The organism is Amycolatopsis eburnea, from assembly GCF_003937945.1.
Classification (GTDB): domain Bacteria; phylum Actinomycetota; class Actinomycetes; order Mycobacteriales; family Pseudonocardiaceae; genus Amycolatopsis; species Amycolatopsis eburnea.
The window spans coordinates 172,480-229,679 of sequence record NZ_RSEC01000060.1; the positions used below are offsets into that span (position 1 = coordinate 172,480).

Genomic DNA, 57,200 nt, shown 5'->3' on the forward strand with positions numbered 1-57,200 from the left:
GCTCGGGGAGCGGGCGGCGGCCGTGCGGAGCGATTCCGCGTCGATGGCCGACGTCGAAGAGCTGCCGCGGCTGGTGCGGGCGGAGTTCGACGCGGTGGACGCGCTGTTCGTCAACGCGGGCGTGACCGCCTTCGCGCCGTTCGAGTCGATGTCCGAAGCGCAGTACGACGAGCTGTTCGCCGTGAACGCCAAGGGACCGTACTTCACCGTGCAGAAGCTGGCGCCGCTGCTGCGCGCGGGCGCGGGCGTCGTGCTGACGACGTCGGTGGCCAACGTCAAGGGTCTCGACATGATCAGCGCCTACGCCGCGACCAAGGCCGCGCTGCGGTCGATGACCCGGTCACTGGCGCGGGAACTGCTGCCCCGCCAGGTCCGCGTCAACGCCGTCAGCCCGGGCCCGATCGCGACGGGCATCCTCGACGCGACCCTGCCACCGCCCGTCGCCGAGCAGACCAAGGCCGAGATGATCGCGGGCAACCCGATGCGGCGGTTCGGCGAGCCGGCCGAGGTCGCGGCGACGGTGGCCTACCTCGCGTTCGACGCGACGTTCACCACCGGCGCCGAGATCCCCGTGGACGGCGGCGGCGCCCAGCTGTAGGCCAGGCCGCCGGGACGGCTTTCCACCGGCGGAGGCTCCGCAACCCGGTGCGGATTTCGCTGATCAGGATCTCGGGCTGTTCGAGGGCTGCGAAGTGTCCGCCCCTGTCGGCCTCGCCGTAGTGGATCAAGGTGCGGTAGGTGTCTTCGATCCAGCTGCGCGGCAGGCGTGGAACGTCGCGGGGGAACACGGTCACCGCGACCGGAAGGGTCAGCTCCGGGCCGGCCATGGTGGCCGAGCGGTTCTCCCAGTAGATGCGGGCGGACGACGCGGCACTGTTGGTGAACCAGTAGAGCGATATCACGTCCAGCATGTCGTCGGTGCTCAGCGCGTCCTCGGCGAGCCCGCGGTTGTCCGTCTTGGACTGGAACTTCTCGTAGATCCAGGCCGCCTGCCCCGCCGGGGAGTCCGCCAGCGCGAATCCGACGGTCTCCGGCTTCGTGCCCTGGAGGTGGTTCGATCCGCCGAGCTCGCCGGCGTAGCGGGCGAGGCCGTCCACGGCGTACTGCTCGTCAGCGGACAACGTGTCGGGTATTCGAGCGGGGAACGCGTACGGCGTGTTCAAGTGCACCCCGAGCAGTCCCTCGGGTCGCTGGGCCGCGAGGGCGGTGGTCACCACCGAACCCCAGTCACCGCCCTGAGCCACCCACTCGCGGTAGCCGAGACGCCTCATCAGCTCCACCCACGCGGTGGCGATGCGCGACACCGTCCAGCCCGTTTCGGCCGGCTTTCCGGAGAACCCGAAGCCGGGCAGGGACGGGATGACGACGTCGAAGGAATCCCGGACGTCGCCGCCGAACGCGACCGGGTCCGTGAGCGGGCCGATCAGTTTCAGGAATTCGGCGATCGAGCCCGGCCACCCGTGGGTCAGGAGCAGGGGCAGCGCGCCCGGGTTCCCGGACCGGACGTGGACGAAGTGGATGTCCAGGCCGTCGATCGTGGTCAGGAACTGGGGGAAGCGGTTGAGTTCCGCCTCGAACCGGCGCCAGTCGTAGTCCCGCTCCCAGTACGCGACGAGCGACTGGGCGTTCTCCAGGCGGACACCCTGCGACCAGTCGGGGACGGTCTCCGGATCCGGCCAGCGCGTCCTGGCCAGCCGTTGCTTGAGATCCGCGATCTCGGCTTCCGGGAGCGCGACGCGGAACGGGCGGACGAGGTCCGAAGGTGCGGTGGTCGATGCGGTCATCGTCCGGGTCTCCTGAACTCTCGGGTCACAGTGCATTGCACACCGGTGTGCAGATTACGCGATTTGCACACCGGTGTGCAATCATGGCGTGGTGCGGATCGAGACCTGGGGGTGTGCCGGATGAGGGACACGCGGGAGCGGATCCTCGACGTCGCGCTCGAGGTCCTGGGGAAGAACCCGGAGGCAGGCATGGGTGCCATCGCCTCCGCGGCCGGCGTGGTCCGGCGTACCGTCTACGGCCACTTCCCCTCGCGAACCGACCTCGTGCTGGCGCTCACGCGACGGGCCGTGAGCGAGATCGCGGCCGTGCTGGCCGAAACCACCGCCGCCCGTGAAGCGCCCGACGAGGCGTGGGCCGAGTTCATCGCCCGCCTCTGGCCGTTGGCGCACCGTTACCGCGTGCTGGTGGTGCTCCGCCGCGGCGAGTACGGGGAGGAGATCCACTCCCTCCTCGGACCGGTCGAGAAGACGCTCGCCGATCTCGTCGAACGAGGCCAGGACGGCGAGCTGTTCGGCAGGCACCTGCCCGCGGACGTGCTGAGCGAAGTGGCCTTCGCGGCCGTGTTCGCCATCGCGGACAAAGACCTGTCGCGGGGGACCCTCGACGTCCGGGCAGCGTCGATGACGAGCCTGCTCACGCTGGGAGTTCCCGAGGGGCGCGCGAAGGCCCTTCTGGAAGGGGGCACGACATGGAATCGCTGACGCACTGGGACAGCGCGAAGATCGGGTTGGACCAGGAGGAGATGCGGCGGCACAATCGCGGTGCCTTTCTTCGCCTCGTGCACCTGAGCGGCGGCGTCTCGCGGGCCGAACTCGCGAGACGGATGAACCTCAACCGCAGCACGATCAAGACGTTGACGGCGGAACTGAGCGCGGCCGGCCTGGTCCGGGAAGTGGCGCAGACGGACAACCGCCACCAAGGCCGCCCCTCGTTCGTCGTGTGGCCGGAGACCGAGCGGTTCCACGTACTGGCGTTCGACGTCGCGGTGGACCGGTTGGTCGCCGCCCGGATCGGTCTCGGCGGTGTCGTCCTGGACCGCGAGGTCGCCGCCCGGCGCCGGTCCGGAGTCGATCTCGACTACGTGGTCACGACGCTCGCGGAACTCGGCCGCCGGCTGGCCGAGGCGGCGCCGTCGACGTCGACCTGCGTGGGCGTCGGGGCCTCGTACTGCGGAATGATCCGGCCCGCCGACGGAACCGTCCGGTTCGGCCCCGACCTCGGCTGGGTCGACCAGGCGTTCGGCGCCGAACTCGCCCGGCGGCTCGGACTGGGCCTGCGGGTGCGGGTGGGGAACGAGGCGCACCTCGGCGCGCTCGCGGAGCACCTTCGCGGCGCCGGGATGGGCGCGCAGAACCTCGTCTACCTGCACGGCGATGTCGGCGTCGGCGGCGGGATCATCGTCGGCGGCACGGTGCTGGACGGCGACGCGGGGTACGGCTGCGAACTGGGCCACATGGTCGTCAACCCGCACGACGGGCGGCCGTGTGGCTGCGGCTCGAGCGGGTGCCTGGAGGCGGAAGCCGGTGAACGGGCCTTGCTGGACGCCGCACGCCGGCCACCGGAGGTCTTCGGCCGCGACGCCGTGCGGGAGGTGGCCGACGCCGCGGCCGCGGGCGACGCGGACGCGCGAGCCGCGCTCGACTACGTCGGGGATTGGCTGGGCATCGGCGTGGCGAACCTCATCAACCTCTTCAATCCGGCCGTGGTCGTCTTCGGTGGGATGTTGCGGGACGTGTACGCCGGGGTCCTGCCGCGAGTACGCAGCCGCGTCGCACGCAATGTGCTGCCGGTGGCGAAGGAAAAAGTGCGCTTGAGCGTGTCGGCTCTCGGGGACGACACCACCCTGATCGGCGCCGGCGAGCTCGGTTTCTCAAGGCTGCTGCGCGATCCGTTGGGGGACGTCGCCCCCGGCCCTCAGCGTCAGTTCTCCTCGGGACCGTGACCACCACGGCGGTCGGCGAGCCACTGCTTGAACAGAGCTGCCATCGCCACCGCCGTCATGGCCACGGAGCCGATCATTTCCGGCGTGGACGGCAGCTGCGAATCGGCCGGCTCGAAGCGTGGCTGTTCCTGGCTGGTCTTCGACTCCTCGTGCGGGTGCGCCTGTTCGTGCTTCTGCTCGGCTATGGCTTCCGCCGCGTCGACGTGCTTCAGGCCTTGTTCGACGAGGTCCTGCCCGTCCTTGGCGAGCGTCTCCCCGACGGTTTCCTCGCCCTTGAACTTCTCGGCCATTTCTTCGTTGCGCTTCTCGCGCTCCAAGTCGGTTTCCGGCCGGGCGGGTTCCCAGTCACCGTCTTCGTTCTTGGCGTACTCCTGGTACTGGTCCAGATCGGTGTTCCACGGGCCGTTGGCCACGTCCCGGTCGTCGTGCTCGCGCTGGGGTTCCCGGGGTTCGTTCCGGGCGTCCCGGTCGAGGTTGAGTTCGCCGGTCTTGGTGGTGAAGTCGCCGGTGTACGGGTTGGGGGCTTCGGGGTTGCGCTGTTCGGTTCCTTCGTCGCGCCCGTTGTCGGTGGTTGCTTCGGGCGTGCGCTGTTCGGCCGGGTCCGTTCGCTCGGTCCCGGTGCGGTGCTGATCCGGTGACTCGGCACGTTGCTGCTCGGCCGGTTGCTGCTCGGCCGACTCGGTCCGCTGCTGCTCGGCGGGCTCGGTCCGCTGCTGCTCGGCCCGTTCGGCGCCGGCGCGCTGCTGCTCGGCCGGCTGCGTCCCTTCCTCACCCGACTCGGCGACCACCACGGTCTCCTGCGTCACGGCGGGTTGCTCGCTGCGGGGCTGGGACTCCGTCGTGGAGTTCCAGGAGCCCTCCCACATCCGGCCCCGGGGCCTCAGCTCCCGTTCGAGCCCCTCGTCATCGGGCGGATTCCCGGGATCCTCCGCATCGTCCGGGGGCGGCGGGTTGTCGTCCTCGGCCGCGTCTTGGCCGGCCCGGTCGTCGGCGTCGTCCTGGTCGGCCTGGCGGTCTGCGTCGGCTTCCTGCCGCGCAGTGTCATCCTCGTCGGCACGCTGATCGGCATCGTCCTGCGCATCGTCAGCCTCGGCTTCCTCCCGAGCAGAGTCATCCTCCTCGGCACGCCGATCCGCATCGTCCTGCGCATCGTCAGCCTCGGCTTCCTCCCGAGCAGAGTCATCCTCCTCGGCACGATCCGCATCGTCCTGCGCATCGCCGTCCTCGGCTTCCTCCCGAGCAGAGTCATCCTCCTCGGCACGATCCGCATCATCCTGCGCATCGCCGTCCTCGGCCTCCTCCCGAGCAGAGTCATCCTCCTCGGCACGCCGATCCGCATCATCCTGCGCATCGTCAGCCTCGGCCTCCTCCCGAGCAGAGTCATCCTCCTCGGCACGATCCGCATCGTCCTGCGCATCGCCGTCCTCGGCTTCCTCCCGAGCAGAGTCATCCTCCTCGGCACGATCCGCATCATCCTGCGCATCGCCGTCCTCGGCCTCCTCCCGAGCAGAGTCATCCTCCTCGGCACGCCGATCCGCATCATCCTGCGCATCGTCAGCCTCGGCCTCCTCCCGAGCAGAGTCATCCTCCTCGGCACGATCCTCAGCGTCATCGGCGTCGGTATCCGCGCGATCGTCCTCCTCAGCGCGATCCTCAGCGTCATCGGCGTCGGTGTCCGCGCGATCGTCCTCCTCGGCACGATCCTCAGCGTCATCGGCATCGGTATCCGCGCGATCGTCCTCCTCAGCGCGATCCTCAACGTCATCGGCATCGGTATCCGCCGAATCGTCCTCCTCAGCACGATCCTCATCGGCATCGGTATCCGCGCGATCGTCCTCCCCCGCGCGATCAGCCTCGGAATCGTCCTCCCCCGCACGATCACCGTCATCCGCCTCAGCGCCCGACCGATCGTCATCCTCAACCGCCTGATCGGCGTCATCCCCCTCGCCGTCCGCGCGATCGGCCGGAACCTCCTCCCCGGAGTCGTCCAGCTCGTCGTCGGCCTCCTGCGGACCGTCGTCCGACGACGCCTCGTCCGGGCGCTGCGCAGCCTCCGAGCCCCCCTCGTCCTCGTCGGCCGCCTCCTGGGGACCGTCGCCAGGCTCCGACGGCTCCGTCGGCTCCGACGATGCGTCGCTCTCCTCCGGCGAGTCGCCCTCGTCGTCAGCCTCCTGCGGACCGTCGCCGCCCGAAGGTTCCTCGGGTGGGGTTTCCGGCTCGTCGGACTCGGTGGGTGCGTCGCTCGTTTCGCTCATCGCTCACTCCAAGCCGGCGAGTACGTCGGCCAGCGACTCCACGCTTCGGTTGACCGGGCGGACCCCCGCCGGGCTCACGATGTACACCGCGCTGGTCCGGCCGCGCGGGGCCAGGACCCACGAAGTGCCGTGGGCGGCGGCCGTCCAGGTCTCGGGGACGATCGATTCGGCGTTCATGCCTTGGGTTCGGGCCCACTGCCGCAGGGTGTCGAATGCCTCGGGCTCGGTCATCGTGTTCTCCAGTCAGTCTCGTCGGGCCTGCGGTAGACGGACTCGATCGCCGTCACCCGGTCCGGGTAACCCGGTGGCCAATCCCGGTGCGTCCCGTTCTGCGCGTCGACCCACTTGAGACCGTCGTCGGTGACGTGCGCGTTGAACCAGTGCCCACCGCCGAACACCTGGTCGCCCACCTTGACTTCCTCCCAGTCGACGCCGACGATCGCCACCGTGCCGACCGGTTGGCCGTCGAGCTGGTCGGCCACCCGGTCCCACGCCTTCGCCTGGAACTCGTCGAGCTTGGCGGGGTCGGTCTCCCGCAGCGCGTTCGTGGGCTCGACGCCGGTCCACTCCCACATTTCCCGCAGCTCACCGAGTTGCGGGTCGCCCGCCGCCGCGGTCGGGGTGTCCGTCTGCGCCGTTGTCGCGTACGCGCGGCTGCATTCCGCGCAGTTGTTGCGGAACGGCTCGCCGCCCGACTCGAACCGGGGGTTCACGTCGTCGACCCACTCGTCCGCGTTCTCCCGGCCGACTTCCTCGACGCGCTCGGTGAGCGCTTCGGTGTCCTCCGGGTGGACGAGGTACCGCCCGGGCTCGACCTCCGGCCGCGGCCGGCCGGTCAAGGCCTCGTCGTCGGCCTCCTGCGGGCCGTCCGTGCCCGAAACTTCGTCGGCCGAATCCCGCGGACCGGACTCGGCGGGCGCGTCCATGCTCACGTGCCGCCGCCCAGCCGCAGGACCGCCGCCGCCCAGCTGTTGGGCAGATTGAGGAACTTCGCGGCGCTCAGCAGCCGGTTCTTCGGATCCTTTTCCCTGCTGAGCTTTCCGGCGGCGACCTCGATCAGCGTCGGCTTGACCGTGCCGATCACCGTCGCGTTGTCGTTGCGCCAGCTGTCCGGCCGGTCGGCGAGCCGGGCCAGCTGCTCGGCCCGCGTCCGCCCGTCCAGGACCAGGCCGCGGGCGGCCCACGAAGCCGTGTCGGGATGCGGTCCGTCGCCCGGGGTCTTCAACGCGCGCCGGACGTCGAACCAGCGGTAGGTGCCCGCCTGCCAGCGGACCTCCGGGACGTCGCACCCGTGCGGCTCGCCCCGCAGCGTCCGCCACGCGCTTTCGGCCAGGTGCGCGATGAAGTCGCCGGGCGAGTTGTACTCCGCGATGCCCGCGTACCGCGCGTCGACGGCCGCCTGGATCCGGTGCGCCACCGCGCATTCCAGCGTCTGGTCGGCGAACGAGCGGCGCAGCTCGGCGATCCAGTCCCGGTCCGGATCGGGCGCCCGGCGGCCGGTGATGTGGGCGACCGTCAGCAGTTCCAGCCACAGCACCAGCCGCGGGTCGTCGTCGGCGCGGTGGACGGCTTCGCTCAGGCGCCCCAACGTGCACGGCGACGCCTCGCACAACCGTCCACAAGCGACACTTCGCCGCGCCACCACGGCCGGGGCCCTGGAAACCGCGGAAGCGTCCTCGGCACCCTCGTTCAGCGGCATCAGCAGCCGCAGCGGCCGGTCCATGCCGTCGGTGAACACCGCGGCCCGGCCCGGCGGCAGCGTCACGACGTGCCGCGACTGCGCCTCGCTCAGGTTCATCGTGGCGCCGACGGCGAGCCGGTCGTCCTCGGCGGGCAGCCGGTGCAGGATCTTGCACGCGGTGTTCTTGATGACGTCCGGGACGATCTTGCCCGGAATCTGCTCGGCGACGATGATCCCTTCGCCGTACGCGCGGATCTCCGCCAGCATCGACGTGAACAGCTCCACCGCGTGCTCGGCCGGGCTCCCCGGCTCGGCGCGCTTCAGGAGCCGGTGCGCCTCCTCCAGCACCAGCACGTGCTTCAGCCCGCGCGTGCCCGGCTGGTGGTGGACGCGCAGGTGCTCGAACAGCCGGATCAGCACCGCCCCGATGAAGAACGCCTTGTCGGCGTCGGACCCGAGGTCCTCGATCTCCAGCACGACGTTGCCGCGCAGCAGCGCCGCGACGTCCAGCGGGTGGCCGCCCTCGAAGAAGCGGCCGGGCGTGCCGAGCCGCAGGGAGCCGATCCGGACGTCGACGAAGCCGCGGACGTTGTCGGCGACCTCCTTGCCGTACCCGATGCCGTCGACCACCTCCATCGCGGTCGCCTGCAGGTCACCGAGGCCGGGGTACTTCACCGGCTCGACCCGCCCGCGCACCCGCCCGGTCACCGTGTCCCAGCCCTGCCGGGCGTAGCAGCGGGTCAGCGCCTGGGACAGCACCTGGGGGAACGGCTCGTCGGCGTCGAACGCGGCCAGGAACAGCGCGCGGACGAGGTCCAGGTGCGTCTGCAACGGAAAGCCCTCGGCGGGCTCCAAAGGGTTCAACCCGGCGGGATAGGCGGTGGGATCCCCCGGCCGGATCACGGTGACCGGGCCGTCCGGGCCGAGCCGTCCGGCCATCGCCGCGTACTCGGCCTTCGCCGGCTCGATCACCAGCCACGGCACCCCGGCGCGGTGCAGCCCCTCCAGCAGGTGCCGCACCGTCTGGGACTTGCCCGAACCGGTCGCCCCGGCGACGAACGTGTGCCGGTTGAGGGTGTCCAGCGCGACGCCGAACTCGCCGACGGGCTGGTCGGCGTCGTCGAGCACCGTGCCCAGCGGGACGTCGCCGTCGAATTCGGGCGTGACGTCGAACAGCGGCGGCTCGGTCAGCCGGATGCCGGGCAGCTCCCGGCGGGGCGGCCGGGCGAGCGCCGCGACGAGCTCGCCGGTCGCCCGGAACGGGGAGCTCACCGCGCCGTTTTCGACGGGCTTGCCCCAGATCTGCTCGAGCCCGGCGCACTCGGTGCCCGGCGTCAGCACGTACGGCAGCGCGTCGAGATCGCTCGCGCTGCACAGCAACGCCGCCGCCGCGCGCGTCGCCGCCTCGTCCGGGCCGCCGACGAGGACGTGCACCGCCCACAGGCCGGCCGGTTGCGCGCGCGACAGCTCCCGGTACCGGCCTTCCGCGCGCTGCAGGGCGATCCGGTCCGGCTCCGAGTTCTCCCGCTGGCGCAGCCGGGGCATCGTGGTCTCCAGCCCCAGCAGCTCGCGCTCGATCGCGTCGCCGTCAACGGGTTCGGCCACGACCAGCCAGGCGAACGCGCCGGGCATGTGGGCGACGTAGTCGTCGAACCCGCCGCGTCCCGGGGCTTCCGCGCCGGACTGCGGTGTCCACAGTGGATCGGAGCCGCCCGTGCAGCGCGTCCAGGACGGCAGCGCCGCCCAGCGGGCCGCGATCTCCGCGGTGTCCGCGGCGCGGCCGAGCCCGCCCGGCGGGTACAGCACCGGGACCACCTCGGCGTCCCCCGGCCGCGCGACCGGGGAGTGCGGGCGGCCGCCGACCAGCACCCGCAGCGCGCGGCTGCCCACCGGGCGCTCCCAGGCCACGGCGAAGGCCGCGTCCGGGCCGCGGAACCGCAGGTCGGCGTGCGCGGCGGTGAGCGCGGCGAACAACTGCGCCGGCGAGCGCCCGCCGGTTTCGTCGGGCCGGTCCACCCCGGTCGCGAGGTCGTCGCCGCGCGGGACGGCGAGCAGGTCGTGGAACGCGAACCCCTCCAGCACGGCGGTGCTCAGCCGATGCGGGGCCGGTCGGCGACCCGGTCGAGCAGCACGGTTCCCGGGTTGCAGTCGCCGATCAGCACCCGGCGGCCCGAGACGCCGTTCTCGACCATCACGAACGCCGTCGGCGCGAGCCCCTGCAGGGCGGTCGGCTCGACCTCGAACTCGTACACCCGGGACGCGGTCACCCCGCGGTTCTGGGAGTCGGCCTCGGACTGGGACACCGTCGACGACCAGTTCTGCTCGCGGCTGTGGGTCGTGGTGTTGGTGGTGCTCCACGAGCTGCCCGAGCTGGAACTCCCGCCGTTCGGGCCCGTCGAGCTGCTCGACGACCCGCCGTAGGTGTAGCCGCGGGACCGCTGCACGCTCGAGGAGCCGCCCTCGGTCGACGCCGTGCCGTGGGTCAGCGTCCGCCCCACCTGGAGCGTGAGCTGCGACAGCTCGAACTTGTACCCGCGGCCGATGAACTCCGCCGCGTTCGCCGCCTCGTCGCCGTTGCCGAGCTGCATCAGCAGCGTGACGGTGCCCGCGGCGCCGAGCAGCTTCTGCATGTCGTCGCGCAGGTGCTGGACCAGGAAGACCAGCCGGACGCCGGCCCGGCGCGCCTGCCGCGCCATGGCCTCGAGCGACTCCAGCCCGATCTGGTCGGCCCCCGCGACGATCAGCGTCTCGCGGCCGGTCGCCTCGCGGGTGTGCAGCTCCTGCAGCGTGCGGTGGAAGACCATGTGCTCGACGAACCGGCGGTGCCTGCCGGTCTTCGCCCTCGTCGCGACGACGGAGTACCCGCGGACGGGCCACGCCGCGCGGAACCCGGCCGTCGTCTGCTTTTCCGCCGCGCGTTCCGCCCTGGCCAGCCCGCGCAGCTCGCCTTCGAGCGCCTGGAGCTCGTTCTGCGTCTGGTCGGTGCTGCCGACGGTGTCCACGTAGGAGTTGAGCTTGCGCACCTCGTCCGGGGAGAGGGTGTCGTCCGAGCCCGCGTCGTAGACCCGGCGGAACACCTGCAGCCCGGCGACGACCTTGGCGAAGGTGAGCGGGCCGCTGAGCCGCTCGGCGACGGCGGTGAGCAGGTCGGTGTGCAGGCCGCGCAGGTCGGCGCCGAACTGCGTGCGGTTCATCGTGTGCATGGTCTCGGCGACCATCTCGCCCAGCTCCGTCGCGTCGAGGTCGGCGATGATGCCGAGCTCGGCGAGGTCGCGGGGCAGCTCGTGGACGGCGACGGCATGGCCCTTGGCCCTGGCCGCGACACCGAGGTTGTCGCCCACCGCGAGGTCGGTGAAGTCGAGCAGGAAGACCGACGAGCCGGCGGCGAGCAGCGGCGACCCCATGGTCACGAGCAAGCTCGCCCAGCCGTCCTCGGTGCCGCCGAAGACGTCGACGCGGGCCGGGCGCGTGGTCAGCTGCACCGGGTACCAGCGCATCGCCGCGGCCACCCGCTGCGCCTCCCGCTGGTCGTGCTCGGCGACGCGCTGCTGCCACGACGCGTAGGCCGAGTTGTAGCGCTCGAGGGCGGCGTTGTACCGGGCGGTGTAGTCGCGCTTCATCACGGTGAACCGGCGCAGCGTGCGGACGAGGTTCCAGATCGCCAGCAGGACGCCGAGGCCCAGCACGATGTCGCCGGTCAGTTCCACGGCCATCGGGACTTCCTTGACGGCCGCCTGCACCATCCCGGCGATCATCACCGCGATCACGAAGGCCAGCACGAGGTAGCCGATCAGCCCGATCCACGCCCGTTTGGCGCGCTTCTCGCGCAGCTGGTAGTCGTGCGGCGCGTACACCTGCTCCGCCATCGGCGGGTTGGCCGCCTCCGGGCTGACCGTCGCGGGCACGGGCTTGACGAACTCCCAGCCCCACCGCTCGACCGGCTGGAACAGCCGCTCCCACATGTCCGTCGTCCGCCCGGCTACGACCACGTTCTGCCCCGTCACGGCCCCTCCGGTCCTCGCCCTGCCGCAATGGTGGCCCAGTATGCCGTATGGCCTAGCCCGATGTGACACGTTCCCCGGACGTGTCCATAATGACCACCGCTCGAAGCAGCTAAGCAGGGGGATCCATGTCCAACCAGTACCCGCCGAACCCGCCGCAGTGGATGGCCGTCGCGCAGGGCCCGCCGCGGCCGACGGGCCGGAACGGGCTGGCGATCGCCTCGCTGATCCTCGGCATCCTCGGCATCTGCGGCCTCTCCCTGGTCCTCGGCCTGATCCTGGGGATCGCCGCGCTGGTCCAGATCAACCGGACCGGCCAGCCGGGCCGCGGCATGGCCATCGCCGGCATCGTGCTCAGCCTGCTGTGGGCGGGCGGGCTGGCCGTCGGCGTCATCTACGTCGCCGGCAAGGCCAAGACACTGGGCACGACTCCCACGATCGTGGGACTCCAGGTCGGCGAGTGCTACGACACGCCACCGGGCTTCGGCGCGGACGCGACGAAGGTCCCGTGCACGGGCCCGCACGACGGCGAGGTCTTCGACACGGTGGCGCTGAAGGGCTACGTCGAAGGCGAATACCCGGGCGAGGAATACCTCGAATCGCAGGCGAAGCCCGCGTGCGAGGCCAAGCGCGCGGCGAAGTTCGGCGCCGGTCACGCCCCGCCGGTCGAGGCGGAGCTCGGGGTGTTCTACCCGGACTCCGCGGCGTGGAAGGCGCGGAAGTTCACCGCCGTGTGCACGTTGCAGGTCACGTCGGACACGCAGTTCACGGCTCCGCTGGCCCGCTAGCACCGCTCCACAGTGGACAGTCCCGGTCCCCCGGTACCGTGGCCGCATGGGTGACGACGCCTGGGCCGCGCTGGCCGGACACTTCGCCGACGACGCCTACGAGTCGGTGAAGGGCCGCGTGCGCACCCACGTGCTGCACCGGCAGCTGCTGGAGCACCTCCCGGCGGCCCCGGCCACCGTGCTCGACGTCGGGGGCGGGGCGGGGCACCAGTCGTTCCCGCTGGCCAGGGCCGGGTACGACGTCACGGTGCTGGACTCGTCGCCGGCGATGCTCGGCAAGGCGCGAGCGCGGCTCTCGCCCGAGATCCGGGACCGCGTCGCGTTCGTGGAAGCCGATGGTGAGCACGCCGAGGAGGCGGTCGGCGGGCGGCGGTTCGACGCCGTCCTCTGCCACGGTGTCCTCGGGTACCTCGACCGGCCGGGGCCGGTCGTCGAGCAGCTGTGCCGGTGCGCCGCCGGCGGGGGCGTCGTCTCGATCATGACCGGCAACGCCCGCGCGATGGCGGTGCGCCCGGCGCTGGAGCAGCGGTGGGAGGACGCGCTGGCGGCGTTCGACGCGGACACCGAGGTCGGCGTCCTCGGCGTGCCGACCCGCGCCGACACCGTCGAGGAGCTGAGCGGGCTCCTGCGCCGCCACGGCGTGGAACCCGTGCGGTGGTACGGGGTCTGGCTGTTCGCCGACTGGCTCGGGTTCGGCGGCACCGAGGTGGACCCGGCCGACGCGGAGCGCGTGGCGGCCGTCGAGTTCGAGGCCGGCCGGCGCGATCCCTACCGCGGGCTCAGCCGCGTCTTTCACCTCGTGGGGCGCAAAGCCTGAGCGGCTTCGCCGGCCAGCGCCAGCAACTCGTCCAGCACTTCGGCCGCAAGGTCGGCCAGCGACCGTTCCTCGTTCAGCCACCGGGTGAACGCGACCCCGAACACCGTGGCCCCCGATTCCGCGGCGAGGGTGGCCGCGGTCTCGCCCACGCCGCGGGCGCGCAGGCCGTCGGCGACCGTCGTGGCCAGGGTCGTCAGCTTGTGGCGCTCCCGTTCCTGCAGTGCGGGGTTGCGGTCGATCACCGACTGCCGCGTGCGGGCGTGCGGGCGGCGCTCGTCCGGGAAGAACGACGACGCCGAGCGCAGCGCCGAGGCGACGACCTCGAGCGGTGACGCCGCCGGCGGGGCGGCGGCGATGCCGTCGAGGAACGCCTGGACCAGCAGTTCCTGTCCCCGGAAGAGCACTTCGCGCTTGTCGCTGAAGTGCCGGAAGAAGGTGCGCTCGGTCAGGCCGACGGCCTGCGCGATCTCCGCGGCGGTCGTCTGCTCGTACCCGCGGGTGGCGAACAGCTCCAGCGCGGCCTGCTGCAGCCGCTCCGCGGTCCCGGGTTCCCAGCGCACCATGCCCCCGAGTGTAGTGATGACAGCGGCTGACATGAAGGCGTACAGTGACGATGTCAGCGACTGACGTCGGTCACTGACATCACCTCTGCGAAGGAGTTCACGTCATGCGCGTTTTCGTCACCGGCGCCTCCGGCTGGATCGGCACCGCCGTCGTCGGCGAACTGCTCGCCGCCGGCCACGACGTCACCGGGCTGGCCCGCTCGGCCGCGTCCGCCGCGAAGCTCGAGGCGAAAGGCGTCCAGGTCCGGCGCGGCGACCTCGACGACCTGGCCGGCATCCGCGCCGGCGCCGAAGCGGCCGACGCCGTCATCCACCTGGCCAACAAGCACGACTTCGCCGACCAGGCCGCGTCGAACGCGGCCGAGCGGGCCGCCGTCGAGACGATCGGCGACGCGCTCGAGGGCACCGGCCGGCCGTTCCTCCTGGCGTCCGGGGTCGCCGGCCTGGTGCAGGGCCGGCCGGCCACCGAGGCCGACGCGTCGCCGTTCCACGGCCCGGACTCCCCGCGCGGCGGCACCGAGAACCTCGCGCTCGGGTTCACCGACCGCGGCGTGCACCCGGTCAGCCTGCGGTTCTCCCCCACCGTGCACGGGACCGGCGACCACGGGTTCATCGCGCACCTGGCGGCGATCGCGCGCGAGAAGGGCGTGGCGGGCTACCCCGGCGACGGCACCAACCGCTGGGCCGCGGTGCACGTCGCCGACGCCGCGCGCATGGTCGTCCTCGGCCTGGAGAAGGCGCCGGCGGGCAGCCGGCTGCACGCGGTCGCCGAGGAGGGCGTGCCGACGAAGGAGATCGCCGAGGCGATCGGGCGCGCGTTCGACCTGCCGGTGGCCTCGATCGACGCGGCCGACGTCCCGGGTCACTTCGGCTGGATCGGCGGGTTCTTCGCGATGGACCTGGCGGCGACGAGCACGGCCACGCAGGAGCTGCTGGGGTGGACGCCGACCGGGCGCACGCTGATCGAGGACCTCGACGGCGGCGCGTACTCGGGCTAGTGTCGCGCGTCGCAAGTTGCCTTCCACGTTCGGGACGAGCGCCCCAATGTGGCGTTCGGTGCGTCCAACGCAACCAACGCCACATTGGGGCGCATCGGTGGGCCGCTGTCAACGAACCTCGGACGCACGACACTAGCCGCCGTGGCCGTGGTCGAGCGCGCCCAGGTCGTGGCCGTCGAACCCCTCCGCGCCAAACCCGTGCAGGGCAGCGGCGACGAACGCCACGGTGGTCAGGAGTCCGATGAGGACGGTGAGGGCGATCAGCAGCCGGCGGCGGCCGCGCAGGGCCGCGATTTCGGCGGCCGGCGCGGCCCCCGCGGCGGCCGCGAGCTGCCGCCAGCCCTCGGGCGTGCTCGGCTCGGGCGCGGGCAGATCAGCGGTCAGCGAAGCCAGCTCGTGCCGGTAGCGGTGCTGCTCGAGGCGGGCGAGGCGGTCTTCGACCTCGTCCATCGTCAGGCGGCCTTCGCCGGCGGCCGCGTAGAGGGCGGACCGGACCTGCTCACGTTCCGCGTCCGAGCAGCGGATCCCTTCCGGCACGGTGGTACCCGGCGCGGCCTGGAACGTTAATCTTCGATGAGAGTCCGGCACCCGGGCGAGCACCTCGTCTACGGTTACCGGGTGCACTTGGTGATCGTCGACGACGAGACGGCCGTGCAGGATTCGCTGTCGCGCACGCTGCGGTTCGAGGGCTACACCGTCGCATGCGCGGGCGACGGCGCCGCCGGGCTCGCGCTGATCCGCGACGAGAGCCCCGACGGCGTGCTGCTCGACGTCACCATGCCGGTGCTCGGCGGCCTCGAGGTGTGCCGGGTGCTGCGCGCGGAGGGCAACACCGTGCCGGTCCTCATGCTGACCGCGCGCACGGCCGTGACCGACCGGGTCGCCGGGCTCGACGCGGGTGCCGACGACTACCTGGTGAAACCCTTCGCCCTGCAGGAGCTGCTGGCGCGGGTCCGGGCGCTGCTGCGCCGCACCGAGTACCACGCCCCGCCCGCGCCACCCGCGCCCGCGCCGCTGCGGTTCGCCGGCGTCACCCTCGACCCGGCGACGCGGGAGGTGTTCCGCGGCGGCCGCGCCCTGCACCTGACCCGCACCGAGTTCGCGATGCTCGAGACGTTCCTGCGCCACCCGCGGATCGTGCTGACCCGCTCCGCGATGTTCGAGCAGGTGTGGGGGTACGACTTCGGGGCCGCGTCCAACGGCCTCGACGTCTACGTCAGCTACCTGCGCCGCAAGCTGGAAGCCGACGGCGAGCCGCGGCTGCTGCACACCGTGCGCGGTGTCGGGTACGTGCTGCGCGAGGAACCGCTGTGAGCCGGCCCCGCTGGCGGAAGCTGTCCCTGCGCGCGCGGCTCGGCGTCCTCGTCGCCACGGCGGTCGCGCTCGCGGTGGTGACGGTGTCGGCGATCTCGTGGGGCATCACCCGGGCCGACCTCTACGACCAGTTCGACGCCCGGCTGCAGTCCTACGCCCAGCTCGCCGCGAAAGCCGGTTCGCCGGAGGAAGCGCTCTCGACCCTGCGCTCCACCACGGGCAAACCCGGCTCCGACCCGAACAACGGCCTCACCGTCCAGTTCCGCTCGGCGGCCGGCACCGTCACCGGGACCGCGGGCGCGCTCCCGGAACTCCCGCCCCCGCCACCGCAGGCGCCGTTCTCGGCCGGCCGGGCAGCCAACGTCCACCGCGGCGAGGACGACCAGTTCCGCATGTGGACGGCTTCGCGGTCCGACGGGGGCGCGGTCCAGGTCGCCCAGGACTCCGAAGACGTCGAGGACAGCTTGGGGCGGCTGGGTTTCTGGCTGCTCGTGGTGTCGGCCGCCGGGGTGCTCGGCGCCACGGTGGTCGGCCGGGCGATCGCCCGCTCGGCGCTCCAGCCGGTCGACGACCTCACCTCGGCCGCCGAGAACGTCGCCCGCACCCAGGAGCTGTCGGCGGCGATCGACGTCACCGCGTCCGGGGAGATCGGGCGGCTGGCCACGTCGTTCAACGCGATGCTCTCCGCGCTGAGCCGGTCCCGCGACGAGCAGCGGCGGCTGGTCGAGGACGCCGGCCACGAGCTGCGGACGCCGTTGACCAGCCTGCGCAACAACATCGAGCTGCTGATCCACGCAGACGCCAACCCCGACCGGCAGCTCCCGGCCGAAGACCGGGCCCGGCTGCTCGCCGACCTCGACGCCCAGGCCGTCGAGCTGACGGCGTTGATCGGCGAGCTGGTCGACCTGTCGACCGGCGAACGGCCGAGCGAAGCCGAGGAGCACCTCGCGCTGGCCGACGTCGTCACCTCGGCCGTGGAACGCACCCGGTCGCGGTGGCCGAACGTCACGTTCGACGCCGAGCTGGCCGAGGCCGACGTGCTCGCCCGGCCCGCGGCGGTCGAGCGGGCGGTGCTCAACGTGCTCGACAACGCGGCCAAGTGGTCGCCACCGGGCGGCCGGGTGCGGGTCGGCATGGCGGCCGGCGCCGACACGGTGCGCGTGCGCGTCGACGACGAAGGCCCGGGCATCCCCGAGGCCGATCTGCCGCACGTGTTCGAGCGGTTCTACCGGGCCGACGCCGCGCGGGCGCTGCCCGGATCCGGGCTCGGGCTGGCGATCGTCGAGCAGGTGCTCACCCAGCACGGCGGACACGCGACGGCCGCGCGCGCCGGCACCGGGGGCGCCCGGTTCGACCTCGTCTTCCCGCTGGCCGCTTCTTAAGGAAACCCAGCGCGATCTTCATCGAACTCTCATGGACGGCCAGCACCGTCTGAAGGGTGACTCCACGGACCGCGCTTTCGCCGGCGACGCTGACCCTGGTCATGGCCGCCGTCGCCCAGGCGATCATCGCCGGGCTCACGCTGGGACTCGCCGGCCACGTCAGCCCGTGGCGCGACCCGGTCAGCGACTACGCGTGGCACCGCGGCGGCCGGTTGCTGTTCACCGTCGCCATCCTGCTGCTGCTCGCGGCCGCGGCGGCGCTGGCGGTCGCCGCCCGGCTGGCCGCCCTGCCCCGTGACCCGCTGGTGAGCACGCTCTTCCTGCTCTGGACGGCCGGGCTCGTGGTGGTACTGGTCTTCCGGAGCAACGCCGCCGCGGCGGCCCCGACCGTGTCCGGCGCGATCCACCGCGCGGGCGGGGCGGTGCTGTTCGCGAGCCTGCCGCTCGCGGCCTGGACGCTGAGCGCCCGGTTGCGAACCGAGCCCCGCTGGCGCGCCGCGGCCCCGGCGTTGAGGCGGGGCGCGGTCGCCGGTGTCGTGACCGCGGCCGCGTTCGGTGCGGCCCAGGTGATCGCCTGGCTCCCGGCCGGCTTGCTGGAACGCGCGGCACTGCTGGCCGAGTTCCTGATCGTCGTGACACTGGCGGTCACGTTGCGGCGTGCGGCCACCACCCAGCTTCCGCCAACCGCCCTCGCCCCGGCCGCCACCACGCCCAACGCGACGCAGAAAACCAGCTCACCCCAACACCTTCCAGCCGCGTCCCCACCGACCACCCGCACCCCGGCCGCCACCACGCCCAACGCCACCCAAGAAGCCAGCTCACCCCAACACCTTCCAGCCGAGTCCCCGCGGGCCGTCCGATGACCGCCCTCGCGATCGCCTGCGCCCTGGTCGCCGCCGCGTTGTTCGCCGTGGCCGCGACGCGTCAGCACGCCGAGGTCGCCGGGCTGGGCGTGGCAGGCCCACCCGGGTGGCGTGCTCTCGCGCGGCTGCTGCGTTCCCCCGGTTGGTGGGCGGGCACCGGACTGGCGCTCGGCGGCAGCCTGCTGCACCTCGTCGCACTCGCGCTGGCGCCGCTCCCGGTGGTCCAGCCGCTCGGGGTCTTCAGCCTGGTGCTGACCGTCCTCTTCGGACGGCGCGCCCGCGATCGCCGGGTCGTGACCGCGGTCGTGCTCGTCGTCGGCGGGGTCGCCGGGTTCGTGGCGCTCGCGGCCTCGGCCGCGCCGGGCGCGGGGATCAGCGCGGGCGCGGCCGAGGGGGTGGCCGTCGCCGGCTTCGCGATCGCGGCGGCCTGCTGGTTCGCCCGCGCCGGTTGTGCCGCGCTGGCCGCCGCGTCCGCTGTCCTTTTCGGACTCGGGTCGTCGGTCGTGCACGCGGCCGCGTCCCAGCCGCCGGGCACGGCGGTGCTCCTCGGTGGCCAGGCCCTGCTGCTGCTCGGCGCCGGCGGCGTGCTCCTGCACCGCGCGTACGCCGCCGGGCCCACCGCGGTCGTCGTCGGCACCACGACCGTGCTCGACCCCTTGACCGCCGTCGCCGTGGCCGCCGTGGCCTACGGCGAGGTTCCCCGGCCCGCGGCCGCGCTCGCCGCGGTCGTCGCTCTCGCCGGTGTGCGCGTGCTCGCCGGTGCCGTTCCGCAAGCCCCTTCGAAACCCGAGGAGAACCCCGTGCCCCCGACCGGCCTTCGCGTCCTGATCGGCGCCGACACGTTCCCGCCCGACATCAACGGCGCGGCGTTCTTCGCCGAGCGCCTCGCCCGCGGGCTCGCCGGCCGCGGCCACGACGTCCACGTCGCCTGCCCGTCCGGCACCGGCCCGGCCCGCACCGAAGAGCGCGACGGCTACACGATCCACCGGCTCCGCTCGCGCGCCATCCCGTTACACCGCGGCTACCGGTTCTGCACCCCCGGCGCCGCCCGGACGGCCGCCGGCGCGCTCCTGGACCGGATCCGCCCGGACGTCGTCCACGTCCAAGCCCATTTCGGCGTCGGCCGCGCCCTGCTCGCCACCGCCGCCGGGCGCGACATCCCCGGCATGGCCACCAACCACTTCATGCCGGACAACCTCCTCGGCTACACCCCGTTCCCGCGGCGGGTGAAGGACGCGCTCGCCCGCTGGGCGTGGCGGGACCTCGTGCGCGTCTACCGCGACGCCCGCGTCGTCACCACGCCGACCCCGCGCGCGGCCGAGGTCCTCGCGGGGATCGGCCTGGGCCGGCCGGCGCAGGTCATCTCCTGCGGTATCGACCTCGCCCACTACGCCACTCCCGGCCGGCCCGCCGACCGGCCGATGTCGGTCCTGTTCGTGGGACGGCTCGACGAGGAGAAGAACGTCGACCAGCTGCTGCGCGCCCTCGTCCCGCTGCCGCACGTGCGCGCGGACCTCGTCGGCGACGGCACCCGCCGCCGGGAGCTCGAAGCCCTCGCCGCCGAGCTGGGCATCGCCGGCCGCGTCACATTCCACGGGTTCGTCCCCGACGCCGAACTCGTGCACCGCTACGCCGACGCCGGCGTGTTCTGCATGCCCGGCACCGCCGAGCTGCAGAGCCTCGCCACCATGGAGGCGATGGCCGCCGGCCTCCCGGTCGTCGCGGCCGACGCCCTCGCCCTCCCCCACCTCGTCCGCCACGGCGAAAACGGGTACCTGTTCGAGCCGGGCGCGATCACCACGATCTCGCGCCGGATCGCCGAGCTGGCCGCCGACCCGGACGCCCGGGCCCGCATGGGCGAGGCGTCCCGGGCCATCGTCGCGCGGCACGACATCGACGACGCGCTGACGGCGTTCGAGACGCAGTACCGGACCCTGCTGGGTGAACCCGGCTGCCTCCCGCGCGTCCCGGCCCTGACCGCCGGCACGCACCAGCAGGCCTGACCCCCGCCGGTTTTGTCAACCCTCAAAACTGGGGGTTCCCGGACTCCCCCGCGCCGAAGGATCCTCATCGAGTCGAGTTCGTGGACCAGGAGGGGGAAACACCATGTGGGGAAAGAAGATCGCCGCGACGCTGGGGGTGACGGCGGCCGCGCTCGCGTTGGCCGTCACGCCCGCCGGGGCCGTGGCCGGGAACGCGGACCTGCTGTGGCACAACCCGAGGACCGGTGAGCTGGGTGCCTGGCTCACCGACGGGCACGGCACGGTGCTCAAGGACAACCGGCTGTCCTGGAAGTGCGGTCCCGACTGCGCGAACCAGTGGCGCGTGGTCGGGGGAGGCGACTTCAACCACGACTACACCTCAGACGTGCTCTGGCACAACGCCACCACGGGCGAGCTGTCGGCGTGGATCCTGGACGGCACCGGGAACGTCACCAAGGCGCTGTCCCTCGACTGGCGGTGCGGCCCGGAGTGCGCGAACCAGTGGAAGGCCGTCGCCATCGGGGACTTCAACGCCGACAACAAGTCCGACGTCGTCTGGCACAACGCGACCACCGGCCAGGTGAGCGTGTGGCTGCTCGACGGGAACGGGCACGTGCTCGGCAACCCGGACCTGTCGTGGAAGTGCGGGCCCACCTGCGCGAACCAGTGGAAGGTGGTCGGGGCCGGCGACTTCAACAAGGACGGCTTCGACGACCTGTTGTGGCACAACGCCACCACCGGTGAGGTGTCCGCGTGGCTGGCCAACGGCAAGCAGACGGTGACCGGCGAGCTGAAGCTGTCGTGGAAGTGCGGGCCCGACTGCGCGAACCAGTGGAAGATCGTCGGGGTGAACGACTTCAACACCGACTTCAACACGGACGTCGTGTGGCACAACGCCACCACCGGTGAAGTTTCGGTCTGGACGCTGGACGGCCACGGCGGGGTGACCGGCGAACCGCGCCTGTCCTGGAAGTGCGGCCCCGGCTGCGCGAACGACTGGAAGGCCGTCTCCACCGGCAACTTCGGCTGATCCCGGCGGGCCCGGCGCTTCCCCGGCAGGGGGTGGGAAGCGCCGGGCCCGTTCCACTGTCGACAAGGAGGTCACCCGTGTTCCGCAGTCTGCTCATCGCCTTGCTGTGCCTCGGTTCGGTCCTCATCGGACCGGCTGCCGCCTCCTCCGCGGAGGGATGCGGGTCGGCACCCACTCCGGGGACGGTCGCCCGGGAGGCGGCAGGCCGGCCCTACCACGTGAACGTGCCGCCCGGCTTGCCCGGGACCCCGGTACCGCTGCTGCTCAGCCTGCACGGCGCGCTTCAGCCGTACGCCTTGCACGAACGGGAGACGGGGTGGTCGTCGGTCGCGGCCGCCCGGCACTTCATCGTCGCCTACCCGTCGGCCGCGGCCGGGCTGGTGTGGGACGCCGGCCGGCGCTCCGGTGACGTCGACTACCTGCGCGCGGTCGTCGAGGACGTTTCCCGGACCTGGTGCGTCGATCCGCACCGGGTCCACGTCGAAGGTTTTTCCAGCGGTGCCAACATGTCCGCACGGCTGGCGTGCGACGCCTCGGCGGTGTTCGCCTCGGTGACCGCCTACGCGGGCGTGTCGCCTTCGTTCACCGGCAGCCCGTGCGAGCCGGCGCGGCCGATCTCGGTGGGCTTGTTCCACAGCGACGCCGACGTGATCAGCCTGCCCCCGCTCGCCGTGGCGCACCGCGACGAATGGCTGCGGCGCGACGGCTGCCCGGCCGCGCCCGTGACCGAGCCGGGCGTCCCGGTCGAAGCGTCCGTCTACGGGCCGTGCCGCGCGGGCGTCCAGGTGGCCTGGCGGGTCTACCACGGCAGCCACTTCTGGCCGGCCGGCGGCGACCGGACCGACATCGCCGACCGGATGTGGGCCTTCTTCCAGCGCAACCCGCTGCCGTGAACCCGGCTCACCGCGAGAGCACCGCGGCGATCTCGTCCCGGCCCGCCCCGCCCGTCTTGCGGTAGACGGCCTTGAGGTGCTCGTTGACCGTGTGCACCGAGACCTCCAGCAGCCGCGCGATCTGCTTCGCCGGGATGCCTTCGCGGAGGTGGGCCAGGACGGCGCGTTCGCGCCCGGTGACGCCGTACCACGAGGCCAGGGCCGGCAGCAGCTCACGACCCGCTTGCTGGACGAGCACGGCCACGTCGCCCCGGCCGTCGGCGTCGAGGGCCTGCCCGTGGACGCTGACCCAGCGCCCGGCGTAGGCCGAGGGGAGGCAGGCCACCGGGCGCGGGCTCGCCGGGTCGCGCACGAACCGCCGGGCGGCCATCGCCACCTCGCAGGAAAGGGCCGTGGCCGCCCACTCCGGCCGGGCCAGCGAGCCCGGCAGGCGGATTTCCCGCAGCCACGCGTGCGCGTCGGGGCTGATCGCGCGCACCGCGTGATCGGCGCCCACCACGATGACGCCCGGGGCCAGGTCCGGCCCGGACGGCCGCAGGGACGGGGCCGTGACGTACCTGCGCGACGCCGAGACGAGCGGTCCGGCGAGCCGCGCGACGCGCTCGACGTCGTCCTGCTCGAAGGGCCGGCCGCCCTGCTCGCGGAACAACGCGAGCGTCCCCCACACCCCGTGCGCGCCCCGCAGCAGCAGGCGCAGTTCGCCGCTGAACCCGTTGTCCAGCAGGATGCGGTGCCCGCGCCGGTCGCGCGCATCGACGACGTGCCCCAGCACGCCCCGCCGGACCAGCTCCGCTGGGTGGGCCGGCTCCCGGCCGGCGTAGCACGCGCCCAGCTGCGCCCGTTCGACGTCCGGCGCGAGCCGGTGCCAGAACCCGAACGACGGCATGCCGGTCCCCGGCGTCCGCCAGCACACGTGGAGCGCGTCGTGCCCGACCAGCCGGGTGACCGCACGCGAGACGGCTTCCCCCATTTCGTCCGCGGTCACCCCTTCCCCGGCGATTGAACAGAGTTCACGTTCTCTTCGGTCCGCGTCCGTTCCCACGGTTCCGAGTGTCCGGATCTTGCCGTTTCGCGGAAAACGGATTTCCGCGTCTTCCGCGGTCGCCGCACGAAGATCCACCCTTTCGTGCACTTCGGCCTATCGCGGGTGTATCGAAAAACGCATACGGGACGGCAACCGCGCCCCGTCTTGACTGGCACCCATGACCGACAGCCAGCAAGCACCGGCCCGCACCCGCGCGCCGGTGACGATCGGGGTCACCGTCTACGGGTGCGCGCCCGACGAGGCCGCGCTCTTCCGGGAGCTGGCGGTCCACTGCGGGGTCACGCCCACCATCACCGAAGCCGCCCTCTCCGAGCACAACGCGGGCCTGGCCGCCGGGAACCGGTGCGTCAGCATCGGGCACAAGACCCGGGTCGACGGTGCGGCCCTGCGGGCGCTCAGCCGGGCCGGCGTCGAGTACGTCTCCACCCGGAGCGTCGGCTACAACCACATCGACGTCGAATACGCGAAGTCCGTCGGCATCACCGTGGAGAACGTCGCCTATTCACCCGACAGCGTGGCCGATTACACCCTGATGCTCATGCTGATGGTGATCCGCGACGCGAAGTCCGTCCTCCGCAAGGCGGACGTCCACGACTACCGGCTGAACGACGTCCGCGGGAAGGAGCTGCGCGACCTGACCGTCGGGGTCGTCGGCACCGGACGCATCGGGGTCGCCGTCATGGACCGGCTGCGGGGGTTCGGGTGCCGGATCGTGGCGCACGACAGCGTGCCGCGGAACTCCGCCGACTACGTCCCGCTGGACGAACTCCTGCAGGTCAGCGACATCATCACGCTCCACACGCCGTTGACCGCGGACACGCACCACCTCCTCGACCGGCAGCGGATCGCGCGGCTGAAGCGGGGCGCGTTCGTCGTCAACACCGGGCGCGGCCCGCTGCTCGACACCGAGGCGCTCGTCCGCGGGCTGGAAAGCGGCCGGCTGGGCGGCGCCGCGCTCGACGTCCTCGAAGGCGAGGAAGGCGTCTTCTACTCCGACCACCGGGACGCGCCGCTGCGCTCGGAGGTGCTGTCCCGGCTGCAGGAACTGCCGAACGTCGTGATCAGCCCGCACACCGCCTACTACACCGACCACGCGCTGAGCGACACCGTCGAAAACAGTCTCGTCAACTGCCTGAGCTTCGAAAGCGGGAACCACCATGGCTGAACTGAAAGTCGGGATCCTCTTCGGGGGGCCTTCCGAGGAACACCCCGTCTCCGTCAAGTCCGCGCACGAGGTCGCCAAGCACCTCGACCCCGGAAAGTACGAGCCCGTCTGGATCCGCATCACCAAGGACGGTGCCTGGGAACTCTGCGACGGTCCCGGCGCCGAGCACGGCCGCCCGGTCGTGCTGTCGCCGGACGGGCTGCTCGTCCTCTCCGACGGGAAGTACGAGGTGATCCGGCTCGACGTCGTCCTGCCCGTGCTGCACGGCCGGTACGGGGAGGACGGCGCGGTGCAGGGTTTACTCGAACTGGCCGGCGTCCCCTACGCCGGCTGTGACGTCACCGGATCGGCGCTGTGCATGGACAAAGCGCTGACCTACCTCGTCACCGCGAGCGCGGGCATCGCCACGCCGAAGCACTGGGACGCGGACGAAGACCCGGGCGCCTTCAGCTATCCCGTCTTCGTCAAGCCCGCGCGCTCGGGATCCTCCTTCGGGGTCAGCAAAGTACTGCGCGAGGAAGACCTGGCGGACGCGATCGAAGCCGCGCGGGAGTACGACGAGCGGGTGCTGATCGAAGAAGCGGTCGTCGGCAGCGAGATCGGGTGTTCCTTGCTGGGCACCGGTTCCGACTTGATCACCGGCGAGCTGGACCGGGTCGCGCTCACCCACGGGTTCTTCAAGATCCACCAGGAGGAGAACCCGGAAAGCGGGTCGGAGAACTCGGCGTTCATCGTGCCCGCGGACATCCCGGACGAGGCGCGCTCGCGCGTCCTCGAAACGGCGAAGGCCGTCTACCGCGCCTTGGGGTGCCGCGGACTGGCCCGCGTCGACATGTTCCTGAAGGACGACGGGACCGTCGTGCTCAACGAGGTCAACACCCTGCCCGGCCTGACCTCCTACAGCCGCTACCCGCGGATGATGGCCGCCGCCGGGCTGCCGCTCGGCGAAGTGCTCGACCGGCTGCTTTCGCTTGCCCTGCAGGGGAATCCGCGGTGATGGACGACTTCGTCTTCGTGGACGAGTGCGCGCCCGGGATCCGCTGGGACGCCAAGTACGCCACCTGGGACAACTTCACCGGCAAGCCCGTGGACGGCTACCTCGCCAACCGGGTCGCCGGCACCAGGGCGCTGGGCGCGGCCTTGGCACGGGCCCAGGAGAAGGCCGAAACCCTCGGGTTCGGGCTGCTCCTGTGGGACGGCTACCGGCCGCAGCGGGCCGTCGACCGCTTCCTCCGGTGGTCGCGCGAACCCGAGGACGGCCGGACGAAACAGCGGCACTACCCGAACATCGCGCGCACGGAGATGTTCGAAAAGGGTTATGTGGCCGCGAAATCGGGGCACAGCCGGGGCAGCACCGTCGACCTGACGCTGTACCACCTGGCCACCGGCGAGCTGGCCGCGATGGGCGGCGGGCACGACCTGATGGACGCCGTCTCGCACCACGGCGCGGCCGGGATCACGGCCGCCGAGGCGGAGAACCGGCAGCACCTCTGCACCATCATGGAGTCCTGCGGGTTCCGCCGGTACGACCGGGAATGGTGGCACTACACGCTGAACGACGAGCCTTACCCGGACACGTACTTCGACTTCCCCGTCCCCTGGCGCTCGTGACCCGGCACCCGCACGGTGACGCGCAACCCGCCGTCCAGGCGCGGCGTCAGCGTGAGGGTGCCGTCGTGGGCGCGGGCGATGCTGGCCACGATCGCCAGCCCGAGGCCGACCCCCGCGTCGTCGCTCTTCACGCGTTCGGTCCCCCGCTGGAACGGCTCGGCCAGCGTCGCCACCAGCTCCGGCGCGAGCGGCTCGCCGGTGTTCTCGACGGTCAGCTCGACGCTCCCGCCGTGCACGCTGGTCTCGACCCACACGGTGCCCGCCTCGGGGCGGTTGTGGACGATCGCGTTGTGCACCAGGTTCGTCGTGAGCTGCAGCAGCAGCGCGGCCGAGCCGGTGGCGGCGGCCGGCACGCCGGACACCGAGAGGGTGACGCCGCGTTCCTCCGCGAAGGCGAGGAGCGTTTCGGCGGCCTCCTCCGCGATCAGGGACAGGTCGACCGGTTCCGGGGTGAACGACCGCTGGTCGGCGCGGCTGAGCAGCAGGAGCGCCTCGGCGAGGTCGATCGCCCGGGTGGTGACGGTGTCGAGGCGGTCGACCAGCTCGTCGACGTCGCGGTCACCGTCGTGGCGGGCGACGTCGAGGAGCGTCCGCGTGATCGCCAGCGGAGTACGCAGCTCGTGCGACGCGTTGGCGGCGAACCGCCGCTGCTCGGCGACGTGCGCTTCGAGCCGGGCGAGCATGGTGTCGAAGGCGTCGGCCAGCTCGCGGAACTCGTCGCGGCGGCCCGGCAGCCGGATCCGGTGCGAGAGGGAGCCGTCCGCAGCCGTGCGGGTGGCCTCGGTGATGCGGTTCAGCGGGGCGAGCACCCGGCCGGCGAGCACCCAGCCGCCCACGAGCCCGAACACCAGCAGGAAGAGCAGGCAGGCCCCCGCGGACGGCGCGAAGGCGCGGATGAGGACCCGGCCGGGCGGCGACATCACCACCGGCATCAGCTCCAGGCTCAGCTGCTGGTAGTTCAGCAGGAACAGGCCCACCGCGGCGAGCAGCAGGGTGCCGGTGACCATGACGACGGCGGCGTAGCTGAGGGTCAGCTGGAGGCGGACGCTCAGCCCGGGCGCCCTATCCACGGCCGGTCTCGATGCGGTAGCCGACGCCGGGCACGGTCGCGATGATCCCGGGTTCGCCCAGGCGCTTGCGCAGCGACGACACCGTGATGCGCACGGCGTTGGTGAACGGGTCGGCGTTCTCGTCCCAGGCCCGCGCCAAGAGGTCCTCGGCGCTCACGACTCCCCCTTCGGCGGCGACGAGGACCTCCAGCACCGCGAACTGCTTCCGGGTCAGCGCGACGTACCGGCCGTCGCGGAAGACCTCGCGGCGGAACGGGTCCAGCCGCAGCCCGGCGATCTCCCGCACCGGCGGCCGGTTGTGCGCGCGCCGCCGGTCGAGCGCCCGCAGCCGCAGCACGAGCTCCCGCAGCGCGAACGGCTTGGTGAGGTAGTCGTCGGCGCCGAGTTCGAACCCGGTGGCCTTGTCGTCGATGCGGTCGGCGGCGGTGAGCATGAGGATCGGCGTCCCGCTGCCGGAGGCGACGATGCGCCGCGCGATCTCGTCGCCGGACGGGCCGGGGATGTCGCGGTCGAGCACGGCGATGTCGTAGGTGTTGACGCTCAGCAGTTCCAGGGCCGTGTCCCCGTCGCCGGCGATGTCGGCCGCGATCGCCGCCAGGCGCAGCCCGTCCCGGATACCTTCGGCCAGATAGGGTTCGTCCTCGACGACCAGCACACGCACGCCCCCGATCGTACGAGCCGGGTCCTATCGGCGGCGTATCGAAAACCGGATACGGGCCCGCATCGCGGCCTTCCCTTGACTGTGCGCATGACTCCACGCGAACTCCTCGTCCGCGGCGCCGTCCCCCAGCCGGTGAGCGTCTTCGACGACGAAACGCCGGCGGTCGCCAACCTCGCCCCGGACCTGCTCGCGGCCCTGCGCCGGGCCGCGACCGCCGCCGGCATCCCCATCCTGGTCAACGGCGGCTGGCGGTCGCCCGAGTACCAGGACGAGCTCTTCCGCCGGGCCGTCGCCGAGCACGGCTCGGAACGGGAAGCCCGCAGGTGGGTGGCCACCCCTGACACCTCGGCGCACGTGTCGGGCAACGCGGTCGACATCGGCCCCGCGTCGGCCCGGCAGTGGCTGGCCGAGCACGGGGCGGGGTACGGGCTGTGCCAGATCTACCGCAACGAGCCGTGGCACTATGAACTGCGTCCGGAGGCCGTCGAACACGGCTGCCCGCCGATGTACCCCGACCCCAGCCACGACCCGCGGACCAGCCCGGGCTGAGCGCGCGGTCCGCCGACGTCTTGAATGACTCATTCAGGACCTCCGAGGACCTGAATGAGTCATTCAAGACCTTTGACCTGGCGAACGCGGCGGCAGCGCGGCGGGTCGTCGGCTCAGGACGTGATGGTCGGCAGCTCCGGCGCCGCGACGTCGTAGACCTTGCCCTCCTGCGTCAGCAGCGCCGCCAGGACCTTGGCCTTCCGGTCCGTCTGCTCCGCGGTCCCCCACCGGACGATCTTGCCGCTCGACAACGTGAACTCGACGCTCGCCGGTGTCTTCGCCGTCGCCGTCGTGACCTGCTTGAGGAGCTGCTCCGGGATCACGCCGAGGACCGCCGTCACCGCACGGGTCACCGGGTCGTCCGCGGACACCTTCGGCAGCTTCAGCTCCGGCAGGCCCGCCGGGCGGGCCGGGACCGTCTTGAACACCACGCCGCCGCCGTCGACCAGGTGGACGCCGTCGCCGCCGGGGCCGCTGTCGAAGAACGCGATGGCCGTTCGCTCGGTCACCGTGATCTCGACCGTGTTGGGCCAGGAGCGGGACACCTCGACCGTCGCGATGCCCGGCATGCCCGCCACCCGGTCGCGGATCTCGTCGGCGTCCAGGCGCAGCAGCGGCTGGTCGGCCGGGACCGCCGCCACCGCGCGGATCTGGTCGGCCGGCACCGTGCGCGCGCCCGACACCGCGACGTCCTTGACGCCCAGCATCGAGCTGAAGAACAGCAGGTACACGCCCGCGACGATGGTCAGCACGGTGAGCAGCGCGACCCACCGGCGGCGGATCTCCGCCTGCCGGTTGGGCCGGGCGCGCGGGCCGGTCTTCGCGCGCGCGGCGCGGGTGCGGCGGCGTTCCTCTTCGGAGCGCCGCCCGCGCCGTTCCCGCGCCAGGGCGGCGCGATCCCGTTCGTCCTCTTCGGACGGACGGCGGCGTTCCCTGGTCGGACTCATGGTGTCAGCGCTTGTCCAGCTCGGCGAGGATCTCCGGGCCCAGCTGCGTCACGTCCCCGGCGCCCATGGTGACGACGAGGTCGCCGCCGCGCACGAGGCCGGCCACCAGGCCGGCCGCGACGTCGAACGCGGGCTCGTAGTGCACCGGCACGGTCACGCCGTCGGCGATCAGCGCGCCGGTGACGCCCGGCTCGGGCTCTTCGCGCGCGCCGTAGACGTCCAGCACCACGACCTCGTCGGCCAGCGACAGCGCCGCGGCGAACTCCTTCGCGAACAGCTTGGTCCGCGAGTACAGGTGCGGCTGGAACACGACGACGACCCGGCCCGACCCGGCCGCGGTCCGGACCGCACGCAGCTGCGCGTCGACCTCGGTCGGGTGGTGGGCGTAGTCGTCGTAGACGCGGACGTCGCCGGCGCGGCCCTTGAACTCGAAGCGGCGCCGGACACCACCGAACGCCGCCAGCCCCTCGGCCAGCTCGGCGGCCGGCGCGCCCAGCTCGAGGCCGGCCAGCAGCGCGGCGACCGCGTTGAGCGCCATGTGCTCACCCGGCACGGCGACCCGGACCGCAAGCTCCGAGCCGTCCAGTGCCAGCCGGACGACGCCGCCGTCGGGCGCCGGGGTGTACTCCAGCACGCGGGCGTCGTCCGGACCGGTGACCGTGCGGCCGTAGCGGCGCACGCGCACGCCCAGCTTCTCGGCCTGCGCGCCCAGCTCGTCGGCCGCGGCGTCGTCACCGCAGACGATCAGCAGGCCGCCCGGCACGATCCGGCCCACGAAGTCCGTGAACACCTTCGTGTACGCCTCGGCCGTGCCGTGGTGGTCCAGGTGGTCGGGCTCGACGTTCGTGACGACCGCGACCGACGGCGAGTAGGTCAGGAACGAGCCGTCGCTCTCGTCGGCCTCCGCGACGAAGACGCCGCCCTCGCCGTGGTGGGCGTTGGCGCCGGACTCGTTGAGGTCGCCGCCGATGGCGAACGACGGGTCGAGCCGGCAGTGCTGCAGCGCCACGGTGAGCATCGACGTCGTCGACGTCTTGCCGTGCGTGCCCGCGATGCAGGCGACGCGGTGGCCTTCCATCAGCCCGGCCAGCGCCTGCGCCCGGTGCAGCACCGGGATCCCGGCCGCGCGCGCGGCGGCCAGCTCGGGGTTGGTCTCCTTGATGGCCGTCGAGACGACCACCGCGGACGGCGGCTCGGGCAGCGCGTCGAGGTTCGCCGCGGCCTGGCCGACGAACAGCTCGGCACCCTGGGCCCGCAGCGACAGCAGCGCGCGCGACTCCTTGGCGTCCGAGCCCGAGACGAACGCGCCCCGGGCCAGCAGGATCCGGGCGATACCGGACATCCCGGCGCCGCCGATCCCGATCAGGTGCGCCCGGCGCAGCTCTTCAGGCAACTCAGGCACGGGCGGCCTCCAGGACGATGCGGGCGAGGGTCTCGTCGGCTTCGCGGTGGCCCATGCCGGCCGCCGCCGCGCTCATCTTCGCGACGCGGTCGGCGTCGGTGACCAGCGGGACGACCAGCTCGGCGACCTTGGCCGGGGACAGGTCGCCGTCGGAAACCATCAGCGCGGCCCCGGCGTCGACCGCGGGACGGGCGTTGGAGGCCTGCTCGCCGTTGCCGATCGGCAGCGGGACGAACACCGCGGGCAGCCCGACCGAGGTCACCTCGGCGACGGTCATCGCGCCCGAGCGGCAGATCGCGACGTCGGCGGCCGCGTAGGCCAGGTCCATCCGCTCCAGGTACGGCACCGGCACGTACGCCGGCTTCCCCGGGAACTCCTGCACGACCAGCGTGTTCTTCGGGCCGTGCGCGTGCAGCACGCCGACCCCGGCGTCGGCGAGGTCCTTCGCCGCGCCGGACACCGCGGCGTTGATCGACTGCGCGCCCTGAGAACCGCCGAACACCAGCAGCGTCGGGGCGTCCGGGTCCAGGCCGAAGTGCGCGCGGGCCTCGGCGCGCAGCGCGGCGCGGTCCAGCGACGTGATCGACCGCCGCAGCGGGATCCCGACGACCTCGGCGTTCGGCAGCGGCGTGCCCGGCACGGCGACGGCGACGCGCTCGGCGAACCGCGCGCCGACCTTGTTGGCCAGTCCGGCCGACTTGTTGGCCTCGTGCACGACGATCGGGACGCGCCCCCGCGCGGCCAGGTAAGCCGGCAGGGCGACGTAACCGCCGAAGCCCACGACGACGTCCGCGCCGACGCGCTCCAGCACCTCACGGGTCTTGCGGACCGAGTCGCGGACCTTCAGCGGCAGCCGCAGCAGCTCCGGCGTCGGCTTGCGCGGCAGCGGCACCGGCGGGATCAGCTCGAGGTCGTAACCGCGGGCCGGGACGAGCTTGTTCTCCAGGCCGCGCTCGGTCCCCAGCGCCACGACGGTCGCGTCCGGGCGCAGCCGCTTCACGGCGTCGGCCAGGGCGAGGGCCGGCTCGATGTGTCCTGCGGTGCCACCTCCGGCGACCACCACCACGGGCGCTCTGCCCGCGGCGGATCGCTCGGTTCCCTTGACGGGCTTACTCACCAATGACCTCTCCGGTTCGCGGTACTCCGGGTACCACGGCTCGCTGTTGTCCGCGCGGCCCCGCCGCGAGACGTGGCCGTGCTCCGTGCCGCGCTGCGGCGCACCGGCTCGCGGACCGACCTGCGTCGTTCCTGTGCCGGGGCCGGCCGCGCCGCACGGGGCGCGGGCCTGGCCGCCTTCGCCCCGGTGCGCGCCGCCCCCTTGCGGGTGGCGGGCGGGCGGTACGGATCGGGCGCGGGCAGCCGCAGCAGGCGTCCGAATTTACCCGGCCCCTGTGTCCGCAGTGCGGCCACCGCCTCCGGTTCGTGCCGGGCCGCGTTGGCGAGCACGCCCATGATGAGCATGGTGATCACCAGCGACGTCCCGCCGTAGGAGATCAGCGGCAGCGTGACGCCGGTGACCGGCAGCAGGCCGACGACGTAGCCGATGTTGATGCCGGCCTGCGCGACCAGGAACACCGTCAGCGTGCCGGCGACGATCCGGATCCACGGGTCGATGTTGCGGGTGGCGATCCGCAGGCCCACGATGGCGACCCCGGCGAACAGGGCGAGCACGACGACGCAGCCGATCAGGCCCAGTTCCTCGCCGATCAGGGCGAAGATGAAGTCGTTCTGCACGTTCGGCAGGTAGTTCCAGCTGGCCGCGCCCTGACCGAGGCCCTTGCCGAACAGGCCGCCGTCGGCGAGCGCGAGCTTGGCCTGGTTGGCCTGGAAGCCTTCGGCGCTGGTGTCGGCGTCCGGCGACAGGAACGACATGACGCGGTCGAGCCGGTAGGGCGCGATGACGGCGAGCACGAGAATGCCGGCCAGGCCACCCGCGAGGATCACGCCGAACAGCCGCTTCGGGGCGCCGGCGAACCACAGCAGGGCGAGCAGGACGACGGCGAGGGTGACCGTGCCGCCGAGGTCGGGCTGCAGCATGACCAGGGCGAACATCAGCAGCGCGATCGGCACGACCGGCACCAGCAGGTGCCGCCACTGGTGGATCACGTTGTACTTGATCACCAGGATGTGGGCACCCCAGAAGGCCAGCGCGACCTTCGCCGCTTCGACCGGCTGGAAGGTGAAGTCGCCGATCTTGAACCAGCCCTGCGAGCCGTTGACCGTCGAGCCGAGCGGGGTCAGCACCAGCACCAGCAGGCCGAGGCAGATCACCGTCGCGGTGGCCGACATCGCCCGGATCCGCTCCAGCTTGACCCGCAGGCCCAGCCAGAACACCACCGAGCCGATGGCGACGAACACCAGGTGCTTGACGAACAGCGAGTACACGCCGCTGCCGGTCTTCGGGTTGTAGGACGCGACCGACGACGCCGACAGCACCATGACGGCGCCGATCACGGTGAGCACGCCGGTGAGGGCGAGCACGAGGTGGAACGACGCCAGCGGGCGCGACAGCCACGCGGTCAGCGCGGACCGGACGGCGACGAAGCCGCTCTCCTTGCGCTCGCGGCGCGGCCGCTTGGGCTTGGGCTCAGTGACCGTCACTCGGCTCCCCCGCTGCGTCGTCGCGGAGGACGTGCACCGCCGCGGCGAACGCGTCGCCGCGCTCGCCGTAGCTGCGGAACATGTCCAACGACGCCGCGGCGGGTGCCAGCAGCACCACGTCACCTGGCCGGGCCATCGCGCTGGCCGCACTCACCGCCGCAGTCATGGGTTCATCGTCACCCGGACGGAGGCTGTTCACCGGGACATCCGGCGCGTGTCGCGCGACCGCGGCGGCGATCACGGGTGAATCGACACCGAGTAGCACAACTCCGCGCAAGCGGGGGGCGATGCTGCTCACGAGTTCGTCGACCGACGCGCCCTTGAGCTGACCCCCGGCGATCCAGACGATCGACTCGTGCGCGCGCAGCGAGCCGGCGGCCGCGTGCGGGTTGGTCGCCTTCGAGTCGTTGACGTACCGGACCCCGGCCACCTCGGCCACCTCGACGGCCCGGTGCGGCGCCGGCTGGTACTCGCGCAGGCCCTTCACGACGGCCTCCGGGGCGACGCCGTGTGCGCGGGCCAGCGCGGCCGCCGCGAGGGCGTTCGCCACGTTGTGCGGGCCCGCCGGGCGGACGTCGGCGAGGGTGGCCAGCTCCTCCGCGCTGGTCGCCGGGTCGGCGACGAAAGCGCGGTCGACCAGCAGGTCTTCGACGATCCCCAGCTCGCCCGCCCGGGGCGTGTCGAGCTGGAAGCCGACACGGCGGGCGCTCTCGGGCGCGTGCGCCTCGGCGATCCGGGTGGACCACTCGTCGTCGGCGTTGTGCACGGCGACCTTGGCCCGGGCGTAGACCCGGCCCTTGGCGGCCGCGTACTCCTCCATCGAGCCGTGCCAGTCGATGTGGTCCTCGGCCAGGTTCAGCACGACGGCCGCGTCCGGGGCCAGCGTCGAGGACCAGTGCAGCTGGAAGCTCGACAGCTCCACGGCCAGGACGTCGTAGCCCGCGCGGACCGCGTCGAGGGCCGCGTAGCCGATGTTCCCGCAGGCCACGGCGTTGCCGCCGGCCGACCTGAGGATCGACTCCAGCATGCCGGCGGTGGTCGTCTTGCCGTTGGTGCCGGTCACCACGAGCCAGGACGGCGGGTGCTCGCGCAGCCGCCCGACCCGCCAGGCCAGCTCGACGTCGCCGATCACCTCGACCCCCGCGTCGGCGGCGGCGACCAGCAGCGGCGACGTCGGGCGCCAGCCGGGGCTGGTGACGACGAGGACGACGTCTTCCGGGGGCTCGGTCAGCCCGGGCACCAGCTCGGCGCCCAGGCCGTCCAGCTCGGCCAGGCGCTCGGCGTTGCCGTCGGTGACGGTCACGCGCGCGCCCAGCTCGACCAGCACCGGGACCACGGACTTCCCCGTGACCCCGGCCCCCGCGACGAGAACGTGACGACCGGCGATGTCCAACGTCAGCCTCCGAAGCCGAGCTGCTCGCTGTAGAACAGGCCCAGACCGAACATGCAGCAGATCGCCGAGAGCAGCCAGAACCGGATGATGACCGTGGTTTCGGCCCACCCGGCCAGCTCGAAGTGGTGGTGGAACGGCGCCATCCGGAAGAGCCTTCGCCGGGTCGTCCGGAACACCGCGATCTGCGCGACCACCGAGATCATCTCGACCATGAACAGGCCGCCGATGACGATGGCGAGCAGCTCGGTGCGGGTCGTCATCGACAGGCCCGCGACCAGGCCGCCGAGGGCCAGCGAGCCGGTGTCGCCCATGAAGATCTTCGCCGGGGCGGCGTTCCACCAGAGGAACCCGACGCAGGCGCCGGTCGCCGCGGCGGCGACGACCGCCAGGTCCAGCGGGTCGCGGACGTCGTAGCAGGCGGGCGCGGGGCCGTTCGCGCAGTTGAGGCGCTCCTGCCAGAACGAAATGACGACGTAGGTGGCCAGCACCATCGCCGCCGAGCCGCCGGCCAGCCCGTCGAGGCCGTCGGTGAAGTTCACCGCGTTCGACCAGCCGGAGATCACGATGTAGCAGAAGATCACGAAGAACACCGCGGGGAAGGTGATCAGCGCGAGGTCGCGGACGTAGGAGAGGCTCTGCGACGCCGGCGTGATGCCGCGCTCGTCCGCGAAGTTCAGCGCGAGCACCGCGAACGCGACCGTGACCACCAGCTGGCCGACCAGCTTCGCGGTCTTGTTCAGCCCCAGGTTGCGCTGCTTGCGGATCTTGATGAAGTCGTCGAGGAAGCCGACGATCCCCAGGCCCACCGCCAGCATCAGCACGAGCAGCCCGGAGGCCGTCGGCGCGCCGCTGCGGGAGTTGAACATCCAGTTGATCAGGTGCGCGGCGAAGTACCCGACGACCATCGCGATGATGATCGCGACACCGCCCATGGTCGGGGTACCGCGCTTGGACTTGTGTCCCTGGGGGCCTTCCTCGCGGATCTCCTGGCCGAAGCCCTGCCGGGAGAAGACCCGGATCAGGTAGGGCGTCAGCAGGATGGAGACCAGCAGGCCCGCCGCGGCCGCGATCAGGATGCTGATCACGCGTCACCACCGTTCGAGCGATTCTCGGAGTTGTCGGTTTCCCGGGGTTCGAGCAGGGCCTCGGCGACCCGCCAGAGGCCGGCCGCCTTGGAGGCTTTCACCAGCACCACGTCCCCCGGGCGGAGCTGATCATGCAGCAGGGCGATCGCGGCCTCGACGTCGGGTACCAAGGTCGATTCCTCGCCCCAGGAGCCCTCCTGGAACGCGCCCTGGTGCATGGCCGCGGCCTCGGGGCCGATCACGACGAGCTTGGCGATGTTGAGCCGGACGACCAGGCGGCCGATCTCGTCGTGCGCGGTGACCGCGTCGGCGCCCAGCTCGCCCATCACGCCGAGCACGGCCCAGGACCGGCGGCCGCTCTCCCGCGTCATCGCCGCGAGGGCCTTCAGGCCGGCCCGCATCGACTCGGGGTTGGCGTTGAAGCTGTCGTTGAGGATCGTGACGCCGTCTTCGCGGGTGACGACCTCCATGCGCCGCGCCGACCGCCGCTCGAGCGACGACAGCCGGGCCGCGATCTCTTCGGTCGTCGAGCCCAGCTCCAGGGCGACCGCGGCGGCGGAGAGGGCGTTGCCGACGTGGTGCTCGCCGTGCAGCGGCAGTTTGACGTCGGCCTCGCCGGCCGGGGTGACCAGCCGGAACGACGCGCGGGCCTCGTCGTCGACGGTGATGTTCTCCGCGCGCACCTGCGCCGAGGGGCTTTCGCCGACGAACACCACGCGGGCCTTCGTGCGGCTCGCCATCGCGCTGACCAGCGGGTCGTCGGCGTTCAGGATCGCGACGCCGTCCTCGGGCAGTGCCTCCACCAGCTCGCCCTTGGTCTTGGCGATGCCTTCGCGCGAGCCGAACTCGCCGACGTGCGCGCTGCCGACGTTGAGCACCACGCCGATCTTCGGCGGCGCGATCTCGGCGAGGTGGGCGATGTGCCCGGGGCCGCGCGCGGACAGCTCCAGCACCAGGTGCCGGGTCTCCGCGTCGGCCCGCAGGGCGGTCCAGGGGTGGCCCAGCTCGTTGTTGAACGACCCGGGCGGCGCGACCGTCGGGCCGAGCGGCTCGAGCAGCTGCGCGATGACGTCCTTCGTCGACGTCTTGCCCGACGAGCCGGTGACGCCCACGACGGTCAGGGTGCCCTCGGAGAGGCGCTGCACGACGTACCGGGCGAGCTTGGCCAGCGCGCCCAGCACCGCGGCGCCGGAGCCGTCCTTGTCGCCGGTCAGCGCGACCGAGCGCTCGTGGGCCTCGCCCGCGGCCAGCGGCGGGACGACGATCGCGGGCGCGTCGACCTCGCGGGCCGCCAGCACCGCCACGGCACCGGCCTCGACGGCCTGCGCGGCGAAGTCGTGGCCGTCGACCTTCTCCCCCGGCAGGGCGACGAACAGGCCGCCGGGCGTGAGCTTCCGGGTGTCGAACTCCACGGTGCCGGTCACCTGCGCGCCCGGCTCGGCGCGGTGCAGCCGGCCGCCGACGACGTCGGCGATCTCGGCCAGGCTGAGCACGATCACACACTCACCTCGAGTTTGTTGCGGATGGCCGCGGCCAGCTCGTCGCGGTCGGAGAAGGGGTGCACGACGCCGCCGGCCTCTTGGCCGGACTCGTGCCCCTTGCCGGCGAGGAAGACGATGTCGCCCGGCCCGGCCAGCGCGACGGCGTGCGCGATGGCTTCGCGGCGGTCGCCGATTTCGATGACCTCGCCGCCCTCGGCCGGCCCGACCGCGCGGGCGCCGGCCAGCATCGCCGCGCGGATCGCCGCGGGGTCCTCCGAACGCGGGTTGTCGTCGGTGACGATCAGGACTTCGCTGCGGCGGGCCGCCGCCTCGCCCATCATCGGGCGCTTCGCGGTGTCCCGGTCGCCGCCGCAGCCGAGCACGGTGATGATCCGGCCCTCGGCGCGGGCCCGCAGGGCGTCCAGGCCCTGGGCGACCGCGGCGGGCTTGTGCGCGTAGTCGACGACGGCGGTGAACTCCTGGCCGACGTGGACCCGCTCCATCCGGCCCGGCACCTGCACCTGGGCGAGCCCGGCGACGATGTGCTCCAGGCTCACCCCGGCGGTGCTCAGGATCGCGGCGGCGAGCACGGCGTTGGCGACGTTGAACTCACCGGGCAGCGGGATCTTCGCCGCGGCGCTGACGCCGTCCGGGCCGTGCAGGGTGAACGTCTGCTCGCCGTGCGGGGTGGCCTCCAGGTCGGTGGCCTTCCAGGCGGCCTCGGTGCCCGGGTCCGTGGTGACGGTGATCGTCTGCGGCGTGAGCAGGGCCTGGCCCCACGCGCTGTCGACCACCACGACCTCGCTGGTCGAGCGGCCGTCGAACAGCAGGGACTTCGCGGCGAAGTACTCCTGCATGTCCTTGTGGAAGTCCAGGTGGTCCTGGGAGAGGTTGGTGAAGGCGCCGACCGCGAACCGGGTGCCGTTGGCGCGGCCCAGCGCGAGCGCGTGGCTGGAGACCTCCATCGGCACGTGGGTGACGCCGCGCTCCAGCATCACCGCGAGCAGCGCCTGCAGGTCCGGCGCCTCGGGCGTGGTGAAGCCGCTGACCAGGCGTTCGCCCGCGATCCGCGTCTCGACCGTGCCGATCAGGCCGGTGGTCAGGCCGGCGGCCCGCAACCCGGCGTCGACCAGGTAGGACGTCGTGGTCTTGCCGGAGGTGCCGGTGACGCCGAGGACCGCCAGCCGCAGCGAGGGCTCGCCGTAGATCCAGGCGGCGATCTCGCCGAGGGCCGCGCGCGGGTCGGCGTGGACCAGGATCGGGACGCCGGCGTCGCGCAGGGCGGGCCGCTCGGCGCCTTCGGCGTCGGTCAGCACCGCGACGGCCCCGGCGGCGACCGCCTGGTCGCTGAAGTCGGCGCCGTGGGCGCGGGCCCCCGGGAGGGCGGCGAAGAGGTCACCGGGCAGCACGTGCTGGGCGCGCAGCGTGGTGCCGGTGACGGTGAGGTCGGCGGCGTCGGGCGATTCGGCGATCAGCCGCGCGTCCGCTCGGGCGAGCAGCGTCGCCAGCGGGACCGGGACGATGCGCGCCGGGCGGGGCGGCGCGGGGACCGCTTTCACCGGGCTTTCCGGCACCTGGGAACTGGACGAGGACACGGACACGGCCAAGAGGCTACCGGCGGCCGTTCCGGCCCCCCGCACGCGGTACGGCGATTGCGCGCCGCTTCGGCACCTGTGCTAAACGCCCCGCCGCTCCCCCTTGCCACACAACACTTTCCCACCCGCGACCAGCCGAAGTGGACGATGCCCGCGGAAAAGCCGTGAAGGCCTCCTTACCGGCATCTGATGCCGGTAAGGAGGCCTTCACGGAACTAAATGCCGGTAAGGGGCCCTTCACGGATCGTGCTTACGGGATGATGAGCGGGACTTCCGGCGAAGGGCCGTCCGACAGCGGGATCTGGTACCGCTGCGTCAGGTACGACGCGATGCTGTGGAACAGCGGCGCGGCGGAGTGCCCCACCGGCAGCGTGGTGTCCGGCGCGTCCAGCCGGATCCCGACCACGAACCGCGGGTGGTCGGCGGGCAGGATGCCGGCGAAGGTGATGTTGTACAGGTGGTCGCTGTAGGCCTTCGTCCGCGGGTCGACCTGCTGGCCGGTGCCCGTCTTGCCGGAGATCTGGTAGCCCTCGACCGCCGCCGTCGGCGCCGTGCCCTTCTGCAGGCCCTTGCCGTTCTGGGCGACCGCGCGCATCATGTCGCGCACCGTCTTCGCCGTCTGCGGGCTGACCACCTGGACGCTCTTCGGCGCCGGCTCGGGCACGGTCGTCCCGTCCGGGTTGACCTTCGCCTTGACGATCCGCGGTTCGACGCGCAGGCCGTCGTTCGCGATCGCCTGGTACATCCCGGCCATCTGCAGCACGGTCATCGACAGGCCCTGCCCGATCGGCAGGTTGCCGAACGTCGTCGCCGACCACTGGCTGCGCGCCGGCACCACGCCCGCGCTCTCGCCGGGGAGGCCGACGCCGGTGCGCTGGCCGAGGCCGAACCGCTTGAGCAGCTCCGAGTAGTGCTCCTCGCCGATCTTCTGGGCCAGCAGCAGCGTCCCGATGTTCGACGACTTCGCGAAGATGCCGGCGGTGGTGAACGTCTGCGTGCCGTGGGTCCAGGCGTCGTGCACCGTCTTGTCGGCCACCTGCAGCGCACCGGGCACCTGGATCGTCGACTCCGGCGTCGCGATGCCTTCGTCGATCGCCCCGGTGGCGGTGACGACCTTGTTCACCGAACCCGGTTCGAACGGCGTGGTGACCGCGGGGTTGGCCAGGTCCTCGTTGGTCCAGGTCGACTGGTCGTTCGGGTCGAACGTCTTGTCGTTGGCCAGCGCGTAGACCTCGCCGGTCTTGGCGTCCAGCACGACTGCCTGCCCGCCCTTGGCGTGCGACTGCTGGACGTAGTCCGACAGCTGGCGCTGCACCTCGTACTGCAGGTCGGAGTCGACGGTCAGCTCGAGGTCCGAGCCGGGGACCGCGGCCTGCAGGTCGTGCTCGGTGCCCGGGATGACGACGTTGTCGCTGCCGTTCTTGGTGTTGACCATCATCCGGCCCGGCGTGCCCGCCAGGTCGTTGTCGCGCAGCAGCTCCAGCCCGACCAGGCCGTGCAGGTTGTGCTTGGAGACGTCCGGGTCGTCGGAGCGCCAGTTCGCGGCGCCGACGATGTTCGAGGCCAGGCTGCCGCCCGGGTACTCGCGCAGCGCCCGCTTTTCGACGCCGATCCAGGCGAAGTGCTTGACGATGTCGGCGGCGATCGACGGCTCGACGTTGTTCACCAGGTAGGTGAAGGACGCCTGCTTGTGGAACAGGTCGAGCAGCTGCTGCTCGCCGATCACGTTCGGCAGCTTGCCCGCGATGTACTTCGCGGCGGCCGCGGTCTCGTTGTCGAACGTCTTCTGGGTGCCGGGGTTCTTCGCGGCGAAGTCGTCCATGCTCTTGTGGAGCGCCTTGAGGTTCACCGAAAGCGTGCGCACCTCGACGCTGAACGCCAGCTTGGCGCCGTTGCGGTCCACAATGGACCCGCGCTGGGCGGGGATGTCGATGGTCTGGGTGCGCTGCCGCTCGGCCGCGGCGGACAGCGCCCCGGCCTCGAACCACTGCACCTGCACCAGTTTCCCGCCCGCGACGAGCAGGACGGCGACCAGCAGCAGGCGCACCGCCGAGAACCGGGTGCGGTTGCCGCCGTTGCCCCGGCGCGCGGCCGCGCTGCGCGTCCCGGCGGCGTAGGTCCGGCGCGCGCTCCCCGCGGAGCGCGCGCGGACCTGCCCCCGGCCCGTGGCCATCACTGGCCGGCCGCCGGCTGCTGCTGTTCCTCGGCGGGCACGGCGGGCTGGTCACCCTCGATCGGCGCGCCCTGCTGCGACTGCGTGCCCGCGGCGGGCGCGGCCGGCGGGGCGACCGGCACCGCCGGCGTGTCCGCCTTCGCCTTCTTGGGCTCGCCGACGAGCGAGGTCTTGCCGTCGGGGCCGACGACGATCCGCGCCGGGTCGCCACCGGGCACCATGCCCAGCTGCTGGGCCGCGGGGGCCAGCGAAGCGGGCGACTCGGCCTTGGCGACGTCGCGCTGGAGCTGCTCCTTCGTCTCGGCCAGGCTCGCGTTGGTGCTGCGCAGCTGCTCGAGCCGGTAGGAGTCGGCGATCGCCTGCGTGGACAGCCAGAGCGTGGTGGCCACGCCGACGGCCAGCAGCGCCATCATCATCAGCACGAACGACGCCCGCGACTTCGGCAGCCGCAGCTTCAGCTTGAGCTTCGGCGCCGGCGTCCCCGGCGCGGGCTTCGGCTCCGGGCGCGGCTCGCGCTCCTTGAGCAGGTCGGCCCGCTGGGCGCGGCGCGCGTAGGCGCGCTCGGCCGCGGACGTGCGGCCGCGCGAACCGCGCCGGGGCGCGGCCTTGCCCGGCTGGGTGGTCTGCGGGTCCGGCTCGACGGTGGTCGAGGTGCGGGCGGCCTCGCTGCGGCCCCGCGTCGCCGGCGCGGCCCGGCGGCGGGACTTCGTGGGAGCGGTCATCGCGGCTCTCCGATCCTCTCTGCGGCCCGCAGCCGCACCGAGGCGGCGCGCGGGTTCCGTTCGATCTCCTCTTCGCCGGCCTTCTCGGCGCCCCGGGTCAGGAGCTTCAGCTCCGGCCCGTGTCCCGGCAGCTCGACCGGAAGGCCTTCCGGGGTGCGGGACTTCGCCAGCTCGGCCAGCGCCTGCTTGACGAGCCGGTCTTCCAGCGACTGGTACGACTCGACGACGATCCGCCCGCCGATCGGCAGCGCCCCCAGTGCGGCCGGCATGGCGCGGCGGAGCACCTCCAGCTCGCCGTTGACCTCGATCCGCAGCGCCTGGAAGGTGCGCTTGGCCGGGTGCCCGCCGGTGCGGCGGGTGGCGGCCGGGACGGCTTCGTAGAGCAGCTCGACCAGGCGCCCGCTGGTCGTGAACGGTTCCTGTTCGCGGGCCTTGACGACGCTCTTGACGATCCGCTGCGCGAAGCGTTCCTCGCCGTAGTCCCGCAGGATCCGGATCAGCTCGCCGGGCGCGTAGGTGTTGAGCACGTCGGCGGCGGTGAACCCGGTGGTCGGGTCCATCCGCATGTCCAGCGGGGAGTCCTTGGCGTAGGCGAACCCGCGCTCGGCCCGGTCCAGCTGCATCGAGGAGACGCCGAGGTCGAACAGGATGCCGTCGGCCTTGCTCAGGTTCAGGCTCGCGAGCGCCGCGGGCAGCCCGTCGTAGACGGTGTGCACGAAGTCGACGCGGTCACCGTGGCGCGCGAGCCGTTCCGCGGACTTCTCGAGCGCGGCCGGGTCGCGGTCCAGCGCGACGAGGCGCAGCCGCGGGAAGGCTTCGAGGAGGGCGTCGGAGTGCCCGCCGAGGCCGACGGTCGCGTCCACGAGGACGCCGTCGCGGTCGGCGAAGACGGGGGTGAACAGCTCGACGATGCGGTCGAGCAGGACCGGGACGTGCTCGGGTGCCGACATGGTGTTCCCTCCCCCTTTCTCGCCTGGGCGGCCCGGGGGAAATATGGCGGATGCCGTCAGGTCCCTGTCCGCCCGCTGCGGACCTGGTACCGGGGAAGGTGCACCAGGGCTGTTGAGCGGACAGAGGCCTCACGGCATCCGGGTGGGCTTCCCCCTCGTCGCGCGGGCGGCGAACCTCTTCGTCCCCCGACGACGAAGGTGCACCGCGACCGCACGCCTAGAAGACGCCCGGCAGTACTTCCTCTCGAGCCTTCGCGTAGCTGTCTTCGTGTTCCTCCAGGTAGCCCTGCCACGCTTGGGCGTCCCAGATCTCCAGCCTGGTGATCGCCCCGATCACCACGCACTCCTTGCTGAGCCCCGCGTAGCGGCGGAGCTCGGACGCGATGGTGATGCGCCCCTGGCCATCCGGCCGTTGCTCGTCCGTCCCGGCGAACAGGTAACGCTGGTAGGCCCGAACGGCCTCGTTCGTGAACGGGGCCTCGGCGACCTTGCGCGCCATCTGCTCGAACTCGGCGCGGGGGAAGACGAAGAGGCAGTGGTCCTGCCCCTTGGTGAGCATCAGCCCGCCGGCCAAGGCGTCGCGGAACTTCGCGGGCAGCGCGAGCCGCCCCTTGTCGTCCAGCTTCGGGGTGTGGGTGCCGAGGAACACGGCCTCCACCTCCCTACCGCTTCGGGCGGCGAACCACCGTCCACGGCTCCAGGGCTTCCCTTCCGCCCCACTGGCCACCACCGTACCCCACTTTTCACCACAGTCAACGCGAGAAACCGGCGGCTCACTCCGTCGTGTGGCGTATTTACGCAGGTCAACGAGGTGGGGGCAGGTGGGGGGCGCAGGGGGCGCGGTGGCCAAGATCCCCCGCGGCGGGGGCCGGAGCAACCTCAGCTGTTCCCTGCGCGTCCGCATAACGGCCGCGAAGGAACCCCGAGGCCCCCCAAGTGGGGCCCCGTGGGGAACCCAGGTGGGTCCCAGTGGGGACCCGGGGCTCGGCCCGAATGTCATGAAAGAGTCGTTCATCTCGTCCGACGCCATGAACGAGTCGTTCATGGCTTTCGGACTTGTCCACAGGCGCGCGGAATCACCCCGAGTAGTCCACAGATCACGGAAAGCCCTGGTTTTGCGCGGGTGAGCGGGTCACGATCGACACGTGGCAAGAGGATCTTGGACGCGTGACGCGGAGGCGCTCTTCACGGCCAGCCGTCGAGGCGTGATCACGGTGGCGCACCTGGAGTCGCTGGGTGTGCCGCCGGCAACCAGCTACCGGCGGTGCCTCCCCGGCGGGCCGTGGCAACGGCTCCTCCCGGGTGTGGTGCTGTTGCGAACCGGCGAACCCACCCGGCGGCAACTGATCGAGGGCGCCCTCCTCCATTGCGACGGCCAAGCGGTCGTCACGGGTGTCGAAGCGTGCCGCAGGCAGGGGCTGAACCGAGCTGCCCGGCCGGACGAGCCGGTTCACGTTCTCCTGCCGCTGCACTTGAAGGTCTCCAGCACCGGTTACGTCCTCGTCGAGCGGACCAAGCGCATGCCCGCACCGGTCCGATCCGACGATCTCCTCCTCGCCCCGCCGGCGCGAGCGGTGCTGGACGAGTGCCGTCGCCTGCGGGAGCGGCCGCCGATCCGGGCGTTGCTCGCCGAAGTGGTTCAGCAGCTCGGCGTCGACCCGGCCGAGCTGGTGGCGGAGCTGGGGGCAGGCAGCAAGCGGGGAACCGCGCTGCCACGCTCGGTGCTCCGGGAAATCGCCGACGGGGCCCGGTCGGCCGCGGAAGCCGAAGCCATGGCGGTGTGGCGCCGCACCGGCCTGCCCGAGCCCGTCTGGAACCTCGAACTGCGCGACGGCCGGGGCCGCTACATCGCAACCCCGGACGCGTGGTTCGACGAGGTCGCGCTGGCCTGGGAGATCGACTCCTACGAGTTCCACTTCGGGCAACCCGGCTACGCGGCGACCCTGGCCCGGAACAACCGCTACTCGGCCGCCGGCGTCGCCGTGGTCCAGACCGTGCCGAGCCGGCTGCGGAGCGAGCCCCACAGCGTGGCGAGCGACCTCGTCTCCGCGTACCGGGCGGCAGCAGCCCGCCCACGCCCGCCTGTGGTCCTTCTCGGACGTCACGACAGGGCCCCGGCAAGTCGCGCAGCACGGCAGATCCGGCCGTCCGCGATGTCATGAAAGGGTCGTTCATGTCGTCTGGCGAGATGAACGACCCTTTCATGACATCCCCGCGAGGCCGGGCAGACCAGGCGACCCCTGCCGCCGGTCACCCGCTCGCCGGGTCAGTCGTCCGGGGTGAGGAGGGCGGCGACGCGGGTGGCCAGGCGGGCGCTGTCCACCGGGGTCACGTTCACCCACTCCTGCCCGCCCCGCCCCGCGGTCTTGGTCGCGCAGTACGCCCCCACGTCGGTGTCGAACCACGACAACCCACCCACCCGCGCGACCCGCCCCGAGGAAGAACGCCGGCTCACGCTGAACGACCCCGCCGAGTACACCGGGCGCGCCTGGATCGCCAGCACCTCCCGCAGCTGAGCCGACGAAGCCGCCGAAGCGGCACCCCGCGAGGAGAACACCGGATCCTCCACCGAACCGGCCAACGCCGGTGCCGGCAGGTTCACCCCGTACCCCGGGCCGGCCGTCAGCTCCGGCAGGACGTCGACGATCGCCGTACAAAACTCGGCGTCGCGGATGGCCGACAGCGCGATCGTCTGCTCCGGCTGGGCCGCCAGCACACCCCGGCGGCCGCGCACGCCCGTCACCGCGCGGAACGGCGCGGACGCCGTCATGTCCACCATCGCCTCGCACGCGACGAACACCTCCGCCGACGCGAGCAGCGAGAGCCGCTCCGCCAGCGCCGGCTCCAGGGACGAACCGTCGTACAGCCCGCGTTCGGCCAGGTTGTCGTACACCGCCTTGCGGACCTCGGCGCGCTCCTCCTCCGTGCTCCCCACGCTGCGGACGCTCAGCGGCTCCGGCGGGCGGTCGTGGCCGAGGTCGGTCCAGAGGATGTCGAACGCCGAGGCCGAGACGCGGATCAAGCCTGCCCCAGGGACGGCGCGGCGGGGAACGTCTCGCCCGGGACGTGGCCGCGCAGGGCCGCGTCGCGGGTGCGGAGGACGTCGATCGCCTTCTGGCGGGCGGCTTCCGCCTCGGCGCGGCGGGCCGCCAGCTCGTCGGCCAGCCCCGCCATGGCGAGCAGGTTCCCCGACGACGCGGCGTCCCGGATCACCGACGCCGGGTCGTAGGCCACCGGCGGTGGCATGTCGGCCCGGGCCCGCGCGGCCGCGTCCGCCTGCGCGCCGACCGCCCGGCCGACCGACGCCGAGACGGCGGCGGAGTGCGACAGCCACCCCGCGGCCCGGCCGAGCGCGGCCCGCGCCGCGTCGCCCGCGCCGCCCCGCCAGTTCTCCTGCGAGGACGCGATCAGCCCGGCCAGCTCGGCGGTCGACTCCTGCAGCCGTTTCGCCAGCCCGTCCCAGCGCGCGCCCACCTCGCCCGCGGCGACCGGGTCGTTGCCCGCCTCGACCTCCGCGGCCATGGCCTCGTGGCTGTAGGACTCGTACCGCGCGGTGGGGACGGGCGGTTCGGCGTCGGGCACGGCGCACCTCTCGTGGTCAGGGCAGTTTCGGTTCGACCAGCCCGGCCACCGTGCCCGCGCGGCGGCACGCGAGCGGGGTGTCCGAGAAGCCGCTGTTGCTGACGTCGATCTGGACGCTGGCCGCGTCGCCGACCCCGAGCAGCACGGCGCAGGTGCCGTCGGCGGCCTTCTTGTCCATCACCTTCAGCGCGGGGTGGCTGCCGACCGTCGTCCTGGTCGCCGTCTTCTTCGCGACTTCGAGGTCGGCCAGTCCGTCGGTCTCGCTCAGGGTCACGGTGACGCCGAAGGTGCCGGGCACCGTCCAGTCGCACGCGCGGTCGCCCGCGATCTCCTTGGGCTTGCCGGGCACGCTCACCCCGGCGCTCGAGCGGTCCTGCGGGGTGAGCAGCGTGCAGGGGTCCATCGCGGCCAGCCCGGTCCACGCGACGGGCGGGGGCGACGACGGCGGCGAAGAGGTGACGTGCCCGATCTCGGTCCGCGGCGACGCCTGCCCGCACCCGGCGAGCGCGATGAGCACGACCGGGGCCCACACCAGCTTCCAGCGCTCAGCCACCCGTGCAGTCCACCCCGTCCGCCGCCTGCTCGTCGGCGTGCTGGTACTTCGCCAGCGCCTGCGAGATCCGGTGCTTGAGCGTCTCGAGCTCCTTGCCGAACGCGGTCAGCTGCTGCACGGCCGACCCCTGGCCGCCGATGCCGTACTCGGCCATGAACTTGCCCAGCTCCCCCGCGTACCCGCCGCCGAGCGGGACCGTCCGGCCGAGCACCTTGGCTTCGCGGACCATTTCGCCGACGACGTCCTGCAGCTGGCCGAGCTTCGCGTAGGCGTCCGCGGCCAGCTCGGGCGCGACCGCGAAGCCGCGCAAGTCGAACGGCGGTTGCGCTCGCGCCTCGCTCATAAGCGGTTACGCCTCTCAGTAGCCGGGCGACCTCGAAACGCAGCATAGAACAAAGCGGCCCGTCAGCGGGAGCACCCAGAATCGGGTGACAACACACCCGTTCGGGGTATCGTCCCTGCTTGCGCAGTGTCATCAACCGCCGTACCGGGCGTGCTCGTGCCGGGTTCGCGGGGTTCCGGCCCCTGGTTCGCCCGGGTTTGACACACTGGATGGAAGGCTGGTCGCTGCGCGCGGACAGCAGCGATGGGGGCTTCGGCCCGGCGGTGCGCACAGTGCGCGCGGCCACGCGCCACCAGGAGGTCGAGTGACGTCGAGAATCCAGTCTGCGGCGCCCGGATCGGGCGAGCAGGCATCCGGGCGGCCGCCTTATCCGGCGGAGTCCACGGGCAACGGCCGGCCCGCCGGCCGCCCCGGCAGAGTGTCACTGGACGAGCTCCACGAAACCGCCCGGCGGATCGCCGCGAACGTGGAACGCGTGCTGGTCGGCAAGCCCGACGTCATCCGGATCGCGCTGGTCACCCTGCTCGCCGAAGGCCACCTCCTGGTCGAGGACGTGCCCGGCGTCGGGAAGACGTCGCTGGCCAAGGCGCTCGCCCGGTCGATCGACTGCACGGTCAGCCGCATCCAGTTCACCCCGGACCTGCTGCCGAGCGACGTCACCGGCGTCTCCATCTACAACCGCCAGTCCGGCGAGTTCGACTTCCGCCCCGGCCCGGTGTTCGCGAACATCGTGGTGGGCGACGAAATCAACCGCGCCTCGCCGAAGACGCAGTCGGCGCTGCTGGAGTGCATGGAAGAGCACCAGGTCACCGTCGACACCTCGACCTACCGCCTCGAGCAGCCGTTCATGGTCATCGCGACCCAGAACCCGATCGAGATGGAAGGCACCTACGCCCTCCCCGAGGCCCAGCGCGACCGGTTCACCGCGCGCGTCTCCATCGGCTACCCCGACCAGCAGGCCGAGCTGGCCATGGTCGACGAGCACGCCGGCCACAACCCCCTCGAAGAGCTGCAGCCGGTGTCCGACGGCGAGACCGTGCACCGCCTGATCGAGACGGTCCGCCACGTGCACATCGCGCCGGAGGTCCGCCGGTACGCCGTCGACGTCGTCGCGGCCACCCGGCAGGTCCCGGAAATCCGGCTCGGCGCGTCCCCGCGGGCGACGCTGCACCTGGTCCGCGCGGCGCGGGCGCAGGCCGCGCTGTCGGGCCGCGACTACGTCGTGCCGGACGACCTGCACACGGTCGCGGTCCCCGTCCTGGCGCACCGCCTGGTGCTGACCACCGAGGCCCACGCGGCGCGGCGGTCGGCGACCGACGTCGTGCGCGCGGTGCTGCACCGGGTGCCGGTGCCGCAGGGCTCCCGGCCCTGAGCCGGCGCGCGAAGGGGAAGGGAACGGCATGCTGCGTGCCCTGTCCGGCCTGACCACCCGCGGCCGCTGCCTCCTGGCCGCGGGGATCGCGGCCGCGGTGTGCTCGTTCGTGCTCAACGAGCGCGACCTGCTGCGCGTGGCGGTGTTCGTGGTCGCGCTGCCGCTGCTGGTCGCCGCGTTCATCTCGGCGACGCGGCTGCGCATCGGCGCCACCCGCGCGCTGTCCCCGCAGCGCGTCGCGGTCGGCGGCAACGGCGAGGTGCAGCTGGAGCTGTGGCGCAGCGGGCGGCTGCCGGCCGGCGAGGTCCTCCTCGAGGACGGCGTGCCGTACGCGCTGGGTTCGCGGCCGCGGTTCGTCGTCGAGCGGCTCCCGCACGACCGCCGGGTCGCGCTGCGCTACCCGCTGCAGCCGGTGCTGCGCGGGATCCAGCAGGTCGGGCCGCTGCGCGCGACCATCACCGACCCCTTCGGGCTGTGCGAGTTCGAGCGCGAGCTGATCGGGCACTCGCGCCTGGTCGTCGTGCCCCGGGTGGTCCCGCTGTGGGGCCTGCCGAGCGGCGCCGGGATCGGCGTCGGCGACGACGGCACCGTCCGGCTGCACGCCGGGCAGGGCGAGGCCGACGTCATCGTCCGCCAGTACCGGCAGGGCGACGACCTGCGGAAGGTGCACTGGCGCTCCACCGCGCGCCGCGACGAGATCATGGTGCGCGTCGAAGAACGGCCGTGGCGCGGCGGCACCACCGTGCTGCTGGACCACCGCGCGGCCGCGCACCACGGCAGCGGCCCGGCCGCCAGCCTGGAGTGGGCGGTGTCGTTCACCGCGTCGGCCGCGCTGCACCTGCGCCGGTCCGGGCACCGCGTCCGGCTGGTCAGCGAGCACGGGATCACCCTCGCCGACACCCCCGGTGAGGGCGGCGACCACTACGACAACGTCCTCCTCGACGCGCTGGCCGCGCTGCAGCCCGCCCACCAGCGGGACATCACGCTGGCCGGCGACCCCGGGGAGGGCCAGGAGCTGATCGCCGTGCTCGGCACGGTCAGCACCGAAAGCGTCCACGAGCTGACCCAGTACCGCCCGCGCGGCATCCGCAGCCTCGCCGTCCTGCTCGACACCCCCACCTGGTCGGCCGGGGTGACCGCGCCCGAGCAGCGGGCCGCCGCCACCGAGGACTCCGCCGCGCTGCTGCGCGCGGCGGGCTGGGGCGTCGTGATCGCCGGGCCCGCCTCGCCGATGCCGCAGGTGTGGGCCGAGCTCAGCCGCAGCGGCGCCCGCGGCCACACCCTGATCGGCGGCCAGCGATGAGCACTTCCGCACCCCCGCGCCCGGCACACCGCCCGCCGTCCCAGCACCCGCTGTCGGCCTGGCGGAGCAGCCTGCTCGCCCCGGCCGCGGCCGGCATCGCGACGCTCTGCGCGGCGACGTCGGTGACGAGCGTCGTGGCCGGCCTGGCGTGGTTCGGCTACCTGTTCGTCGCGATCCTGCTGATCGCCGCGACCGGGCTGGCGCTGCGCTCGCTGCAGGTGCCGACCGTCCTGGTCGGCCTCGGCCAGCTCCTGGTGCTGCTGTTCCTCATCACCGGCGCGTTCACCACGAACGGGATCCTGCAGGTGATCCCCGGCCCGGACGCGTTCGAAGAGATCGGCACGACGCTTTCGGCGGCCGCCGAGCAGATCCGCACCGGGCTGCCGCCGGTCGAGGGCAGCCAGCCGATCCTGTGCCTGGTGACGATCCTGATCGGCCTGGTCGCCGTCCTGGTCGACACGCTGACGGTGGCCGCCGCGGCGCCGGCCGCGACCGGGCTCGTGCTGCTGTGCGTCTACGCGGTGCCGGCCGCGTTGAGCGAGGAAATGCTGCCCTGGTGGACGTTCCTGCTCGGCGGGGCGGCGTTCGCCGGCCTGCTGGCGGTCGACGGCAACCACCGGCACCGCCGCTGGCGGACCCGGGAAGCACCGGGCCGCAGCGGCAAGCAGGGCGTGCTGTCCGCGCCGGTCGCGGTCGTCAGCGCGGCGATCGTGCTCGGCCTGTTCGGCGGCGCGATCACCTGGGTCGGCACGGTCGGGCGGATCCCGTTCGGGGCCGGCGGGAACGGCCCCGGCACGGGCTCCGGCGGGTTCGGCATCCAGCCGTTCACCGAGCTGCGCGGGATGCTCGACCAGGGGTCCAACCGCGAGCTGTTCAAGGTCCGCGGCCTCGGGACCGACCGGCGGCTGCTGCGCGCGATGACGCTGGACACCTTCTACCCCAACAAGGGCTGGGGCCTGCACGACGAAGGCCGCTCGCAGCAGGGCGTCCCGGTCGGGCCGCAGCTGCCGCCCGCGCCGGGCGACGACGGCAGCGGCGCCGCGCGGAAGATCGACGTCGAGCCGGCGAGCTGGCGGGACAACTGGCTGCCGGTGTACGGCGCGCCGCGCGTGATCGACGGCGCGGCCAACGGCTACCTCTACGACCAGGTCAGCGGCACGGTGTTCACCACGCGCAGCGAAACCCCGCCGTCGTACACCGAATACGCGTCGCTGAAGGAACCGACGGCGGCCGAGCTGCGCGTGACCCCGCGCGTCGACGACCTGCCGCCGCGCTACACGGAACTCGACCGGGTCGACGACCGCGTCCGGGCGAAGACGCAGCAGCTGATCGCGGGCGCCTCCAACGACTTCGACCGCGCGTCGGCGATCTGGCGGTACTTCACGGCGCAGAACGGCTTCGTCTACGACACGAAGACCGCGCCGGCCAACGACGCGGACGCGCTGGCCGACTTCATCCTCAACGGCAAGCGCGGGTTCTGCGAGCAGTTCGCGTCGGCGATGGCCGTGATGCTGCGGGTGGCGGGCATCCCGTCGCGGGTGGCGATCGGCTTCACCCCCGGCGTCCAGGTCAACGACTACCTGTCGATCAGCACCCAGGACGCGCACGCGTGGGTCGAGGCGTACTTCGGCGACAAGGGCTGGGTGACGTTCGACCCGACCCCGCTGTCCGACGGCCGCGGCATCACCCCGCCGTACCTCCAGGCCGGCCCCCAGGACGGCAACCAGCCCGACGACACCCAGGTGGCGCCGAGCACGGTCCAGTCGAGCGCGGCGCCGACCGGCGTCCCGCGCGACACCGGGCAGAACCTGCCGGCGCAGGGCCCCGAGCAGACCGGCTCGGGCACGCCGGGCTGGGCCTGGATTCTGGTGGCGGTGCTGCTCACGCTCGCGGTGCTGACGACGATGCAGGTGATCGTCGCGGGCCTGCTGTACCGGAGACGGCCGGAAGCCGAGCCGGAGAGCGTGCAAGCGCTGACCGGGTTCCGCGCGGTGTTGAAGAACTGGATGCCGCTGATCACCACCGCGCTGTGGGTGGCGGTGCTCGGTGTGCTGTCGTGGCTGGTGGTCTGGTGGTTCAGCCTGCTGGTCGTGCTGCTGCTGGCAGGCCTGCTGGGCCCCTCGGCGGCGCGCGACGTCGGCCGGCGGCGGCGGCTGCAGGAGATCGTCGGCCACCGACCGGGCGCGGCGGACGCGGCGTGGTCCGAGCTGCGTGCCGAATGCGCCGACCGCGGCCTGCCGATCCCCCCGAGCGACACGGTCCGCGTCGCCGGTCAGAAGCTGGCGGCGAAGCACCACTTGGACGACGAGGGTCGCGAGGGCCTGCGCACGGTCATCGGCGTGGTGGAGCGGTCCTGGTACGGCGGCGACGCCGAAGCCGACCCGAGGCTGCCGTCGGCGTTCGACCACCTGCGGCGGAGCCTGCACCGCAACGCGCCGCTGTCCTGGAAGGGCCGGCTGTTCCCGAAGTCGCTGTTCCGCAACCGCGACTGAGGACCTCACCCGATCGGGGGTCACCCGCTGTCACCGCTGCGGGTGACCCGCCGAGCACCGTCGAAGAGCACACAAGAAGATCCGCGTCCGGCCTTGCCGGCCGGACGCGGATCTCGTGGTCTTGCGGCGCTACTGCTCCTCGAAGCGCTGGCGGAAGCGCTCTTCCATCCGCTGGGTGAAGGAACTGCGGCGTCCTGGTTGCTTGCCCCCGCGGGCGCCCGATCCACCGCCCTTGCCGTCCCCGTCGGCGGCGTGCCGAATCGATGTGACGGCCAACATGACCCCGAAGAACATCACGAGGAACCCGAGCACGCTGATCAGCGGGATGTCGGCCACCCGGAACTGCGGCACCACCACGCCCAGCACCAGCAGGGCCACGCCCACTACGAACAGGGCGATGCCCTGAATACGCCGTCGGCGAGCGGGGCGACGCAACCGGGTGCCACGCACCGTGGATGCGAACTTGGGGTCCTCGGCATAGAGCTCGCGCTCGATTTGATCGAGCAGCCGCTGCTCATGCTCGGAGAGTGGCATCTTTCCTCCTCCGGCACAGCTGTCGCGGGCGCCGGGCCGCGCAACGTCCTGGACCCAACAGCCAACCCCAGGCGGGGTGGCACTGTCCAGGATACGAGGCCCGCGCCCGCACGACTACCCGATCCCGCATCCAGAAGGGATCGAATTGGGCTAAATCCCGCCCGGCGGGCGTTGCGGACGGTCACCGTGGCCCACGGTGACCATTTGACAGCCTGAGCGGCGATGTGGGGGACGTCGGACGAGCGGAAGATCACCTTCCGTAGACACCTCTCCGGGCGGGGCCGGCAGGGGCCCGGCAAAGTCGCGCTGGCGAGCGGGTGACCGGCCGCGTGGTCTGCCCGGTGTCGCGGGGATGTCGTGAAAGGGTCGTTCATGTCGTCTGGCGAGGTGAACGACCCTTTCATGACATCGCGGAGGGGCGGATCGGCCGTGCTGCCCGACTTTGCCGGGGCCCTGGTGCGGTGCGGTCGGTCGCGCGGCGGTGGGGACGCGATCGGCGGCGGGAGGCTGCACGCGAGTCCCCGGCGGGGAGTCCGGCCAGAACGGGAGTACACGGCTGCTGCAGCGGGCGACTGCCGCGGCGACGACGCCTGCGGCTTGCTGCTGCCGCGGTGGCGGTAGTGGCGGTGGTGGCCAAGGGTGACGAAAGGCACCGCACTCCCGGGTCCCCCTCACCGATCCTTCGGCGCCAGCAACGACGCCGGCCGCACCGCCGCCGAGCCGAACTTCGACCTCGCCACGTCCGCCGCGACCTCCGCGTCGCGCCAGCGGGGGGCCGGTGAGTCGAACAGCAGCTGCTCCCCCACCTCGCCCGTGTCGAGGCCCTCCACCCGGACCCCGATCAGCCGGACCGCGCCCGTCGGGGCGTGCTCCGCCAGCAACGCCACCGCGACCGCGTGGATCTCGCGCGCCACGTCCGTCGCCGACACCAGCGTTCGGGCGCGCGTGATCGTCCGGAAATCCGCGAAGCGCACCTTGATCGACACCGTCCGGCCGCGCACGCCCCGCGCCCGCAGCGTCGCCCCCACCCGGGACGCCAGGCGCAGCAGCTCGCGGCCCAGCTCGGCGCGGTCGTGGCGGTCGACGTCGAAGGTGTGCTCGGCACCGATCGACTTCTCCGGGGAATCGACCACCACCGCTCGCTCGTCGATCCCGTGCGCCAGCCGGTACAGGTGCTCGCCGGCCGCCGTGCCCAGTGACTTCTTCAAGCGCTCCGGGGGAAACGCCGCCACGTCCGCGATCGTGTCCAGGCCGAGGCGCCTCAGGTGCTCCTCGGTACGCGCGCCGACGCCCCACAACGCCGAGACCGGCAGCGGGTGCAGGAAGTCCAGGGTCTCCGCCGCCGGGACGACGACCATGCCGTCCGGCTTGGCCATGCCCGACGCCAGCTTCGCCACGAACTTGACCTTCGCCACCCCGACCGAGCAGGTGATCCCGTGCTCGGCCTCGACCCGCGCGCGGATCTGCGCACCCAGCGAAGCCGGTGTCGCGCCCAGGCGGCGCAGCGCCCCGCTGACGTCCAGGAACGCCTCGTCGAGGCTCAGCGGCTCGACCAGCGGCGTCAGCTCGCGGAAGATCCCCATCACCCCGCGCGAGACCTCGCCGTACAGCCCCGGCGTCGGCGGGATGTTGATCAGGTGCGGGCAGAGCCGCTTGGCGGTCGAGTACGGCATCGCCGACCGGACGCCGAACTTGCGGGCCGGGTAGTTCGCCGCCGCCACGACCGCGCGGGGGCCGCCGCCGGAGACGACGACCGGCTTGTCCGCCAGCTCCGGGCGGGTGCGCAGCTCGACCGACACGAAGAACGCGTCCATGTCGACGTGCAGCAGCCCGCAGCCGGCGTCGTCCGGCACCGGCTGCCCCGGCCGGACGCGGAACCGGGCCATCCCGCCCGGCAGTTCAGCATTTCGCCCCACGCCGCCGACGCTACCGCCCACCACCGACAATTCCGGAGCGCGCCGGGCGCGACGGCCGGAACCCGCCGGTCAGGCGCGGGGGCGCGCCACCGCGTGCAGCCGCGAAGCGATCTCCCGCAGGGCCGGCGTGCCCGCCGCCGCCAGCTCGAAGTCCGCCAGCTCGTCTTCGCGGACGTCGCCCGCCACCAGGTCCGAGATCACCCGGTCGCCTTGCAGCAGCGTCACGTCCAGGCCGGCCGCCTCCAGCCCGGCGCGCAGGCCGGCCGCGGAGAACCGGCGCAGCACCGTGTCGCCCGCGACGACGCCGTCCGCGCTCTCGAGCAGCTCACGGGACTCGCCGACGCGGCCGGCGAGCGCCCGGTGCAGGACCGCCGCGTTGCGGTTGGCCACCAGGACCGACACCGCGCCGCCCGGGGCGACCGCCGTGGCCAGCGCCGTCAGCACCGCCGCCGGGTCGTCGACGATCTCCAGCAGGCCGTGCGCCAGCACCAGGTCGGCCGAGCCCGCCTCGACGTGCCTGCCCAGCGCGTCGGAGTCGTCCGCGATCACCGTGATCAGGTCGGAGACGCCCTCTTCCTCGGCGCGCCGCTGCAGCGTGGCCAGCGCGTTCGGGCTCGGCTCGACCACCGTCACCCGGCAGCCCGCCGCCGCGAACGGTACCGCCCAGCCGCCGCTGCCGCCGCCCACGTCGACGACGCGGGGGTGCTCGGCGCCCCGGGCGCGGGCGGCCTTCAGCTCGGCCTCGAGCACCCGGCGGACGGCGCCCGAACCCCGGGCGGCCACGGTCTCCGTCTTCATGCCGCACAGGGTAGTGCCCGCCCCCGCCCGCCTCCCCGGCTCCTCCCTTCGAGTGAACGCCCCTTGCCCGACGGCGCGCCTCGCCCGCACCCGTAGGCTGGTCGTCGTGCACACGGTCGCCGTACTCAGCCTCAAGGGAGGCGTCGGCAAGACGACGGTCGCTCTCGGTATCGCGTCCGCCGCCTTGCGTAGGGGCACGCGGACGCTGGTGGTCGACCTCGACCCGCAGGGCAACGCCACCACCTCGCTCGACCCGCCGTTCACCGACGCGACGCTCGCGGACGTGCTCGAGACCCCGGACCGGGAGACGCTCGAGCGCGCGATCGCCCCCAGCGTGTGGAGCGAGGACGTCGACGTCCTCGTCGGCTCCGAAGAGCTGGAGCTGCTCAACGACCCCGAGGCCGACAGCGAGCGGCTGGCGAACTTCTCCCGCGCGCTCGACGAGCTGCACCGCGAGCCGCTGGGCGAGCTGCCCTACGAGCTGGTGATCCTGGACTGCCCGCCGTCGCTGGGCCGGCTGACGAAGTCGGCGCTGGTCGCCGCGGACAGCGCGCTCATCGTCACCGAGCCGACGATGTACGCCGTCGCGGGCGCGCACCGGGCGCTGGAAGCGATCGAGAAGGTCAGCAAGGACCTCAACCCCCGGCTGCGCCCGATCGGGGTGCTGGTGAACAAGCTGCGCATCCGCTCCTACGAGCACCAGTACCGGATCGCCGAGCTGCGCGAGAACTTCGGTTCGCTGGTGATGCCGACGGCGATCACCGACCGCCTCGCGGTGCAGCAGGCCCAGGGCGCGTGCAGCCCGATCCACGAGTGGCACTCCCCCGGTGCCCAGGAGATCGCGCTGACGTTCAACATGGTGCTGGCGAAGATCCTGCGCTCGAACCGGGCCGGCCGGCACCGCGTCGCCGGCGAGGAACCCGAAGGCCCGGACTGGCCCGAAGGCCCGGCGCCGGAGACGCCCGAGGCGCCGGCCGAGGTGTCCGAATCGGCGGGGTGAGCCGTGCCCGAGGGTGACACCGTGTACCTCGTCGGGCAGCGCTTCGACCGGGCACTGGCCGGGAAGACGTTGCTGCGCGGGGAGTTCCGCGTGCCCCAGCTGGCCACTGTGGACCTCGCCGGGCGCGCGGTGCTCGGCGTCGGCACGGTCGGCAAGCACCTCTTCACGCGCTTCTCCGGCGACCTGACGCTCCACTCGCACCTGATGATGGACGGCATGTGGGACGTCTACCCGGCCGGCGCGAAGTGGCGGCGGCCCGGGCACCACGCCCGCGTGGTGCTCACCGCGGCCGACGTCCAGGTGATCGGCTTCCGCGTGCACGACCTCAAACTCGTTGCCACGCCGAAGGAAGCCGACCTCGTCGCGCACCTCGGCCCGGACCTGCTCGATCCGCGGTGGTCGGAAGAGCACGCCGCGCGCGCGATCGCGAACCTGGCCGCCGACCCGGACCGCGAACTCGGGCTCGCGCTGCTCGACCAGCGCGTCATGGCCGGTGTAGGGAACCTCTACAAGTGCGAAATCGCCTTCCTGCTCGGGGTCACGCCGTGGGCCCCGGTGTCCGA

At 72.7% G+C, this 57,200-nt stretch carries 52 protein-coding genes (2 of these 52 only partly in view); 22 read left to right on the forward strand and 30 right to left on the reverse strand.

Annotated elements, in window-relative coordinates; all coding sequences use genetic code 11:
• Positions 1-598: the 3' portion of an SDR family oxidoreductase gene (locus tag EIY87_RS36335; RefSeq protein WP_125314499.1), read on the forward strand. The gene continues 146 nt to the left of window position 1, outside the view; 598 of the gene's 744 nt are visible here — the last part of the coding sequence; its start codon lies beyond the left edge, outside the window; the stop codon is at positions 596-598.
• Here EIY87_RS36335 and EIY87_RS36340 read toward each other — a convergent pair.
• Positions 549-1,784 (reverse strand): epoxide hydrolase family protein, encoded by a 1,236-nt coding sequence (locus tag EIY87_RS36340; protein ID WP_125314500.1) that lies wholly within the window; start codon positions 1,782-1,784, stop codon positions 549-551. The genes EIY87_RS36335 and EIY87_RS36340 overlap by 50 nt on opposite strands.
• 120 nt (positions 1,785-1,904) lie before the next feature.
• Between EIY87_RS36340 and EIY87_RS36345 the strand changes: the two genes are divergently transcribed.
• Both EIY87_RS36345 and EIY87_RS36350 read left to right on the forward strand, forming a co-directional pair.
• On the forward strand, positions 1,905-2,486 hold the full coding sequence (locus EIY87_RS36345; protein WP_125314501.1) for a TetR/AcrR family transcriptional regulator: 582 nt from the start codon (positions 1,905-1,907) through the stop codon (positions 2,484-2,486).
• Positions 2,474-3,727 (forward strand): ROK family transcriptional regulator, encoded by a 1,254-nt coding sequence (locus EIY87_RS36350; protein ID WP_225440268.1) that lies wholly within the window; start codon positions 2,474-2,476, stop codon positions 3,725-3,727. The genes EIY87_RS36345 and EIY87_RS36350 overlap by 13 nt, the downstream gene beginning before the upstream one ends.
• Here the strand turns inward: EIY87_RS36350 and EIY87_RS36355 are convergent.
• From EIY87_RS36355 to EIY87_RS36375, 5 genes are read right to left on the reverse strand one after another with little or no spacing between them, the layout of a single operon-like run.
• A complete protein-coding gene (locus tag EIY87_RS36355) occupies positions 3,706-5,982 on the reverse strand; it encodes a hypothetical protein (RefSeq protein WP_125314502.1) in 2,277 nt (758 codons plus the stop codon). The two genes, EIY87_RS36350 and EIY87_RS36355, sit on opposite strands and share 22 nt — an antisense overlap.
• 3 nt (positions 5,983-5,985) lie before the next feature.
• The gene (locus EIY87_RS36360) at positions 5,986-6,213 is read right to left on the reverse strand and encodes a hypothetical protein (RefSeq protein ID WP_125314503.1); all 228 of its coding nucleotides are present in this window, start codon (positions 6,211-6,213) and stop codon (positions 5,986-5,988) included.
• Positions 6,210-6,908 carry a toxin glutamine deamidase domain-containing protein gene (locus tag EIY87_RS36365; protein WP_148106220.1) on the reverse strand — a complete coding sequence of 233 codons (699 nt, stop codon included), beginning with the start codon at positions 6,906-6,908 and terminating at the stop codon, positions 6,210-6,212. Before EIY87_RS36365 ends, EIY87_RS36360 begins: the two co-directional genes overlap by 4 nt.
• Before the next feature lie 2 nt (positions 6,909-6,910).
• Positions 6,911-9,745, reverse strand: a complete 2,835-nt coding sequence (locus tag EIY87_RS36370; protein WP_125314505.1) for an ATP-binding protein — start codon at positions 9,743-9,745, stop codon at positions 6,911-6,913.
• A gap of 8 nt (positions 9,746-9,753) precedes the next feature.
• Positions 9,754-11,667, reverse strand: a complete 1,914-nt coding sequence (locus EIY87_RS36375) for a hypothetical protein (RefSeq protein WP_125314506.1) — start codon at positions 11,665-11,667, stop codon at positions 9,754-9,756.
• A 125-nt stretch (positions 11,668-11,792) separates the two neighbouring features.
• On the opposite strand from EIY87_RS36375, the gene EIY87_RS36380 reads away from it, so the two are divergent.
• Positions 11,793-12,452: a DUF4190 domain-containing protein gene (locus EIY87_RS36380; protein ID WP_125314507.1), complete on the forward strand. Its 660-nt coding sequence runs from the start codon at positions 11,793-11,795 to the stop codon at positions 12,450-12,452.
• 46 nt (positions 12,453-12,498) lie between these two features.
• Positions 12,499-13,269, forward strand: a complete 771-nt coding sequence (locus tag EIY87_RS36385; RefSeq protein ID WP_125314508.1) for a methyltransferase — start codon at positions 12,499-12,501, stop codon at positions 13,267-13,269.
• Here EIY87_RS36385 and EIY87_RS36390 read toward each other — a convergent pair.
• On the reverse strand, positions 13,245-13,832 hold the full coding sequence (locus EIY87_RS36390) for a TetR/AcrR family transcriptional regulator (RefSeq protein WP_125314509.1): 588 nt from the start codon (positions 13,830-13,832) through the stop codon (positions 13,245-13,247). The genes EIY87_RS36385 and EIY87_RS36390 overlap by 25 nt on opposite strands.
• Before the next feature lie 104 nt (positions 13,833-13,936).
• On the opposite strand from EIY87_RS36390, the gene EIY87_RS36395 reads away from it, so the two are divergent.
• Entirely contained in the window at positions 13,937-14,830 is an 894-nt protein-coding gene (locus tag EIY87_RS36395) for an SDR family oxidoreductase (protein WP_125314510.1), read from the forward strand.
• Positions 14,831-14,962: 132 nt separating this feature from the next.
• Here EIY87_RS36395 and EIY87_RS36400 read toward each other — a convergent pair whose 3' ends face one another.
• On the reverse strand, positions 14,963-15,367 hold the full coding sequence (locus EIY87_RS36400; RefSeq protein ID WP_225440269.1) for a DUF1707 SHOCT-like domain-containing protein: 405 nt from the start codon (positions 15,365-15,367) through the stop codon (positions 14,963-14,965).
• An 81-nt stretch (positions 15,368-15,448) separates the two neighbouring features.
• On the opposite strand from EIY87_RS36400, the gene EIY87_RS36405 reads away from it, so the two are divergent.
• The 6 genes from EIY87_RS36405 to EIY87_RS36430 all read left to right on the forward strand — a co-directional run bounded on the left by EIY87_RS36405 (position 15,449) and on the right by EIY87_RS36430 (position 22,294).
• Positions 15,449-16,144 (forward strand): response regulator transcription factor, encoded by a 696-nt coding sequence (locus EIY87_RS36405; protein WP_125314996.1) that lies wholly within the window; start codon positions 15,449-15,451, stop codon positions 16,142-16,144.
• On the forward strand, positions 16,141-17,526 hold the full coding sequence (locus EIY87_RS36410) for a HAMP domain-containing sensor histidine kinase (RefSeq protein ID WP_125314511.1): 1,386 nt from the start codon (positions 16,141-16,143) through the stop codon (positions 17,524-17,526). The genes EIY87_RS36405 and EIY87_RS36410 overlap by 4 nt, the downstream gene beginning before the upstream one ends.
• A gap of 56 nt (positions 17,527-17,582) precedes the next feature.
• Entirely contained in the window at positions 17,583-18,389 is an 807-nt protein-coding gene (locus EIY87_RS36415) for a DUF998 domain-containing protein (protein ID WP_225440270.1), read from the forward strand.
• Positions 18,386-20,392, forward strand: a complete 2,007-nt coding sequence (locus EIY87_RS36420; protein ID WP_125314512.1) for a glycosyltransferase family 4 protein — start codon at positions 18,386-18,388, stop codon at positions 20,390-20,392. Before EIY87_RS36415 ends, EIY87_RS36420 begins: the two co-directional genes overlap by 4 nt.
• Positions 20,393-20,495: 103 nt before the next feature.
• Positions 20,496-21,401 carry an FG-GAP repeat domain-containing protein gene (locus EIY87_RS36425; protein ID WP_125314513.1) on the forward strand — a complete coding sequence of 302 codons (906 nt, stop codon included), beginning with the start codon at positions 20,496-20,498 and terminating at the stop codon, positions 21,399-21,401.
• A gap of 77 nt (positions 21,402-21,478) precedes the next feature.
• Complete coding sequence (locus tag EIY87_RS36430; RefSeq protein WP_225440271.1) at positions 21,479-22,294, forward strand: alpha/beta hydrolase family esterase; 816 nt, start codon at positions 21,479-21,481, stop codon at positions 22,292-22,294.
• Positions 22,295-22,301: 7 nt separating this feature from the next.
• Here EIY87_RS36430 and EIY87_RS36435 read toward each other — a convergent pair whose 3' ends face one another.
• The gene (locus EIY87_RS36435; RefSeq protein WP_125314514.1) at positions 22,302-23,279 is read right to left on the reverse strand and encodes a helix-turn-helix transcriptional regulator; all 978 of its coding nucleotides are present in this window, start codon (positions 23,277-23,279) and stop codon (positions 22,302-22,304) included.
• 217 nt (positions 23,280-23,496) lie between these two features.
• Between EIY87_RS36435 and EIY87_RS36440 the strand changes: the two genes are divergently transcribed.
• Genes EIY87_RS36440 through vanX form a run of 3 tightly spaced genes read left to right on the forward strand, consistent with a single transcriptional unit; the run spans position 23,497 to position 26,115 of the window.
• Positions 23,497-24,504, forward strand: coding sequence for a D-isomer specific 2-hydroxyacid dehydrogenase family protein (locus EIY87_RS36440; protein WP_125314515.1), 1,008 nt, complete (start codon positions 23,497-23,499; stop codon positions 24,502-24,504).
• Positions 24,497-25,501, forward strand: a complete 1,005-nt coding sequence (locus tag EIY87_RS36445; RefSeq protein WP_125314516.1) for a D-alanine--D-alanine ligase family protein — start codon at positions 24,497-24,499, stop codon at positions 25,499-25,501. The genes EIY87_RS36440 and EIY87_RS36445 overlap by 8 nt, the downstream gene beginning before the upstream one ends.
• Positions 25,498-26,115 (forward strand): D-Ala-D-Ala dipeptidase VanX, encoded by a 618-nt coding sequence (gene vanX, locus EIY87_RS36450; RefSeq protein WP_125314517.1) that lies wholly within the window; start codon positions 25,498-25,500, stop codon positions 26,113-26,115. Before EIY87_RS36445 ends, vanX begins: the two co-directional genes overlap by 4 nt.
• On the opposite strand, the gene EIY87_RS36455 is transcribed toward vanX, so the two are convergent.
• Entirely contained in the window at positions 26,070-27,185 is a 1,116-nt protein-coding gene (locus EIY87_RS36455) for a sensor histidine kinase (protein WP_125314518.1), read from the reverse strand. The genes vanX and EIY87_RS36455 overlap by 46 nt on opposite strands.
• A complete protein-coding gene (locus tag EIY87_RS36460; protein ID WP_158641435.1) occupies positions 27,178-27,846 on the reverse strand; it encodes a response regulator transcription factor in 669 nt (222 codons plus the stop codon). Before EIY87_RS36460 ends, EIY87_RS36455 begins: the two co-directional genes overlap by 8 nt.
• A gap of 87 nt (positions 27,847-27,933) precedes the next feature.
• On the opposite strand from EIY87_RS36460, the gene EIY87_RS36465 reads away from it, so the two are divergent.
• Positions 27,934-28,395, forward strand: coding sequence for a M15 family metallopeptidase (locus tag EIY87_RS36465; RefSeq protein ID WP_125314519.1), 462 nt, complete (start codon positions 27,934-27,936; stop codon positions 28,393-28,395).
• 113 nt (positions 28,396-28,508) lie between these two features.
• Here the strand turns inward: EIY87_RS36465 and EIY87_RS36470 are convergent, their stop codons facing one another.
• From EIY87_RS36470 to mraZ, 12 genes are all read right to left on the reverse strand, one after another.
• Positions 28,509-29,342, reverse strand: coding sequence for a cell division protein FtsQ/DivIB (locus tag EIY87_RS36470; protein ID WP_125314520.1), 834 nt, complete (start codon positions 29,340-29,342; stop codon positions 28,509-28,511).
• Between the two features lie 4 nt (positions 29,343-29,346).
• A complete protein-coding gene (gene murC / locus EIY87_RS36475) occupies positions 29,347-30,744 on the reverse strand; it encodes a UDP-N-acetylmuramate--L-alanine ligase (RefSeq protein ID WP_125314521.1) in 1,398 nt (465 codons plus the stop codon).
• Positions 30,737-31,861 carry an undecaprenyldiphospho-muramoylpentapeptide beta-N-acetylglucosaminyltransferase gene (gene murG / locus EIY87_RS36480; RefSeq protein WP_125314522.1) on the reverse strand — a complete coding sequence of 375 codons (1,125 nt, stop codon included), beginning with the start codon at positions 31,859-31,861 and terminating at the stop codon, positions 30,737-30,739. Before murG ends, murC begins: the two co-directional genes overlap by 8 nt.
• Positions 31,858-33,345 carry a putative lipid II flippase FtsW gene (gene ftsW / locus EIY87_RS36485; protein WP_125314523.1) on the reverse strand — a complete coding sequence of 496 codons (1,488 nt, stop codon included), beginning with the start codon at positions 33,343-33,345 and terminating at the stop codon, positions 31,858-31,860. Before ftsW ends, murG begins: the two co-directional genes overlap by 4 nt.
• The gene (gene murD / locus EIY87_RS36490; protein WP_225440272.1) at positions 33,332-34,738 is read right to left on the reverse strand and encodes a UDP-N-acetylmuramoyl-L-alanine--D-glutamate ligase; all 1,407 of its coding nucleotides are present in this window, start codon (positions 34,736-34,738) and stop codon (positions 33,332-33,334) included. Before murD ends, ftsW begins: the two co-directional genes overlap by 14 nt.
• A 2-nt stretch (positions 34,739-34,740) precedes the next feature.
• Positions 34,741-35,823, reverse strand: coding sequence for a phospho-N-acetylmuramoyl-pentapeptide-transferase (gene mraY, locus EIY87_RS36495; RefSeq protein ID WP_125314524.1), 1,083 nt, complete (start codon positions 35,821-35,823; stop codon positions 34,741-34,743).
• Positions 35,820-37,322: a UDP-N-acetylmuramoyl-tripeptide--D-alanyl-D-alanine ligase gene (locus EIY87_RS36500; RefSeq protein WP_125314525.1), complete on the reverse strand. Its 1,503-nt coding sequence runs from the start codon at positions 37,320-37,322 to the stop codon at positions 35,820-35,822. The genes mraY and EIY87_RS36500 overlap by 4 nt, the downstream gene beginning before the upstream one ends.
• Positions 37,319-38,863: a UDP-N-acetylmuramoyl-L-alanyl-D-glutamate--2,6-diaminopimelate ligase gene (locus EIY87_RS36505; protein ID WP_125314526.1), complete on the reverse strand. Its 1,545-nt coding sequence runs from the start codon at positions 38,861-38,863 to the stop codon at positions 37,319-37,321. The genes EIY87_RS36500 and EIY87_RS36505 overlap by 4 nt, the downstream gene beginning before the upstream one ends.
• Before the next feature lie 286 nt (positions 38,864-39,149).
• Positions 39,150-41,072: a peptidoglycan D,D-transpeptidase FtsI family protein gene (locus tag EIY87_RS36510; RefSeq protein ID WP_191984398.1), complete on the reverse strand. Its 1,923-nt coding sequence runs from the start codon at positions 41,070-41,072 to the stop codon at positions 39,150-39,152.
• Positions 41,072-41,794 (reverse strand): hypothetical protein, encoded by a 723-nt coding sequence (locus EIY87_RS36515; protein WP_125314528.1) that lies wholly within the window; start codon positions 41,792-41,794, stop codon positions 41,072-41,074. Before EIY87_RS36515 ends, EIY87_RS36510 begins: the two co-directional genes overlap by 1 nt.
• Entirely contained in the window at positions 41,791-42,744 is a 954-nt protein-coding gene (rsmH, locus tag EIY87_RS36520) for a 16S rRNA (cytosine(1402)-N(4))-methyltransferase RsmH (protein WP_125314529.1), read from the reverse strand. The genes EIY87_RS36515 and rsmH overlap by 4 nt, the downstream gene beginning before the upstream one ends.
• A 217-nt stretch (positions 42,745-42,961) precedes the next feature.
• Positions 42,962-43,393: a division/cell wall cluster transcriptional repressor MraZ gene (mraZ, locus tag EIY87_RS36525; RefSeq protein WP_125314530.1), complete on the reverse strand. Its 432-nt coding sequence runs from the start codon at positions 43,391-43,393 to the stop codon at positions 42,962-42,964.
• A 496-nt stretch (positions 43,394-43,889) separates the two neighbouring features.
• Between mraZ and EIY87_RS36530 the strand changes: the two genes are divergently transcribed.
• Positions 43,890-44,906 (forward strand): hypothetical protein, encoded by a 1,017-nt coding sequence (locus EIY87_RS36530; protein ID WP_125314531.1) that lies wholly within the window; start codon positions 43,890-43,892, stop codon positions 44,904-44,906.
• A 104-nt stretch (positions 44,907-45,010) separates the two neighbouring features.
• On the opposite strand, the gene EIY87_RS36535 is transcribed toward EIY87_RS36530, so the two are convergent.
• The 4 genes from EIY87_RS36535 to EIY87_RS36550 form a co-directional block, all read right to left on the reverse strand.
• Positions 45,011-45,766 (reverse strand): ESX secretion-associated protein EspG, encoded by a 756-nt coding sequence (locus tag EIY87_RS36535; protein WP_125314532.1) that lies wholly within the window; start codon positions 45,764-45,766, stop codon positions 45,011-45,013.
• Positions 45,763-46,266, reverse strand: coding sequence for a PPE domain-containing protein (locus EIY87_RS36540; protein ID WP_125315000.1), 504 nt, complete (start codon positions 46,264-46,266; stop codon positions 45,763-45,765). Before EIY87_RS36540 ends, EIY87_RS36535 begins: the two co-directional genes overlap by 4 nt.
• Positions 46,267-46,342: 76 nt before the next feature.
• Positions 46,343-46,879: a DUF3558 domain-containing protein gene (locus EIY87_RS36545; protein ID WP_225440273.1), complete on the reverse strand. Its 537-nt coding sequence runs from the start codon at positions 46,877-46,879 to the stop codon at positions 46,343-46,345.
• On the reverse strand, positions 46,872-47,222 hold the full coding sequence (locus EIY87_RS36550; RefSeq protein ID WP_125314533.1) for a hypothetical protein: 351 nt from the start codon (positions 47,220-47,222) through the stop codon (positions 46,872-46,874). The genes EIY87_RS36545 and EIY87_RS36550 overlap by 8 nt, the downstream gene beginning before the upstream one ends.
• A gap of 418 nt (positions 47,223-47,640) precedes the next feature.
• On the opposite strand from EIY87_RS36550, the gene EIY87_RS36555 reads away from it, so the two are divergent.
• Genes EIY87_RS36555 through EIY87_RS36565 form a run of 3 tightly spaced genes read left to right on the forward strand, consistent with a single transcriptional unit; the run spans position 47,641 to position 52,389 of the window.
• Positions 47,641-48,594, forward strand: a complete 954-nt coding sequence (locus EIY87_RS36555; RefSeq protein WP_125315002.1) for an AAA family ATPase — start codon at positions 47,641-47,643, stop codon at positions 48,592-48,594.
• 28 nt (positions 48,595-48,622) lie between these two features.
• Entirely contained in the window at positions 48,623-49,897 is a 1,275-nt protein-coding gene (locus EIY87_RS36560; RefSeq protein WP_125314534.1) for a DUF58 domain-containing protein, read from the forward strand.
• On the forward strand, positions 49,894-52,389 hold the full coding sequence (locus EIY87_RS36565) for a transglutaminase family protein (protein WP_125314535.1): 2,496 nt from the start codon (positions 49,894-49,896) through the stop codon (positions 52,387-52,389). Before EIY87_RS36560 ends, EIY87_RS36565 begins: the two co-directional genes overlap by 4 nt.
• Before the next feature lie 129 nt (positions 52,390-52,518).
• Here the strand turns inward: EIY87_RS36565 and EIY87_RS36570 are convergent, their stop codons facing one another.
• The 3 genes from EIY87_RS36570 to EIY87_RS36580 form a co-directional block, all read right to left on the reverse strand.
• Positions 52,519-52,923 carry a DUF3040 domain-containing protein gene (locus EIY87_RS36570; RefSeq protein ID WP_125314536.1) on the reverse strand — a complete coding sequence of 135 codons (405 nt, stop codon included), beginning with the start codon at positions 52,921-52,923 and terminating at the stop codon, positions 52,519-52,521.
• 671 nt (positions 52,924-53,594) lie between these two features.
• Complete coding sequence (gene dinB, locus EIY87_RS36575) at positions 53,595-54,809, reverse strand: DNA polymerase IV (RefSeq protein WP_125315003.1); 1,215 nt, start codon at positions 54,807-54,809, stop codon at positions 53,595-53,597.
• A gap of 99 nt (positions 54,810-54,908) precedes the next feature.
• Complete coding sequence (locus tag EIY87_RS36580) at positions 54,909-55,637, reverse strand: methyltransferase domain-containing protein (protein ID WP_125314537.1); 729 nt, start codon at positions 55,635-55,637, stop codon at positions 54,909-54,911.
• Positions 55,638-55,743: 106 nt separating this feature from the next.
• On the opposite strand from EIY87_RS36580, the gene EIY87_RS36585 reads away from it, so the two are divergent.
• Positions 55,744-56,637, forward strand: a complete 894-nt coding sequence (locus tag EIY87_RS36585; protein WP_125314538.1) for a ParA family protein — start codon at positions 55,744-55,746, stop codon at positions 56,635-56,637.
• 3 nt (positions 56,638-56,640) lie between these two features.
• Positions 56,641-57,200, forward strand: partial view of a DNA-formamidopyrimidine glycosylase family protein gene (locus EIY87_RS36590; RefSeq protein ID WP_125314539.1) — the 5' portion only. Its footprint extends 250 nt past the window's final position; the window shows 560 of its 810 coding nt (coding positions 1-560); the start codon lies at positions 56,641-56,643; its stop codon lies beyond the right edge, outside the window.

Coding starts and splice junctions, on each gene's coding strand:
- EIY87_RS36340 (WP_125314500.1), bottom strand. CDS start 1,784: ATGACCGCATCGACCACCGCACCTTCGGACCTCGTCCGCCCGTTCCGC.
- EIY87_RS36345 (WP_125314501.1), top strand. CDS start 1,905: ATGAGGGACACGCGGGAGCGGATCCTCGACGTCGCGCTCGAGGTCCTG.
- EIY87_RS36350 (WP_225440268.1), top strand. CDS start 2,474: ATGGAATCGCTGACGCACTGGGACAGCGCGAAGATCGGGTTGGACCAG.
- EIY87_RS36355 (WP_125314502.1), bottom strand. CDS start 5,982: ATGAGCGAAACGAGCGACGCACCCACCGAGTCCGACGAGCCGGAAACC.
- EIY87_RS36360 (WP_125314503.1), bottom strand. CDS start 6,213: ATGACCGAGCCCGAGGCATTCGACACCCTGCGGCAGTGGGCCCGAACC.
- EIY87_RS36365 (WP_148106220.1), bottom strand. CDS start 6,908: ATGGACGCGCCCGCCGAGTCCGGTCCGCGGGATTCGGCCGACGAAGTT.
- EIY87_RS36380 (WP_125314507.1), top strand. CDS start 11,793: ATGTCCAACCAGTACCCGCCGAACCCGCCGCAGTGGATGGCCGTCGCG.
- EIY87_RS36385 (WP_125314508.1), top strand. CDS start 12,499: ATGGGTGACGACGCCTGGGCCGCGCTGGCCGGACACTTCGCCGACGAC.
- EIY87_RS36390 (WP_125314509.1), bottom strand. CDS start 13,832: ATGGTGCGCTGGGAACCCGGGACCGCGGAGCGGCTGCAGCAGGCCGCG.
- EIY87_RS36395 (WP_125314510.1), top strand. CDS start 13,937: ATGCGCGTTTTCGTCACCGGCGCCTCCGGCTGGATCGGCACCGCCGTC.
- EIY87_RS36420 (WP_125314512.1), top strand. CDS start 18,386: ATGACCGCCCTCGCGATCGCCTGCGCCCTGGTCGCCGCCGCGTTGTTC.
- EIY87_RS36425 (WP_125314513.1), top strand. CDS start 20,496: ATGTGGGGAAAGAAGATCGCCGCGACGCTGGGGGTGACGGCGGCCGCG.
- EIY87_RS36440 (WP_125314515.1), top strand. CDS start 23,497: ATGACCGACAGCCAGCAAGCACCGGCCCGCACCCGCGCGCCGGTGACG.
- EIY87_RS36445 (WP_125314516.1), top strand. CDS start 24,497: ATGGCTGAACTGAAAGTCGGGATCCTCTTCGGGGGGCCTTCCGAGGAA.
- EIY87_RS36465 (WP_125314519.1), top strand. CDS start 27,934: ATGACTCCACGCGAACTCCTCGTCCGCGGCGCCGTCCCCCAGCCGGTG.
- EIY87_RS36470 (WP_125314520.1), bottom strand. CDS start 29,342: ATGAGTCCGACCAGGGAACGCCGCCGTCCGTCCGAAGAGGACGAACGG.
- EIY87_RS36510 (WP_191984398.1), bottom strand. CDS start 41,072: ATGGCCACGGGCCGGGGGCAGGTCCGCGCGCGCTCCGCGGGGAGCGCG.
- EIY87_RS36515 (WP_125314528.1), bottom strand. CDS start 41,794: ATGACCGCTCCCACGAAGTCCCGCCGCCGGGCCGCGCCGGCGACGCGG.
- rsmH (WP_125314529.1), bottom strand. CDS start 42,744: ATGTCGGCACCCGAGCACGTCCCGGTCCTGCTCGACCGCATCGTCGAG.
- EIY87_RS36540 (WP_125315000.1), bottom strand. CDS start 46,266: ATGGCCGCGGAGGTCGAGGCGGGCAACGACCCGGTCGCCGCGGGCGAG.
- EIY87_RS36550 (WP_125314533.1), bottom strand. CDS start 47,222: ATGAGCGAGGCGCGAGCGCAACCGCCGTTCGACTTGCGCGGCTTCGCG.
- EIY87_RS36560 (WP_125314534.1), top strand. CDS start 48,623: ATGCTGCGTGCCCTGTCCGGCCTGACCACCCGCGGCCGCTGCCTCCTG.
- EIY87_RS36565 (WP_125314535.1), top strand. CDS start 49,894: ATGAGCACTTCCGCACCCCCGCGCCCGGCACACCGCCCGCCGTCCCAG.
- EIY87_RS36570 (WP_125314536.1), bottom strand. CDS start 52,923: ATGCCACTCTCCGAGCATGAGCAGCGGCTGCTCGATCAAATCGAGCGC.
- dinB (WP_125315003.1), bottom strand. CDS start 54,809: ATGGCCCGGTTCCGCGTCCGGCCGGGGCAGCCGGTGCCGGACGACGCC.
- EIY87_RS36580 (WP_125314537.1), bottom strand. CDS start 55,637: ATGAAGACGGAGACCGTGGCCGCCCGGGGTTCGGGCGCCGTCCGCCGG.